The sequence below is a fragment of the uncultured Tateyamaria sp. genome, from assembly GCF_947488715.1.
Lineage (GTDB): Bacteria > Pseudomonadota > Alphaproteobacteria > Rhodobacterales > Rhodobacteraceae > Tateyamaria.
In genome coordinates this window covers 1-55,938 of record NZ_CANLAG010000001.1, presented here as the reverse complement: position 1 = coordinate 55,938, position 55,938 = coordinate 1, and the positions used below count along the sequence as shown (strand labels likewise).

Below are 55,938 nucleotides of genomic sequence, written 5' to 3'. Positions count from 1 at the left end.
TCCCGAATGAGCGATTGCTGGAGTTTCTTGGCCTCGATCAGGTCGCTGTCGAGCGAATCGTAAACGCGCTGTAGTTCGTCCAGCGTGTCAGTGATCAGCCTGTTTTTCTCGGTCAATTCCCGCTGCATGCGCAGGATACGTTCACCCGCCGCGATACGCGCGCGCAATTCGTTGGCATCGACCGGCTTGGTCACGAAATCATCGGCCCCTGCCTCAAGGCCCATCGCGATTTCCGCCTTTTCGCTCTTGGACGTGAGCAGGATAAAATACCCGTACCGATCCTGGGAAATCTGGCGGAACGCATTGCAGAATTCCAACCCGTTCATTCCGGGCATCATCCAATCGCTCAGGATCAAGTCGGGCTGAATCTCCTGTGCGATCACCATGGCCTCTTCGCCGGACCCGGCCTCGTGAACCTCGAACCCCCAACGCTTGACCGAGCTGCACAGAATCTTGCGCTGCAGGCGGCTGTCATCGACAATCAACACACGTTGCGGTGCGTCGACTTTGGCCGCGGGTGGCGCCGCGGCTGAATCTGTCTCGATGGGTTTGATCTTTAGATTCATCTCACTGACAATTCCGAACTGCTTGGTCGCTTGGTACGCCCTGCCACTTAACGGTGCGTGAAGGACATCCACCGTTTGGTTAAAGCTTTAGAGGTCACGGTTTCTTAATGGCTGTCATGGAACAAGACGGCATCATGACCGGAGGCAAACCATGATTGATTGGCAGCGTGTGACCTCTTTGCGCTCGGAAATCGGCGAAGAGGATTTTGAAGAAGTTGTGCCCTTGTTCCTCGAAGAAGTGGCTGAAATCACTGACGCTTTGCGCGCGGATGTCGACCTGTCCGCGCTGGAGGCGAACTTGCATGCCCTCAAGGGCAGCGCGATGAACCTTGGGTTTTCCGACTTTTCATCGCTGTGCCACACGGGTGAGGCTATGGCCGCATCGGGCAATGCAGCCTCGGTTGATGTAACTGCAATTTTAAACAGTTTCGACGCATCCAAGGACGCATTTCTGAACGGCCTCGCGGGCGAGTACGCCGCCTAGATCACAAATTGGGCCAGCGTTTCGTCGTTGGTGATGTCAGTATATGTGAAACCGGCCTGATCCAACGCACCTAGAAAGCGGTCAAAATTTTCAGGTCGTCGGGTTTCGATACCAATCAGAACTGACCCGAAATTGCGCGCCGATTTCTTCAAATATTCGAACCGGGCAATGTCGTCGTCCGGCCCCAACATATTCAGGAAATCCTTGAGCGCACCGGGCCGCTGCGGCATGCGCAGAATAAAGTACTTTTTGACACCAGAGTATCGCTGTGCGCGTTCCTTGACCTCGGGCAGACGCTCAAAGTCGAAGTTGCCCCCGGATGCGACGCACACCACCGTTTTGCCTTTGATTTCCTCGGCCAGATCAGCCAACGCCTCAATGGCAAGCGCACCGGCAGGTTCCAGAACCACCCCTTCGACATTCAGCATTTCAATGATGGTTGTGCAAATCCGATCTTCGGGGATGTCGATCACGTCCGCCGGGTCCACATCGCGAAGCCGGGCAAAGGTGCGATCCCCAATCTTGGCCACGGCGGCACCATCAACAAACGTGTTGATCGGAGACACGTCAACCGGCGCACCCGCTTTGACAGCATCCGCAAGCGACGGCGCGCCACTGGGCTCCACAAAAGTATATCGGACGCGGTCGCCAAAATAGCTGCGCGTTCCGGCAGACAACCCACCGCCACCTACGGGCAGGATGATATGGTCAGGCGCGCGGCCCAGCTGTGCCTCGACCTCAATGGCGACAGACGCCTGCCCTTCAATCACATCCTCATCGTCAAAGGGCGACAGAAAATGCGCGCCTGCCTCGGCGCAGAACGCCTGAGCAGAGGCAAGTGTGTCGTCAAAATAGTCGCCTTTGAGCCGCACCTCGACACGGTCACCGCCGAACATCTGCGTCTTCATGATCTTTTGCTGCGGCGTGGTCACGGGCATGAAAATCACGCCATCCACGCCGAAGTGATTGCACATATAGGCCACACCCTGCGCATGGTTCCCGGCGCTGGCACAGACAAAAACCGAACCCGGTCGCTGTACCTTGCGCATGGCATTGAACGCACCGCGCAGTTTGTATGACCGCACCGGACTGAGATCTTCGCGTTTGAGCCAGATATCCGCACCGTACCGCGCCGACAGCATGTCGTTGCGCAACAGCGGTGTCGGCGGGAACACCGCACGCATTGCGGCCTCGCCTTCTCTCGCTCCGTCTTGAAAGCTCATTTTGCGATCTCCGATGGCAATCCCTCTGACCTAGCTTTGGCAAGTGAGGGGGTCAATCTTGCCCCTGTTGCGCAAAAGGGCTATCGGCACGCAACGCTGATGAGGAAACAGAGACAATGAGCGCACCCAAGAAAGTCGTGTTGGCCTATTCCGGCGGCCTGGATACGTCGATCATTCTGAAATGGCTGCAAACGGAATACGGCTGCGAGGTTGTGACCTTTACCGCCGATCTGGGCCAGGGCGAAGAGCTGGAGCCCGCCCGCGCCAAGGCTGAACTGATGGGCGCGTCTTCGATCTACATCGAAGATGTGCGCGAAGAGTTCGTGCGTGATTTTGTGTTCCCGATGTTCCGGGCCAACGCGCTCTACGAGGGTCTGTACCTGTTGGGCACGTCGATTGCGCGCCCGCTGATTTCCAAACGGCTGGTTGAAATTGCCGCCGCCGAAGGCGCCGATGCCGTGGCGCATGGCGCGACCGGCAAGGGCAACGATCAGGTCCGGTTTGAACTTGCCGCCTATGCGCTCAACCCGGATATCAAGGTGATTGCGCCCTGGCGTGAATGGGACCTGTCCAGCCGGACCAAGTTGATCGACTTTGCCGAAAAGAACCAGATCCCGATCGCCAAGGACAAACGCGGCGAAGCGCCGTTCAGCGTCGATGCCAACCTGTTGCACACCTCCTCCGAGGGCAAAGTGCTAGAAGACCCCGCCGAGGACGCGCCGGACTACGTGTACCAGCGCACGGTCAACCCAGAGGACGCGCCGAACACACCCGAGTACATCGAAGTGGGTTTTGAAAAGGGCGATGCAGTCTCTATCAACGGCGAAATGATGTCGCCGGCGACTGTTCTGACCAAACTGAACGAACTGGGTGGCAAGCACGGCATCGGTCGTCTGGACCTGGTCGAGGGTCGGTTTGTCGGGATGAAATCCCGCGGTATCTACGAGACACCCGGTGGCACGATCTTGCTTGAGGCCCATCGCGGCATCGAACAGATCACACTGGATCGCGGCGCGGCACACCTCAAGGACGAGTTGATGCCGAAATACGCTGAACTGATCTACAACGGCTTCTGGTTCTCGCCCGAGCGCGAAATGCTGCAGGCCCTGATCGACAAGAGCCAGGAACATGTGACCGGCACTGTGCGACTGAAGTTGTACAAAGGGTTGGCGCGCACGGTTGGCCGTTGGTCAGATCACAGCCTGTATTCCGAAGCGCACGTGACGTTCGAGGATGACGCCGGCGCCTACGATCAAAAGGATGCCGCAGGGTTTATCCAGTTGAACGCACTGCGTCTCAAGCTGCTTGCAGCGCGGGATCGCAGGCTCAAGTGATTTTGTGAGCGGCGAGGCTTTGGTAAATAGGCATCGCCGCTTGCGCCAGCTGGTCATATTGCGGGTCAAGATCGGGCAACGGGCCTTCGGCGCTGTCAAAACCGGTTGATTGGTGGACCGCGCCATACCAGTGCGCCGCCCAAACACCGTCAGCCACATGCCCGCCGGATGGCCATGACAGCATGTTTTCCGTCCAAGAGATTGAAACACGGGTACAAAGTTTTTGTAACATTCCCGCAGGATCGGCGCGGATGTCGGACGCGTCGATGACAATCGGATCATCGGTTCGCGCGAAAATCTCTGCCTGCTGCCTGAACCCAAGATCATCCAGTTCCGGCGCTTCGCGTTTCCGCGCATAGCTCGCCACCACCCGCGCGGGGTGTCGTATCAGAAAGACATGTTGCGTGCCCTCTGCCCAAACGTCAGGCCAGCCATCAAGCATGTGATGGGTCATATGTTTTTGATAGAAAATAGGCTCTGATACAGGTGAATTTAGCTGTTTTTGCACATCCAAAGGGTCTGTTGCCATTGAACCCAGCACAGCACCCCGCATCGGGTGATCGGCACCGGTTTCAGCCAGATAAGCACCATAAAACGGCTCATCCACCACGCGGCAATCACCCCGCGCGGCAAAACTGTACATCATCGCCGTCGACAGATTGCGCGGCCCGGACCACATGGCAATACGCTGTGTCATGCGCAAAACGCTAACCTGAGGGTCACGAGAGGTAAACGCCCCTTCACGCCTGCGCGACCTCGCCGCGCTGTGAATTGAGCAAGCCCGCGATTTGCGCCAACCTGATCATCAAAGGAGACCCGCCATGACCACGCTTCGTAATATCAAGACTTTTTCACTGGGCCTGATGATCGTTCTTGGGCTCGCTGCGCAATCCAAAATGTCACACGCTCAAGAGCTCAAAACGCTCACCGTTGCAGGCGGTTGTTTCTGGTGCGTTGAGGCCGATTTCGAAAAGGTGAGCGGCGTCAAAGAAGCCGTATCAGGTTTCGCCGGTGGTCAAGTTGCCAACCCGACGTACAAACAGGTCGTCAAGGGTGGCACCGGACACCTTGAGGCTGTTCAGATCACCTATGACCCGGCACAGGTTCAGGTCAGCACGTTGCTGAACATGTTCTTTCGCTCGATCGATCCAACAGATGCCGGTGGCCAGTTTTGCGACCGGGGCCAAACCTATACAACCGCCGTTTTTGCGACGCCGGACCAGGTGAGCGCGGCAAATGCTGCCAAGGCTGCGGCACAGGCAGATCTGGGCCAGACCATCGTCACGCCGATCCTGACTGCGGACACGTTTTATCCGGCGGATGGCTATCATCAGGACTACTACAAACAGTCGGCCATCATCCTGACCCGCTTTGGGCCCAAATCCAAAGCCAAGGCCTACAAAGCCTACCGCGCCGCGTGCGGCCGTGACGCCCGTGTCAAACAACTGTGGGGTGGCGCTGCTCCGTTTGCGGGCAGCTAATCGAAACGCGCATCCTCGATGTCTTTGAGATCGGGGATCACATCCGCCGTCCCCAGGCGCGTGACCATGATCGCACCTGCTTGGGTGGCAAGCCGCAACGCCTGTTCAAACGGCAGGCCACGGTCCAACCCCGCGACGAGATAGCCGGTAAATGTGTCGCCCGCCCCCGTGGTATCCACTGGCGTCACAGGCACTGCGGGAATGTGCGTGCTGGTGTTGGTCGTCGTATCGATCCAGCGACTGCCATCACCACCCAACGTGACCACCACATGATCCACGCCCAGCGCATCGAGCGATTGACCCAATGCCGTTTCCAGTTGCTCGGCCTCAATCTGGTTCAGCACGAGGATGTCGGTATGGGGCAACACCTGTGCAACGGCATCGGCATCAAAGGGGGCCGCCGCATAAACCACACGCAGGCCCAGCGCCTTGGCCATCCGGGCGGCATGCGCCTGACCGTTGGTTTCGTTCTGCATGACCAGCATGTCACCCGCCGCCGCGGAACTAAGCGCAGCGCCGATCATATCGTCAGAAATTAGGTGATTTGTCCCTGTGTAGAGAATGATCTGGTTTTCACCGTCGTCCGCGACCGAGATATTCGCATGCCCCGTCGCAGTGTCGGTCAGCCGCGATATGAACCGCGTGTCGACGCCGTATTCCATCAGCCGCTCAACGGTCCACGCGCCTTCGGGACCAACCGCCCCGATGTGCGCAACACGCGCCGCAGCCCGCGCTATCGCCACCGACATATTGGCCCCTTTGCCACCCAGCCCTTGCTGATACACTGCCGCGCCCAGCGTTTCACCGGGCGCAGGCAGATGCGGCACGCGGTAAACGTTGTCGATGTTGATTGAACCGAGGTTCCAGACCGCCATCAGCCCACCTTGCACGCGGCAAGGACCGCCATGTTAAGGATGTCATTCGCACTCGAAACCGCCGAACAAATCTGGATCGACCCATCAACACCGGCAAGGATTGGGCCAATCACCGTTGCTCCGCCCATTTCCTGCATCAGTTTGACCGAAATACTGGCCGAGTGGCGCGCTGGCACAACAAGGATATTCGCCGGGCCGGTCAACCGCGAGAACGGGTATGCCGCCTGTGCTTGCGCGTTCAGCGCCACGTCGACGGTCATCTCGCCTTCGTATTCAAAATCAACACCACGTTGATCCAGAACCTGCGGTGCCTGATGCATCTTTTCCGCACGTTCGGACACCGGATAGCCAAAGGTCGAGAAACTGACAAAGGCCACGCGCGGCTCAAGGCCCATATTGCGCGCGACATTGGCCGCCTGTTCCGCAATATCGGCGAGGTTCTCTTCGTCCGGCCATTCATGCACCAGCGTGTCAGCGATGAACACGATGCGCCCCTTGTGGAGCAACGCCGTGATCCCCGCCGCCTTACTAGATGTATCCGCGTCAAACACATGGTTGATCCGGTCCAGAATATGCGCCGATTTACGTGTGGCACCCGTAACCAACCCGTCGCCATGCCCATGCGCCAACATCAGTGCGGAAAACACGTGACGATCCCGTGCAGCAAGGCGGTGAATGTCCTGACGGTCAAAGCCACGGCGATTCAGGCGGTCGTAGAGATGGGTTTTATACGTCTCCAGATGGCTGGTGTTGGCAGCATTCACCACCTCCAACTCGCGCGCCGCGTCACCTAGTCCTGCTTCTTCCAGCTTGGTTTTTACGTCGTCGGCACGCCCGACAACCAGCGCCTTGCCGAACCCCGACCGCTGGTACATCACAGCGGCGCGCAAAACACGCGGATCATCCCCTTCGGCAAAGATCATGCGGGCCTGCGCCGCACGTGCGCGGGCGTTGATCCCTGTCAGAATGCTGGCCGTCGGATCCATCCGTGACTTGAGGCTCAGCTCGTAAGCCTCCATGTCGATGATAGGTCGACGCGCAGCACCAGTATCCATCCCCGCCTTGGCAACGGCAGGCGGAATCCGGTGGATCAAACGCGGATCAAACGGTGTGGGAATGATATAATCTCGCCCAAAGGTCAGCGATTTTCCATAGGCCAAGGCAACCTCGTCCGGCACGTCCTCGCGGGCCAGCGCCGCAAGTGCGTGCGCACAGGCGATTTTCATTTCGTCGTTGATTGCACGCGCGTTGATATCCAACGCACCCCGGAACAGATAGGGAAAGCCAAGGACGTTGTTGACCTGGTTCGGATAGTCGCTGCGCCCCGTTGCGACGATGGCATCCATCCGCACCTCATGCGCCTCTTCGGGCGTGATCTCGGGATCCGGGTTGGCCATCGCGAAAATGACCGGGTTGTCCGCCATGCTTTCGACCATCGCAGGCGTCACCGCACCTTTGACAGAGACGCCCAGGAATACGTCCGCGCCTTTCATCGCCTCTTCGAGGGTACGCAACTCTGTGGTGATCGCATGCGCCGACTTCCACTGGTTCATCCCATCGGTTCGGCCTTGGTAAATCACACCCTTGGTGTCACACACGATGCAATTGCTGTGCCGCGCGCCCATGGATTTCAGCAGCTCGATACAGGCAATGCCCGCAGCACCCGCGCCATTGAGAACAATTTTGACGTCCTCGATCTTTTTGCCGGAGATATGCAGCGCGTTGATCAGACCCGCCGCACAGATCACAGCCGTCCCGTGTTGATCATCGTGAAAGACGGGAATGTCCATTTCCTCTTTCAGACGCTGTTCGATGATAAAGCACTCGGGCGCTTTGATGTCTTCGAGGTTGATGCCACCAAAGGTCGGGCCCATCAGCTTGACCGCCTGGCAAAACGCATCCGTGTCCTCGGTGTCCAGCTCGATGTCGATCGAATTGACGTCGGCAAAGCGTTTGAACAAAACGGCCTTGCCCTCCATCACCGGTTTGGACCCCAGCGCGCCTAGGTTGCCCAACCCCAAGACCGCCGTACCGTTCGAAATCACAGCAACCAGATTGCCCTTGTTGGTGTAGTCATAAGCCGTCTCGGGGTTCTCTGCGATGGCTTCGCAGGGCACCGCGACGCCGGGTGAATATGCAAGGCTCAAATCACGCTGTGTGGTCATCGGCACCGTGGCGGAAATTTCAAACTTGCCCGGCGTCGGTTCCATGTGAAACGCCAGCGCCTCTTCGGCGGTAACCTTGGTCTTGCTCATCTTCGGCTGTCCTCCCTGACGTTGTGGCGTCATATCCCAGCCAACGGCGCGTCTCAATCGACTTTGGCTTTCGCTCGGTCAGCCCAATTTGTAAGGTCACGCGACACAAGTCCGGGGGCCGCAATGTCTGTCACGCCGATGATGGCGCAATATCTCGAAATCAAGTCCGCACATGAGGGCGCGCTGCTGTTCTACCGCATGGGCGATTTCTACGAGATGTTCTTTGAAGACGCCGTGGCCGCAGCCGAGGCGTTGGATATCGCACTGACCAAACGCGGCAAACACGACGGCGCCGACATCCCGATGTGCGGCGTCCCCGTACACGCGGCCGAGGGCTATCTGCTCACCCTCATCCGCAAAGGGTTTCGCGTGGCGGTGTGCGAACAGATGGAAAGCCCCGCAGAGGCGAAAAAGCGCGGCTACAAATCCGTCGTCAAACGCGATGTCGTCCGTTTGGTCACGCCCGGCACCCTGACCGAAGACAGCTTGCTTGAGGCACGTCGGCACAACTTCCTCGCCGCTTTTGCCGATGTACGCGGCGATTGCGCCTTGGCTTGGGTCGACATTTCCACCGGTGCCTTCCATGTCATGCCCCTCGTTTTGGCCCAGTTAGGGCCTGAATTGGCACGTCTCGCACCGTCAGAACTGATAATCGCAGACAGCAAAGAGGCCGAACTGCGCGACACCGTCGAAGAGTTTGGAATTGCACTGACCGCCTTGGGCAATGCCGCATTCGATAGTGCAGCAGGGGCGGATCGCGTCTGCAACCTGTTTGGCGTTGGAACGCTGGACGCTTACGGCACATTCATCCGCGCCGAAGCGGGCGCAATGGGTGCTTTGGTCGAATATCTGGAGGTCACTCAAAAGGGTAATTTGCCTCTGTTGCAGCCACCCCAACAGGAAACCCAGACCAAGACGGTCCAGATTGATGCGGCCACCCGGCGCAATCTGGAACTGACAACTGCGCTCTCAGGCGGTCGGGCCGGGTCGTTGTTGTCCATCATCGACGAAACTGTCACGTCCGGTGGCGCGCGGCTTCTCGAAAGGCGCCTTTCGTCGCCTTCCCGTGTGTTAGAGACGATTTCAGCACGGTCAGATGCGGTTTCATACTACGTGGAACGTGGCAATGTCGCGCAGGCGCAACGGCAGGTCTTGCGATCTGTACCGGATATGGACCGCGCCCTGTCGCGCCTGTCTCTTGATCGTGGTGGCCCAAGGGATCTCGCCGCCCTACGCAACGGGCTAACCGCCGCGCAAAACCTGAAAGACACCGCCGCGGCTGACCTGCCCGACCTGCTGAACACCTCCACCAAGAACCTCGGAGGGCACACGGACCTCATCGACCGGCTCGACGCTGATCTGGTTGCCGAACCTCCCCTGTTGGCCCGCGACGGTGGCTTCATAGCCACCGGTTGCGACCCCGATCTGGACGAGGCACGGCAACTGCGCGACGAAGGGCGCTCCGTCATCGCCCAATTGCAGCGGCAGTATGTTGAGACCTCCGGCATCAATGCGCTCAAGATCAAACACAACAACGTCCTCGGGTACTTTGTCGAAGTCACCGCCACTCACGCGGAAAAAATGCTGTCCGATCCGCTCAGCCAAACCTTCATTCACCGACAAACCACAGCCAACCAAGTCCGGTTCACCACCGTAGAATTGTCCGATCTGGAAACCCGCATCCTCAACGCCGGCGCACGTGCGCTAGAGATCGAAATGCGGCTCTACGAGGCGCTAAAGTCCCTTGTTGTGTCCAAGGCAGCAGAGATTTCCCAAACCGCCAACGCATTGGCTGAACTGGATCTAGCCACCTCCCTCGCCCATCTGGCCGTGGACCGGGAATGGTGCAAACCGACCCTCGACACATCCCGCGCCTTTGACATCGAAGGCGGGCGGCACCCCGTAGTCGAAAACGCGTTGAAGGCGCAAGGCGGTACGCCGTTTATCGCCAATGACTGCCTCCTGACGGCCGAAGATGGCGCAGCCATTTGGCTGCTCACGGGTCCGAACATGGCGGGTAAATCGACCTTCCTCCGCCAGAACGCCTTGATCGCCATCCTCGCGCAAATCGGCAGCCACGTGCCTGCAACCGCCGCGCATATCGGTATCGTCAGCCAGATCTTTAGCAGGGTCGGCGCGTCGGACGATCTGGCACGAGGTCGGTCCACCTTTATGGTCGAAATGGTCGAAACCGCTGCGATTCTCAATCAGGCAGATGATCGCGCACTGGTCATTTTGGATGAAATCGGGCGCGGCACCGCCACCTATGACGGCCTCTCAATCGCCTGGGCCACGCTGGAACACCTGCACGACGTGAACAAATCTCGCGCACTCTTCGCCACGCACTACCACGAAATGACAGCGCTGGCGGGTAAACTGGACGGCGTCGACAATGCAACGGTCGCGGTCAAGGAATGGGAAGGCGAAGTCGTCTTTCTCCACGAAGTTCGCCGCGGCGCTGCCGACCGTTCCTACGGCGTGCAAGTCGCCCAACTCGCCGGTTTGCCACCTGCGGTCATCGCGCGCGCCCGCGTCGTTCTGGATGCATTGGAAACGGGCGAACGCGAAGGTGGTGCGAGCCAAAAAACACTGATCGACGACCTGCCTCTGTTCTCAGCGGTTGCGGCGCCGCCACCCACAAAACCAGCAGACTCACCCGCCCTCGACATGCTGAAAGACATCCACCCCGATGATCTCAGCCCCAAAGACGCCCTCGACCTCATCTACAAACTAAAAGACGCGGCCAGATCCTGACCGCGTCTTCATTGTTCTAAAAATATGCAAGATCCTAGCTTGCAGGCATCGACGACACTCCGACCTGCGCGGGGCGCAGCAACCGGTCGTGCAACATGAACCCTTCAGCGGCGACCTGAATGATCTCTCCAGCCTTGGTGCCGGGCACGGGTGCTTCGAACATCGCCTGATGGTGCTGCGGATCGAACACATCTCCGACCTCTGGCGCAATCACTTCGATCCCGTGTTTTTTGAACACGTTCAAAAGTTCGCGCATGGTCAGCTCGACACCTTCCAACAGCGCACCCGATACCTCGCGTTGGTCATCGGTCGCGGCCTCAAGCGCGCGTTTCATGTTGTCATAGACCGGCAACATATCGCGGGCCAGCTTGGACCCGCCATAGTTCTCGGCCTCGCGACGGTCTTTGTCCGACCGCTTGCGCGCATTTTCGGCATCCGCCAACGCACGCATGAACCGGTCTTTCAGCTCATCACGTTCGGCGCGCAACTGGTCCAGTTCCAGCGCCTCGTCATCAATCTCTGCCATCTCGTCGGCATATTCCTCGCCCTCGGCCATCTCGATATCGTCAAGGAAATCATCGTTTTTCGGCTCAGCCATTGTTCACCTTTCACTGCGGTCCGTCAGCATCCGCCCGACCAGCTGGGCTGTGTAGTCCACGATCGGAACGATCCGGCCATAATTCAGCCTCGTGGGCCCAATGACCCCAACCGCTCCGATAATCTTTCGATCCGCGTTCATATATGGGGAAACGACCAAAGAGGAACCCGAAAGTGAGAAAAGTTTGTTCTCTGAACCGATAAAAATGCGCACGCCGTCACCATCTTGCGTGAGGTCCAGGAATTCAGCAATGTCACGCTTCCGCTCAAGGTCATCAAACAACGAACGAATGCGATCCAAGTCTTCGGCCTCGGCCGATTCGTGCAACAAATTCGACCGGCCCCGTACGATCAATCGCTCGGGCGTATCCCCCGACCCTTCCCAGGACGCCAAACCGTTTTCCACCAAGGCCTGCGACAGCGTGTCCAACTCTTGCCTACGGGTCGAAATCTCTTTCTGAACCAGCGCGCTGACTTCGCTCAGTGTATGGCCTTCGATCACGGCATTCAGGAAATTGGCTGCCTCGCGCATAGACGAAGGCGTTTGCCCGGCTGGCGGCTGGAACAGACGGTTTTCCACATGCCCGTCGGCAAACACCAAAACGACCAGTGCCTGATCCGGTCCAAGTGGGACAAAATCCAAATGTTTGATCGGCGCCTCGTGCTTGGGCGTCAGTACCAACGACGCACCGTGCGTCACACCGGACAAAGCCGATCCAACCCGATCCAGCAACCCTGCAACATCGCGTTCATTTGACCCCAGCGTGGCGTCAATCTTTTCACGGTCAGAGGTGTCCGGCACGCCCATTTCCAGCAGACCGTCGACAAACATCCGCAGACCCATCTGTGTCGGCACCCGCCCTGCACTGACATGCGGACTGCCCAAGAGGCCCATATATTCCAGGTCCTGCATCACATTGCGGATCGTCGCGGCGCTGACCTTTTCGCTGAAATCGCGGGTCAGGGTCCGCGAACCCACGGGATCGCCTGTATCCAGATATCCCTCGACGACGCGGCGAAACACTTCGCGCGACCGCTCGTTCATATCATCCAGCAATTTGCCTGTATCTGTCATCGAAGTGATTAAATGCCCCTGAAAATCAAAGGTCAATCGGGGTTGCCACGGGGGTCCGCAGAACGGTATCCCGACGCAGCAGCGAAAAGGACACCCTATGCGCCCCTCCGGACGAGAGTTAAGCGAAATGCGCTCTGTTTCAATCGAAACAGGCTTTACCAAACACGCCGAGGGATCGGTTTTGATGAAAATGGGCGACACGCATGTCTTGTGTACCGCCACCATCGAAGACCGCGTGCCGCCGTTCATCAAAGGGTCAGGCCTGGGTTGGGTGACAGCGGAATACGGAATGCTGCCGCGCGCAACAAACACCCGCATGCGCCGCGAGGCTGCGTCGGGCAAGCAAGGCGGGCGCACCGTTGAAATCCAACGACTGATTGGCCGTGCATTGCGCGCCGGTGTCGACCGGGTTGCTCTGGGTGAACGTCAGATCACCGTCGACTGTGATGTTCTTCAGGCCGACGGCGGCACACGTTGCGCGTCGATCACGGGCGGTTGGGTCGCGCTGCGTCTTGCCGTGAACGCACTGATGAAAGCGGGCGATATTGTCACCGATCCGCTGGTGTCCCCAGTGGCCGCCGTCAGCTGTGGGATCTACGCCGGGCAGCCTGTGCTGGACCTCGACTATCCCGAAGACAGCGAAGCAGGCGTCGACGGCAACTTTATCATGACCGCCGACGGTCAACTGATCGAAATCCAGATGAGCGCTGAGGGGTCAACCTTTACCCGCGACCAGATGAACAGCTTGATGGATCTGGCGGAAAAAGGCGTGGGCGAACTGGCCGCAATGCAATTGGCTGCTGCAAAATGACACGCGCATTCGACGGCAAACGGATTCTGGTTGCGACGCACAACGCGGGCAAACTCGAAGAGATGGAACAGCTCTTTGCCCCGTTTGGCGTGGATGTCGTCGGTGCCGCAGAATTGAACCTGGCCGAACCCGAAGAAACGGAAACCACCTTTGTCGGAAATGCCCGGATCAAGGCGCACGCTGCTGTCTCCGCCACCGGGCTGCCCGCGCTGGCGGACGATTCCGGGATCGAGGTTGATGGACTGGACGGCGCGCCTGGGGTTTATACCGCCGACTGGGCCGAAACGCCGGATGGACGCGATTTTGTCATGGCGATGACCCGGACACATTCTGAATTGGTTGCTCGGAACACGGCTCAACCCTGGACCGCGCGGTTCTGTTCAACCCTGGTGCTGGCGTGGCCTGATGGCCATGACGAAGTGTTTGCAGGCACCGTAGACGGAACGCTGGTCTGGCCAATGCGGGGGAAACTGGGGCACGGGTATGACCCGATGTTCCAACCGCTCGGCCACACCCGCACGTTTGCGGAAATGTCCCACGACGAAAAGAACGCGATCAGCCACCGTGCCGACAGCTTTGCCAAACTGATTGCGGGCTGTTTTGGCTGACGATTGGGAAAACGGCGGGTTTGGCCTGTACATCCACTGGCCATTTTGTGCCGCAAAATGCCCCTACTGCGATTTCAACAGCCACGTCACCCGCACCGTCGACCACGACGCGTGGAAAGACGCCTATGTTTCCGAAATCAAACGGGCCGGCGAACTGACCTCGGGCCGTGTTCTGCGGTCGGTTTTCTTTGGCGGCGGCACCCCTAGCCTAATGGCACCCAAAACCGTCGATGCGATCCTGTCCACCGTGCAGCAAACCTGGCCCACCGCGAACGACCTCGAGGTTTCGCTCGAGGCTAATCCAACCTCTGTTGAGTCCGCCAAGTTCCGGGATTTCCACGCTGCTGGCGTCAATCGTGTGTCCATGGGCATTCAAGCGTTGAACGACGACGATCTTCGCGCGCTTGGTCGCATGCACACAGCCGCCGAGGGTCTCGCTGCCTTCGACATCGCCCGTGCGACGTTTGATCGGGTCAGCTTTGATCTCATGTACGGCAGGCAAAAACAGTCTCTAACACAGTGGGAATCAGAGCTTTCTCAGGCTCTGTCCCTCGGTCTGGATCACGTGTCGCTGTACCAATTGACCGTCGAACCGGGCACAGCGTTCGGGGATCGCTACGCACTGGGTAAGTTGGGCGGTTTGCCAGACGACGACCTGTCTGCGGACATGTATGCGATCACCCAGGATCTCTGTTCAGCGCACGGAATGCCGCGTTACGAGGTGTCGAACCATGCACGCGACGGCGCGGAATCCCGGCATAACTTGGTGTATTGGCGCTATGGCGACTACGTCGGTATTGGCCCCGGCGCGCATGGGCGCTTGACGCTAAACGGCCAGCGCTATGCAACCGAGCAAAAGCGGATGCCGACAGCATGGCTAGGTGGTGAAAACAGACAGTCCCAAGAGGTCTTGTCGCCACAGGATCAGGCCGTTGAGTACCTGATGATGGGCATGCGGATCACGGACGGTATTCATCTGGATAGATTTGCCGAATTAGGCGGCAAACCATTGAATCCAAACGCTTTATCCGAACTAGAAACAATTGGTATGATCGACGTCTCAAACACACAACTTCGCGCAACAAACCAGGGTTTCAGCCTGCTGAACGAAGTAATCCGTCAGCTTTTAGCGGATTAACCGTTGCTCAACCTGCGGCACAAATCGTCAAGCTGATCCAAAGTGTCATAATGCAACGTCAATTGCCCCGCTTCACCATCCGGTTTGTGGGTCAATGATACCCGCACACCCGTTGCCGCAGACAAATCGCTTTCCAACGCCTTTGTATCCGCGTCCTTTGCGGGCGCTGCAGGTTTGTCGCCCGAGAATATATTCTTGGCCGCAGGTTCCACAGACTTCTTAACCAGCGCCTCGGTCGCACGCACCGACAGGCCGCCCGCAATTACTTTCTTGGCTAGCGCCGCTGGATCATCGGCAGTGATCAGCGCGCGCGCATGACCCGCGCTCAGCGATCCGTCCAGAACAAAGCTTTGCACCGCATCCGGCAATTGCAACAACCGCAACAGGTTTGCGATGTGGCTCCGGCTCTTACCCAGCGCTTCGGCCATCTTCTCCTGCGTATGGCCAAATCGATCCATCAGCTGCCTATAGCCCGCCGCTTCTTCGATCGGGTTCAGATCGGCACGTTGAATGTTCTCAATGATCGCAACTTCGAGGACTTCGGTGTCGGTGAAATCCCGCACCAGCACCGGCAGAGTATGCAGTTGCGCCTGCTGCGCAGCCCGCCACCGCCGCTCACCAGCGACAATCTCGTACACGTCGCCCACTTGCCGGACGATCAGAGGCTGCAAAACGCCCTTTTCCTTGATCGACGCAACGAGATCGTCCAGCGGCGCGGACGCAAACTGTTTTCGCGGCTGATCAGGGTTCGGCACGATCTTTTCAATCGGAATCTGCTGGTCCACCGCACGTGGACTGGCTTGTGACACCTGCGGCTCATTCACATCAGCCATCAACGCCGACAATCCGCGCCCCAAACCCCGTTTTTTGTCGTTGCCTGCCATGTTACGCCCTCACCACTGCGTTATTCTCGACCAATTCTTCGGCCAACTGCCTATAGGCAACCGCACCTTTTGACGTCTCATCATAAGACAACACAGGCATCGCAAATGACGGTGCCTCGCTCACCCGGACGTTTCTGGGGATCCGGGTTTTGAAAACAATATCGCCCAGATTGTCCCGAGCATCTTGTTCGACCTGTTGTGACAAATTGTTCCGCCCGTCATGCATGGTCATCACCACACCTTCGATGCGCAAACCAGGGTTGCCCGTCTGACGCACCTCTCTGATGGTCAACATCAGTTGCGACAGACCTTCCAATGCGAAAAACTCACTCTGAAGCGGCACAAGCACAGAATGTGACGCAATCATTGCATTCACTGTCAGCAAATTCAGTGACGGCGGGCAATCAATCAGGATGTAATCCAGCGCATAAACATCCATCGCCGTCTGTCTCAGCGCATCATGCAAAAGAAAACTGCGCTTTTCATTCGAAATTAGCTCAATATCCGCAGAGCTGAGGTCGACAGTCGCCGAAACAATCAACAGATTTTCAAAATCCGTCGCTAGAACCACGTTCTTCAGGTCAACTTCGCCCAACAACAGGTCGTATGTCGTGTGAACACGATCCTCCATATCAATCCCAAGTCCGGTGGACGCGTTCCCTTGTGGGTCCAGGTCAACAACCAACACGCGCAAGCCCAGTTCAACCAAGGCAGCGGCCAAATTGATGGTCGTGGTTGTCTTGCCCACGCCACCCTTTTGGTTGGCAATCGAGATGATTTTTGGCCCTTGCGGCCGCGTCGGATCAGACACGTTCGATGTCCCTTATGGTCAGGATTGCTGCTTCTTGGTGTGTCATACTCGGCGTTGCCTCGCAAGAAAACCGCCAGTTTTCACGTGCTGCGGCGACCTCTTGCTGCCATTGAGCGCCTTTCATGAACACACACTGTCCACCATGCCCCAGATGCGGCTGTGACCAACCCAGCAATTGATCCAGATCGGCCAGCGCGCGCGCAGATACAACACTTGCGTCTTGCGGCGGTGTATTTTCCACCCTTTGAGCATGAACGGACATGGGCAACGCCAATTCCCGCGCGCATGTGCGCAAAAACGTCGCCTTGCGTTGATCGCTTTCGATCAAGGAAACCTTGGCCTCGGGGTTAACTGCCGCTGCAAAAATCGCAACCACCACTCCGGGCAAGCCGCCCCCACTGCCCAGATCGCACCAAGTGCCATCAAATGGCCTGTAAATCTGCGCGGAATCCCAGATATGGCGATGCGCGACATCATCTACAGTCGACCGCGCAATCAGATTGATCTTAACGGTCCACTTGCGCAACAACGCCTGGTATGCGTCCAGACGCTCCAATGTTTCACGTGAAACATCACCTGAAAACCACGAGGGTGGCGCGATCATGCGGATTTTTTCTCAAGATAGCGGATACGCCCAAGGATCAATGCAAGCGCAGCGGGCGTCATGCCATCAATTCGGCCAGCCTGCGCCAAATCCGTCGGCCTTACCCGTTCCAACTTGCCACCCAGTTCTGCCGACAAACCCGTGACAGCCCGGTAATCAAAGTCCTTAGGAATAGCGTGCTGTTCATCACGCCTCATCTTCTCAACATCTTTACGCTGTCGCTCAATATAGTTGGCGTAAAGGGCATCACGCGCCAATTGCTCCTGAATGTCTGGTGCAATCTGCTCCAATGCGGGGTCCAGGCGCTCAACATCAGGAAAAGTCACGTCTGGGAACGCCAACAACTGAAATGGCGTCCGCTTTGTCCCGTCCTGATTGATCCGAATGCCAGTCGCAGCGATCTGTTTCGGCGTATAGCTCTGGCTTTCCAGAGCGTCGCGGCCAGCCGTCAACGCCTCTGACTTCTCACCAAACGCCGCTTTTCGCTCTTCTCCGACACAGCCGATGCTCAAACCCAATGGCGTGAGCCGTTGATCCGCATTGTCCGCACGCAAGGACAATCGGAACTCCGCCCGCGACGTAAACATCCTGTACGGTTCAGTCACGCCACGGGTTGTCAAATCATCAATCATCACACCGATATAGCTCTGATCCCGACGGAAATGCACCACTTCTCGGTCCAACGCCGCATGCGCCGCATTCAACCCGGCCACCAACCCCTGAGCGGCTGCCTCTTCATAACCAGTGGTCCCGTTGATTTGCCCAGCCAAATACAAACCCGGCACAGTTTCCAACGTCAGCTCTGCGTTCAATGCACGCGGATCAACGTAATCGTACTCAATCGCATATCCTGGCTGCACGATCTCCGCCCGCTCGAGGCCGACAATGGACTGCACATAGTCCACCTGCACGTCCTGAGGCAGAGAGGTCGAAATACCATTTGGATAAACCGTATGATCATCCAATCCTTCCGGCTCCAGGAAAATCTGATGCGATTCCTTGTCGGCAAACCGAACAATCTTGTCCTCAATCGAAGGGCAATATCGCGGGCCCACCCCTTCGATGTGGCCACCGTACATTGCTGATCTCTCGAGGTTTTTACGAATGATCTCATGCGTCCTTGTGTTTGTATGCGTCACACCACAAGCCACCTGACGCAGCGGTGCAGAGGTCGACATAAACGAAAACAGCACCGGATCATCATCCCCGTCCTGCACGTCTAGTTGATCCCAGGCAATCGTCCGTACATCCAGACGCGGTGGTGTTCCGGTCTTTAGGCGACCCATCGGCAAACCAAAGCTGTCCATACGATCAGCGAGCTTCGTCGACGCCTTGTCCCCCATACGCCCACCGGCATAAGAGGTGTCGCCAATGTGGATCAATCCGCGCAGGAACGTCCCGGTCGTCAAAACCACAGAACGCGCGACGACCTCAGATCCATCCGCAAGCGTGACACCAGCAACCCGGTCACCCTGCATTTTGAAATCCACAACTTCGCCCTCGATAACATCGAGATTTGGTGTGTTTTCAATGAGGCGCAGCATCTCGGTGCGATAGATTTTGCGATCAGACTGGGCACGTGGCCCTTGAACGGCTGGACCCTTGCGACGATTGAGCAGTCGGAACTGAATACCCGACGCATCCGCAACGCGCCCCATGATCCCGTCCATCGCATCGATTTCACGGACAAGATGCCCCTTACCCAACCCACCAATCGCAGGGTTGCAGGACATGACGCCGATACCGCTCTTTTTCATTGTGACGAGGGCCGTCCGCGCACCAACGCGCGCCGCTGCATGGGCGGCCTCACACCCCGCGTGACCCCCACCGATAACGATGACATCGAATTGTTTCACGTGAAACACTCCATCATTTGCCCAGGCAAAAACTCGAAAAAATCTCGTCCAGCAAGTTTTCAACGTCGATACGTCCAACCACTGCTTCCAATGATCGAATCGCCGTTCTGATTTCCTCTGCCGCGATATCATAGTGTTCCGCGCCAGCACCAACAAACCGCAGAGCATCATCCAAAGTGTGCAACGCCGCGGCCATCGCCGCACGATGCCGCGCATGTGTAATCAACCCAGCACCGCGCGTCCGTTGTGCCAATTGATCCGATATTTGCGCGATCAACTCAGGCACACCGTCGCCTGTTTTTCCGGAAACAGCCGGTGCGCCATCCGTTCGAACATCAGCTTTCGGCGCTAGAACGATATCATCCCGACGCGGCGCAATCGCCAGTGTTTCTTCGGGTTCCACCAGAAACACACGCAAATCTGCTGCCTCTGCACGTTCAATGGCCCGCTGGATGCCAACCACTTCGACTTCATCTTCGCCGTCCCGCAAGCCCGCAGTATCCAACAACGTCACCGGTAGACCATTCAAATCCATCCGGACTTCGATGACATCCCGTGTTGTACCAGCCCGCTGCGACGTGATCGCTGCATCCCTTTTGGCAAGCGCGTTCAGCAGCGTTGATTTGCCGGCGTTTGGTGGACCAACAATCGCAACCTCCAAGCCTGACCGGATCATCTCCGCTGCTTCAAAGCCATTCAATTCCTGCGCAACATCTGCACGGACACGCGCCAGGAGTTGTTGCACTTCAGGCGTCACATCCACCGGAACGTCCTCGTCCGCAAAGTCGATGGTGACTTCGATCAACGACGCCGCCCGGATCATATCGCTGCGCCAGGCCTCGATCCGCGCGCCCAGCGCGCCGGAGACCGTGCGCAGCGCCTGTTTCCGTTGCGCCTCTGTCTCCGCTTCGATCAGATCGCCCAAGCCTTCGACCTGCGCCAGATCCATCTTGTCGTTTTCCAGCGCCCGGCGTGTGAATTCACCTGGCTCCGCAACACGGCAGGGCAATTGCCCCAAGCGCTGTAAAACCGCCGCCACAACAGCGATGCTGCCATGCAGGTGGAATTCGACAACATTTTCACCAGTGAAACTCGCCGGACCACGAAAGGTTAAAACCAAGGCCTGATCCAGAACGGCGCCGTCGCCGTCCTTCAGTTCTCGAACAACCGCCTTACGGGGCCTTGGAACAGGCCCACAGAGGGCCTCGGCACATCCGAACGCTGCTGGCCCGGATACCCGCACAACTGCAACGCCAGCGCGCCCTTGTGCCGTAGCCAAGGCAAAGATCGTGTCCATCGCGACCCCCGAGAACCTATCAGGTGTTCATGGAGTCAAAGAACTCTTCGTTCGTCTTGGTCTGCTTCAGCTTCGAAATCAGGAATTCGATGGCATCCGTTGTCCCCATCGGGTTGAGGATACGGCGAAGAACAAATGTCTTCGCCAGGTCGGTCTTGTCGACAAGCAGGTCTTCTTTCCGCGTGCCAGACTTGAGGATGTCCATCGCTGGGAACACGCGTTTGTCCGCAATCTTACGATCCAGAACAATCTCCGAGTTACCCGTGCCTTTGAATTCTTCAAAGATCACCTCGTCCATCCGGCTGCCCGTGTCGATGAGCGCCGTGGCGATGATGGTCAACGAACCACCCTCTTCGATGTTCCGCGCTGCACCAAAGAACCGCTTGGGGCGTTGCAGCGCATTGGCGTCCACACCACCGGTCAGAACCTTACCCGACGATGGCACCACTGTGTTGAACGCTCTACCAAGTCTTGTGATCGAGTCGAGCAGGATAACAACATCTCGCTTATGCTCCACCAAACGCTTGGCTTTTTCGATCACCATTTCCGACACCGCAACGTGACGTGTGGCAGGTTCGTCAAAGGTCGAGCTGACGACCTCGCCCTTCACCGACCGCTGCATGTCCGTCACCTCTTCGGGCCGTTCATCGATCAACAGGACGATCAGGTAGCACTCCGGATGGTTCTTTTCGATGCTCGACGCGATGTTCTGCAACAGAACCGTCTTACCCGTCCGCGGCGGAGCCACGATCAACGACCGCTGGCCTTTACCAATCGGCGACACCAGATCGATAATCCGCGCCGACCGATCCTTGGTCGCGGGCTCGTTCGTTTCCATAGTCAGCCGCTCATCGGGATACAGCGGCGTCAGGTTGTCGAACGCAATCTTGTGGCGCGCCTTTTCCGGCTCTTCGAAATTGATGCGCGTGGCACTTGTCAGGGCAAAGTACCGCTCGTTGTCGTCCGGTGCCTTAATCAGACCATCAATCGTATCACCCGTCCGCAGCGAATACTGACGGATCATGTCCGGCGACACATAGATGTCGTCCGGGCCCGGCAGATAGTTGGCCTCGGGCGACCGCAAGAACCCAAACCCGTCTTGCAACACTTCCAGAACGCCATCACCGTAGACTTCCCATCCCTCATCCGCGCGTTCCCGCAGGATTTGGAACATCATCTCGCCTTTGCGCATCGTGGATGCATTTTCGATCTCCAGCTCCTCCGCCATGGCAAGAAGGTCTTTGGGGCTTTGCGCCTTGAGATCGGCAAGGGCGAGAACGTCTGATGTCATGGGAATACTCTCAGGGCGCACGTAGACCGGCGCCTCAGCTTCTTTGGGATGTATATGCTGCACGCATCCCCGGACGGGGTGCGCATCTCAGATAGGCTGCCAGACGGCGCGAGTCAACGATTTCAGAATTTGACCACAACCGACAGAACGATCAGCACCATCAACAGCGTCGGCACTTCGTTCATCATCCGGTACTGTCGCCCGGTCTTGACCGGCCCGCCCGCGGCAAAGGCTTTGCGCTGCTTGCTCAACCATCCATGAAATCCAGACATGGCCAGAATGCCCACCAGCTTGGTCCAGGGCCAGACCATCGACCAATCCACCACACCTGGCACCGCAACAAGGCACAGACCAAACACCCACGTCGCAATCATTGCCGGGTTCATGATCACCTTCAGCAGCTTGTATTCCATCGTCTGAAACAGGGCGTGCGTCTCGCCCTCAAGTCCCACCTGTTCTGTGTGATAGACATACAGACGTGGTAAATAGAACAGTGCTGCCATCCACGCGATCACAGACATGATATGGAATGCCTTGATCCACGGGTACAGTCCGGCCAGCATGTCGATCATTGGTCACCCTCCTGTGTCCGGATCCCTCCTATAAATAAAATAAAGAAATAAGAAAGGATGATGATTTTGTAGGGAGCGGGATTTCTGTGGATTATCATGTTGCACGCAAGTTTTCCGCAGTGTGGAAAGGTTTCAGGATCACACGGGTACAAGTATGCGTGATCAGATTAAATATTTTTAAAACAATAGGTTAACGAGTACTAAAGGTAACTTCTGTCCTGCGTACCTTGTGGATATTATTGTATATAGCACCTTACACACAGCCTTGCGGTTATCCTTGCTGACACGGGATTAATTGCGGGCAAACGGGGTAGCGCGGCGGCGTTATCCCACCTTGCACAGTGGCCGGGGTTTTCGCACACATGGTCACGGCATTTTCCACACGTGTCCCACACAGGGTTATCCACATGGCAACACCGATCATCCTTGCGTCCGGGTCCCGCATCCGTGCTGATCTGATGCGCAATGCCGGTTTGGACTTTGATGTACAGATGCCCCGCATTGATGAAGAAACAATTAAGCACGCCCTCCTCGCCGAAGAAGCCCTGCCGCGCGACATCGCTGATACTTTGGCGGAAATGAAAGCCCGCAAAATTGCGGACAAGAACCCTGATGCCATGGTCATTGGGTGCGATCAGGTGCTGGCCTTCGACGGGCGCATCTTGTCAAAACCCATCGATGTTCAGGATGCGCGTGCGCAACTGGCCAGCATGCGCGGCGAACGCCACATGTTGCTGTCTGCCGCAGTCATCTATCACGAGGGCAAACCCATTTGGCGGCACGTCGGGCAGGTCCGTCTGCGCATGCGGAATGTGTCCGATGAGTATCTGGACGCATATATCGCACGAAATTGGGATGACATTCGTCACTCAGTTGGCGCATATCAACTTGAGGCCGAGGGGGTGCGGCTGTTTCACAGCATTGAAGGGGACTATTTCCATGTTCTCGGAATGCCGCTTTTGGAACTGCTGGCCTTTCTCACGCTTCGTGGTGTGATCCAAGGATGACGGGCGGAACAACATGTCAGCAAAAATACCTCTGGCCGGAGTGATCGGATCTCCGATCTCGCACTCCAAATCTCCTCAACTTCATCGCCACTGGCTCAAGACATACGGTCTGCCCGGTGACTACATCCCCATGGACGTCGCGCCGCAGGACCTGGAACTGGTGTTGCGCACCTTGCCCAAGGCCGGGTTTGTCGGGGTGAACATCACGATCCCGCACAAAGAATCCGCGCTGGAAATTGCAGACCTCGTGACGGATCGGGCCACGCTGATCGGTGCGGCGAATACGCTGATCTTTCGCAAGGATGGGCAAATTCACGCGGACAACACGGATGGCTACGGATTTCTGGAGAATCTGCGCGCCGGTGCACCACAATGGGCGCCCGCATCGGGCCCTGCCGCGGTATTGGGCGCTGGTGGTGCCGCGCGTGCCGTGGTTGCATCCCTGCTCGACGCCGGCGTGCCAGAGATTTTTGTGACCAATCGCACGAGGGTCCGCGCGGAAAAGTTGGCGGATGACTTTGGTAACCGCGTCACCGTCGTCGACTGGGTACAGGCTGGCAATATTCTCGAGGATTCCGCGCTGGTCGTGAACACAACGTCGCTGGGCATGATTGGCAAACCGGCGATGCGCGTGCCGTTGGATGGGTTGCGTCGCGGTTCGGTTGTCACCGATCTGGTCTATGCACCTCTGCGCACCGATCTGCTGGCCACAGCGGAACAGGCGGGCTGTGTCACGGTCGACGGTCTGGGCATGTTATTGCACCAAGCGGTGCCTGCCTTCGAACGCTGGTTTGGACAGCGCCCCGATGTCGACAGCGCCACACGCGCCGCCGCTCTGCGATGATCATCAAACTTGGCCTGACCGGTTCCATCGGAATGGGCAAATCCACCACCGCCCAGATGTTCCGCGACGCAGGTTGTGCTGTGTGGGACGCGGACGCCGTCGTGCACCAGTTGTATGCACCTGACGGCCCGGCGCCTGCGCTGTTGGATGCCGCATTCCCCGGTGTCATTCGTGGTGACGGCCACGTTGACCGTGACGCGCTGCGCCAAATCATTGCCGATGATCCAACGGCGTTGGATCGGATCAACACCATCGTGCATCCACTCGTTGCCGCAGATCGCGCGGCCTTTCTCGAACAGGCGCAGGGTTTGGTGGTGCTCGACGTCCCTCTTTTGTTTGAAACCGGCCTCGATGCCACATGTGACAAGGTCGCTGTGGTCAGCGTCGATGCCGACACCCAGCGCACTCGGGTTCTGGCCCGCGGCACCATGACTGAAACAGATCTCGACCACATCCTGTCCCGCCAAACCCCCGATGCCGAGAAACGCGCGCGGGCTGACTATGTCATCGACACTTCCACGCTGGAATCCGCCCGTGCTAAGGTGTCCGAAATAGTGGCGGAGCTGACATGAGAGAAATTGTTCTCGACACGGAAACCACCGGTTTTGACCCGGAAAGCGGTGATCGCATCGTTGAAATCGGTGCCATTGAACTGATCCGGCACGTCCCAACCGAAAACGTGTTCCACGAATATATCGACCCGGAACGCGCCATGCCCCAAGAAGCATTTGAAGTGCACGGGTTGGGCGACGACTTTCTACGCGGTAAACCCAAATTCGCCGAGATCGGGCAAAAGTTCCTCGATTTCGTTGGTGACGCCAAACTGGTGATCCACAACGCCGCCTTCGACATGAAATTCCTGAACGCGGAATTGAAATGGCTGGGATTGCCGCAACTGCCCTACGATCAGGCGATTGATACGCTCGACATTGCACGCCGCCGTTTCCCCGGCTCGCCCGCATCTCTGGACGCGCTGTGCCGCCGGTTCGGGATCGACAATTCCGCTCGGACGTTGCACGGTGCCCTGCTCGACAGTGAAATTCTGGCCGAAGTTTACCTGGAGCTTATCGGCGGTCGGCAACCCGACTTTGCATTGTCGGCGTCGTCTGGAGGTCGCAATGCGACGGGTACCGATACCGCATGGACACCTCCGCCGCGCCCTCGCCCGCTTGCGTCACGGCTGAAAGACAGCGAACGGGATGCCCACGCTGCATTTATTGGCGGATTGGGCGGTAAAACTCTCTGGCCAAACTGAAACACCCGCCGCGGATGCGACGGGTGCCATAATCCAAACGGATCAGAAATCAGGCGTTCTCAGGCGATGCTTCGCTTTGACGACGCGCGATTTCGTTCCGGTACAGCGACATAAAGTCGATGTTTTCCAGGTTCAGCGGCGGGAAACCACCGTCACGCGTGATGTCGCTGACCACACGGCGCAGGAACGGGAAGATCATGCGCGGGCACTCGATCAACAGGAACGGGTGCAGCTGGTCTTCGGGGACGTTGTCGATAAAGAACAGGCCGACATAGTCGATCTCAAGCACGAACAGGACCGCATCGCTCTCTTTGTCCTTGGATGTGACGTTCAGCTTGATCGCGGACTCGTACTGTTTGTCCTGCGAGCGCTTTTTGGCATCAAGGTTCACCTGAACCTGCACGTCGGGTTGCACGTCGGGCGACGCACCCTTTTGGGCCACGATGTTCTCGAATGACATGTCACGGACAAACTGGCCCAACACACGCATTTGCGGTTGTGCGGCTGGGGCTGCTTTTTCTTCGGCCATAATTACTCTCCAGGCGGAATATGAATTTTGCCTCTGGTAACAGCTTGGCCGCGCAGCCTCAATGCTTGGTCCACCCAGACGGGCCATCCGACGACTGTTGTTCCGGCGAAACCTCGGAATATTGGCCGTCGATCACGTTGTCGTCCCTCTGCGGTGGCCGATGGTCAAAGCCCGGCCCGCCAAATGATGTCACCTTGACCCGGCTCCGCGCCCACTTGAACACGGCCAACCGCACCCCCGGCACCAACAGCGCAAAACCTACCGCATCGGTGAAAAACCCCGGTGTCAGCAACAACGCACCGGAAAACAGGATCATCGCGCCATGGGCCAACGCCTCGCTTGGATCACGCATCTGGTTGAATGACGATTTCACCTGGTTCATCGCCTGCAAACCCTGCGCCCGGACCAACATCGTGCCGATCACCGCCGTCACAACGACGATCAAAAGCGTCCAGCCCAGACCGATGGCACCGCCAATCTGGATAAACAGCGCGATCTCGATGAGCGGAACCATAAGAAAAGCAACAAACAACCACATGTGCGACATCCTTTCAGGGGGGCATGATCGCCCCGCAGTGGACTTGGTGTCCCCTTGCACCTACATAAGGTTCGGACGTGGCCGTTGCCACCCGGACCACAGTTTCCGGTCCCAGACATGAGGTAAGAATGAATTCTCCGCTGATCCAGCTTCTTGTCCTGGCGGGCATCGCCGTGTTTTTGATCCTGCGCCTTAAAAACGTGCTGGGCACCCGCGAGGGTTTTGAACAACCGCCTGTGCCGAAACCCGCCAATGATCGCGCCGGTGGCCCCAACCTCGAAGTTATCGAAGGTGGCCCCGATCTCGACATCACCGACCATGTCGATGAAGACAGTGACGCCGCCAAGGCCCTCGCCGAGATGAAGCGCGTGGAACCCTCGTTCCATGTGGCTGATTTCCTGCAAGGCGCACGTGGTGCCTATGAGATGATTGTCATGGGTTACGAACGTGGCGAACTGTCCGACATCCAACCGTTCCTCGCCGAGGAACTATACGAATCTTTTGTGGACGGCGTCGCCGCACGCGAAGATCAGGGCCTGACCATCGAGGCCGAGTTTATCGGTGTGCGTGAACTGAAACTGACAGACGCGACCTATGATCCTGAAACAGGCGAGGGTGAGTTGACGATACGTTTTGTCGCTGAACTCACATCTGCTGTTCGCGATCAGGGCGGAGACATCGTAGAAGGTAGCCTGACCGAGGTGAAACGGCAGAAAGACACATGGGCTTTCGCGCGAACCATGGGGGCTGACGACCCGAATTGGATATTGGTGTCTACAGACGCGTAATTGGCTCTTTTGTCGGGCTGTGTTTGGCGGTGATGGGTATGACAGGGCCTGCCACGGCTGAATTGCGTTATTCCGTTCTCGATTTTTCGATGCTGGATGGCTGGGCGGCGGATGATCACGCCGCCGCACTCACGACATTCCGCAACACATGCCGCGACATGAAAGACCCCGACTGGTCGTCTCTCTGCGCGCTAGCCGGAGATGTGCCTGATCCACGGGCTTTCTTTGAGTTGTTCTTTCGTCCCGTCCTGATCGAAGACGGCGCAGACGGCTTGTTCACCGGATATTTTGAACCCGAACTAGACGGCGCGCTGCGTCCCAGCAGCCGCTACCGCTATCCCGTCTATGCCATGCCCCCTGAGGCGCGCGTGTCGCGGCCTTGGCTGACACGCCGCCAAATTCTCGAAGGTTCGGCGATGGATGGGCGTGGTCTGGAAATCGCCTGGGTCGATGATCCGGTCGAACTGTTCTTTCTCCAGATTCAGGGCTCTGGACGGATACGTTTGCCCAGCGGACAGATGATCCGCGTTGGCTATTCGGGTTCAAACGGTCACGAATACCGCTCCATCGGCTCCGAACTGGTGCGGCGTGGCACCTATGCCGCCCACCAGGTCAGTGCGCAGGTGATCAAGAACTGGGTCAAACGGAACCCGTTCGATGGCACGCAATTGCTGTACCATAACCCGTCCTACGTATTCTTCCGGGAGGTGTCCGAGGTGCCTGCCGATCGTGGCCCCTTGGGTGCGATGAACCGGTCTATCACCACGATGCGGTCCATCGCGGTCGATCCCGCACATGTGCCATTGGGTGCACCCGTCTGGATCGAAAAGGACGGCAAGAACCCGCTGCGCCGTCTGATGATCGCCCAGGACACCGGGTCCGCGATCAAGGGCGCGCAACGTGCTGACGTGTTCTTTGGCACCGGGGACAAGGCCGGTCGCCAGGCGGGCCGCTTGCGTGATCCCGGTCGTATGATGGTTCTCATGCCGATCCAACGTGCCTATGCCCTGCTGCCCGAAAGCGCGATATGACCCGCCGCAAATTGCACCCCGAAGAAGAAGAGCTATGGCGTCGCGTCGCATCCAAGACCGAACGCCTGCACCCCCAGCCGAAATTCGATCCCGAGGATTTCGTGACGCAGACACCTGCGCCCGGCCCCCGGTCTAAACCCACATTTGATGCGGTGCGCACGCTGACGCCCTCCATGCCGTCACGCCCCACAACATCGGTGTCGTTGACGCCGTCGATCACGGATCAAGTGCGTGCTCAACCGATCCAGATGGATCGCAAAGCCTTTGACCAGCTCAAGCGCGGCAAGCTGCGCCCCGAGGGCAAACTCGACCTCCACGGCATGACACTCGACCGTGCGCACCCTGCCCTGACCCGTTTTGTGCTGGGCGCACAGTCGCAGGGCAAACGGTTGGTTCTGGTGGTGACAGGCAAGGGCAAGAACCGCGATGATGGCGGCCCGATCCCCGTGCGCCACGGGGTCTTGCGCCATCAGGTGCCGCAATGGTTGTCGATGCAGCCCTTGGCCTCCGCAGTCTTACAGGTCACGCCCGCGCATCTGCGTCATGGCGGCGGCGGTGCCTACTACGTCTATCTACGTCGCAACCGATAGCGTCCGACGCGCCCTGTTGATACCGATCCACATGCACAGACTGGCGCACAGGAAGTAGACCGAAACGCCCATGTATTGCATAGGCAAGTCCACTCCGGCGTCGATCAGAACGCCCGTGATACCCGGCCCAATGGCAGAGCCCAGAACCATAACCGCCGCCGCCAACGCTTTGATCGAACCGATATGTCGCGTGCCGTAGAACTCGGCCCAAAACGCGTTGGGCAATGTGGAATTTGCACCCGCCGTCATCGCAAAGAACACCAGCCCCAGCGCAACGCCCAGCAAGGTCTCGGCCGTGGCAAAGATCCCAAATGCCACCACCATCGGCACTTGGTAAAGTGGCATCAACCGCGCCGTGCCAAACCGGTCCAGCGCCATCCCCGACAGAACCATCGCGACAATGCCCACGGTCGTATAGACCGGGAAAAAGGCCACCAGCGACAGGTGGGTCCAGCCTTTGATCTCGGCATAGTACGCCTGATGGAAAAAGAACGCAGTGCCAAAGGCCGACAGCCCGGCAAGCGCGGGCACCATCATCCAGAACAACCCATGCGTCAGCGTCTCGCGCCGGGTCCAATGCCGTCCCGCCATGCCGAGGCTTTGGTTTTCCTCGGCCATGGATTGCGGCGTTCGCTCTGACCGCAGCAGCAGCATCAGAACCGGAATACCCGCCAAGGCAATCACCGCGACGACACCCCACAGGCTGCGCCATTCGAACACGGTCATCAGCGCCACGAACGTCATGGGCAGGATGGCCTCACCAATCGAGAACCCCAATGTCGCCACCGCCAGCGCCCGACCCCGCGTCGCAACAAACCAGCGCGCCATCGCCACAATCGCGATATGGCTGGTCATCCCCTGCCCCGTCAGCCGCAGCGCAAAGATCACAACTGGCAACAGCAACGCATAGGGGTTGATCGCCATTGCAACACAGGCCAGCGCCAGCATGCCCAACACCCATGCGCCCAACTGCCGCGCGCGAAACGTGTCGGTCAGCCCACCGGCCCAGACCATCACCGCCGCAGCCGCCGTTGTGCCCAGCGAATAGATGCCACCCCACTCACCGTGCGACAGGTCAAAATCCGCCCGTATTTCCGCCGCGAACACAGAGATAAAGAACGTCTGCCCAAACGACGACAAAAAGGTCAGCAAAGCCCCCGCCGCCAGCCAATTCCGGTTATGAGCCAAAAAGGACAGAATGCCGGATTGGGGCGCCGCGCCCGTCACTAGCGCACACTGCCCGAAATGGGTGGCAGGCGTCCGGCGGTGTTCGCCGACACGCGCCGTTGTCCGGGCAATACAACAGTCGCCCCGGACCGACCGCGCAGGAACTTGCGGTCCAGTTCAGGCGTGTTGCGCAGCAGTTGGATCAGCGCAGGCGAACTGCCCGCAACAAAGTGATTCCCCGACCGGCGGTCAGAAAAGGCAGAGACATCGAGGATCGTGATCGGCAAATCGGCCACGTCATCCGCGTTTTGAATGTTGCCTAGCTGAGATTTCTCGCCCCGCAACCGCGATGACAATCGCAACACGGCATCCTTGCGCGAAACGATCACGACAAACGGGTCTGGCACGGTTTGTAGGCGCTCGAATTGGCTGCGGAACACCTCGATGTTCACGTCCGGCGACATCAGGACCACGCCTTCGACATTGCGCCCAACCCAACCGGGTTCGGCAATTTCTAGCTGTCGAAAGGTTTCCATCACCAGCGCGCTGCCCATCGAATGCGCAACAACAATGATGTTGGGCTGTCCTGCGGACCGGATGGTCGTCAACAGTTCGGCCAACCCGTCACGGGCAAACAATGCGCTGTCCTGATCGTATTCATAACCCAGCGGATTACCGCGGCTGGGCCAGGAATAACTGACATGCGCGCCGGGCAATTCCAGATCATGGGCCAACTGCACCATCCGAAACGCCGAGTCGCTGAAGCTGTTGTTAAAGCCATGCACAAAAACCGTCACATCGCGCGTCTTGTCCATGTCTGCGCGCAAACGGTCGGCGAACCCGGTCTTGGTTGGAAAACGGCTAAGCTGAGCAAAGGCGAAATCGCGCTCGGGCTTGGGGCTGTCGAACCCGTCCGACACGCTGCCCAACGTCCGTTGCGGCGGGATCGATACAACGGCGCGCATCAGGCTCAACTCGTTGGACCGTCCGATGCCATATTCACCTGCATCGTTCACCGCCCGCGTTGTGCCGATGAACAGCGGTTTGTTCAGACCGTAATCCAGCGCCTCGGGAACAATCGGGGCTGCTGTCCGGTCGCTGCACCCGATCAGGGCCAGCATCGCAACAAAGACAATCCACCGCATTTTTACACCGACCGGTTCCGTTTCCAGCGATGTATCCCAGCCCGCACAGGACGGCTAGAGAACATATCGGCTGACATCCGTGGACCGCGCCAATTCGCCGAGATGCTCCTCGACGAAGGCGGCATTGACCACGATCTCGTCGCCGCTTCGGTCCGGCGCGGTAAAGGACAGTTCCTCAAACACCCGCTCCATCACCGTGTACAGACGCCGCGCGCCGATGTTCTCAACGCTTTGGTTCACCTCGGCGGCAATGCGGGCCAGCGCGCGGATGCCTTCGGGTTCAAAGGTCACGGTGACTTCTTCGGTCGCCATGAGGGCGGTGTATTGCAGCGTCAGCGCGTTGTCGGTTTCCTCAAGGATACGGACAAAGTCATCCTCGGTCAGCGCGCGCAATTCCACGCGGATCGGCAAGCGCCCCTGCAATTCGGGCAACAGGTCGGACGGTTTGGCGATGTGGAACGCACCGGACGCGATGAACAGGATATGATCCGTCTTGACCGGCCCGTGTTTGGTGCTGACGGTTGTGCCTTCGATCAGGGGCAACAGATCACGCTGCACGCCCTCGCGGCTGACATCTGCGCCACGCGCATCGGACCGGGCGCACACCTTGTCGATCTCATCCAGAAACACGATGCCATTTTCCTGCACCGCATCCAGCGCGGCCTTGGTCACCGCCTCGTCGTCCAACAGCTTGTCTGCCTCTTCTCCGATCAGCAGGTCATAGCTTTGGGCGACGGTCAGCTTCTTGCGCACGGTCCGACCGCCCAGCGCCTTGCCGAACAGATCACCGAGGTTCATCATCCCCATGTTGCCGCCGGGCTGGCCAGGTATGTCCATCGTGGGAAACGGGTTCGACGTATCCGCGACTTCCAGCTCAATCACTGTGTCGTCCAACTCGCCCGACTTCAGCTTTTTGCGGAACATCTCGCGGGTGCCATCGCGGGCGTCCGTGCCGGCAATCGCCTCGATCACGCGGTCTTCGGCGGCTTTGTGTGCGTTGGCCTTGACGTCCTCGCGCATGTGGTCGCGGGTCTGGGCAATGGCGGCATCCACCAGATCACGGATGATCTGTTCCACGTCACGCCCGACGTAGCCGACCTCGGTGAACTTGGTCGCCTCGACCTTGAGGAACGGCGCGCGCGCCAGCTTCGCCAACCGGCGGCTGATCTCGGTTTTGCCAACGCCGGTGGGCCCGATCATCAGGATATTCTTGGGATAGACCTCATCGCGCAGATCGTCATTCAACTGCTTGCGCCGCCACCGATTGCGCAGCGCCACCGCCACCGCCCGTTTGGCGTCTGCCTGACCGATGATGAAACGGTCCAGCTCTGAAACAATCTCGCGGGGGGTCAGGTCAGTCATACAGGTCTCCTCTGCGACTGCATGTAACCTTTGATCACAGAAACGCAACCGCGCTCACGTCCGCGTGGGGGTAGATGCAATCTGTGAAACGATCTGCCATGTTCCTGTCATTACCAACCCACGGAGTACTCCTGATGAACCGCCGCAAATTCCTGACCTTCACTGCTGTTGGCCTTGCCACGCTTCCTGCAACGTCGCTGTTGGCTGGCGGTCATGGCCGTCTTGGCAAATTCAAAGGCGCCAGCAACCACGTCACAACCGGTACCGCCGAAGTTGCGGGCAACAAAGTGAACCTGCTGGGCGACTTCACCTTTGACGGCGCGCCCGATCCCAAGGTTGCGCTGGGCAAGGACGGCTATGACAAGGACACGCTGATGGGCCTGCTCAAGTCGAACAACGGCGCATCCAGCTATGAGATTCCCGCAGGCATCGACGCCAGCGAATACAACGAAGTCTGGATCTGGTGCGAGAAGTTCAACGTGCCGCTGGGCGTAGCTAAGTTGAATTAATGGACCTTTCGCATGCGAAAGGTTTTGGGGGCCGCAGCGACGCTGTGGCCCTTTTCTTTTAGGCCAGTGATTTGGTCAGAATTTCGTCTGTCATCATGGCGTCGAACCAGTGCGGATACCGTTTTCCAGGCATGCCCGCGCTGTTCAATGCGTCCAGGTCTTCGGCCATCAATGTCAGACCCGGTGCCGCCAGGGCTGCATCCATATGACTGCGCTTGGATGCCCCGAAAAGGACCGTATGGTCCCGTTTTTGCGCCAAAACCCACGCCAGCGCCACAGTGGCCGGATGCGCGTCATGCGCCTTGGCAATTGAATTGAGCGCCGAGATTGCGGTGCGTGCTACCGTCTTGTCGACATCCAGGAAATCGCCACCCACGGACAAACGACCATCGCCGCCATCAAGGTTGTCGGGATCGTATTTGCCAGACAGCAGACCTCCCGCCAGCGGTGACCACGCCATCAGGCTGCCACCCATGTCGGCCAACATCGGCAGAACGTCCTGTTCGATATCACGCGCGACGGCGTTGTAGAGATACTGGCCGGTCACAAACGGCGTCATGCGGTTGTCGCGCTGGTACTGGATCGCGCGTGCGGCTTGCCATGCGGGCCAGTTCGAGACACCGAGATACCGGACTTTGCCGTGATCCACGGCCTGTTGCAGCGCGGCGAGTGTTTCCTCGATCGGGGTGGTGAAATCCGTCTTGTGCAGCACCAGCAGGTCGATGTGATCGGTGCCCATGCGGGCCAAGCTGCCGTCGATCTGTTTCTGGATGTGGCCGCGGCTGAGGCCCGTGTCGTTGATCTGGTCCGTCTGGCGGAACCCCAGCTTGGTGCAGATCACCGCCTCGTTCCGGCGTTTGCCCAGCGCCTTGCCGAGGATCTGTTCTGATTCGCCGTTGGAATAGCCATCCGCCGTGTCGAAAAAGTTCACACCCTGATCCAGCGCGTGCTGCACCATCTCGGTCGCGGCATCCTGCCCGACGTTGGCGACGCCGGGGATCCATTCGGACCCGAGGCTAAAGGTCATGGTGCCAAAGCACATGCGGCTGACGATCAGACCGCTGTTGCCGAGTTTGGTATAGGTCATGTCGGTCATTTGCGGATTGCCTCGACGGTCAGGTTTCCATTTGTGTAGACGCATATGTCGGATGCGATGGCCATGGCGTCCCGCGCCACCTGTTCGGCGTTGCGGTCGCTGTCCATCATGCCGCGTGCGGCGGCCAGCGCATAATTCCCGCCCGATCCAATGGCCGTCACATTGTGTTCAGGTTCCAGAACGTCGCCCGCGCCGGTGATGACAAACAGGTCCTCGCCATCTGTCACGATCAACATCGCCTCGAGCTTTTGCAGGTACTTGTCGGTGCGCCAGTCCTTTGCCAGCTCAACACTTGCGCGGGCCAGTTGGCCGGGCGTTGCCTCAAGCTTGGTTTCGAGACGCTCCAGCAGGGTAAAGGCATCGGCGGTCGACCCGGCAAACCCGGCCACGACGTCATACCCACCGGGGCTGAGGCGGCGGACCTTGCGGGCGGTGCCTTTGATCACGGTCTGGCCCAGCGACACTTGCCCGTCACCGGCAATGACGACTTCGCCGCCCTTTTTGACCCCGATGATTGTGGTCCCGTGCCAACCGGGGAACTCTGACTTGCTCATGTGGGTCTCCGTCCATTGTTGTGGTCTATATGGCTTTGGTCACGAGACAGGGCAAGGGCCGCGCCTTGCCCCTTGGGTTTGCCGATCCTACTGTGCGGCCATGGCTGAACCCAAACGCGTGCGCTTTTACCTCGAAGATGATCTGCGCAAGAGTGCCGCAGCCGGGCAGCACAATTTCGTTGGCAAGATCACAGCCGTACTCCGCGCGGCGGGGTTCGAGGTTGGTTTCCATCCGAACACCACCGCCGAACGGATCAAGGCTGCCGGGCGTCGCGGTTACGGTCTGTGCCATATGACACCGCCGCCTAATGCGCGGTGCCTGACGTTCCGCAGGGTCTATCACTATCCGTTCTGGCAAATTCAGGCATCGGACAAGCGGTGGGAATGGGACGTCGCACACGCGGCGTTCGACCCCGGTCAGTGCCCGCGCAAAGAGGCGGATCGGTTCTATGGTTTCTGGCGCAAGCGCATCGGTGGCGCGTTGTTGGATCAGGTGGGAGATGACGGGTTTGTCTATATCCCGCTACAGGGCCGGTTGACCGAACAGCGTTCGTTTCAATCCTGTAGCCCGCTCGACATGATCCGCCGCACGCGCGCCGCCCTGCCCGGACGGCGTTTGATTGTGACCCTGCACCCCAAGGAAACTTATACGCCGGGCGAGCTCGCCGAACTCGAAGCGCTCGAGGCGCGTGACCCGGCGCTGGACGTTCGTATGGGAGAGCGGGACGCGTTGCTGCCGCGGTGCAGCTTTGTGGTGACGCAGACGTCGAGCATCGCTTTTGACGGCATGTTTTTTGGCAAGCCATCCGTTGTCTTTGGTCAGACCGATTTTCATCACGTGATGGTGGATGGGCGCGACAGCGATGCGTTTGACCGGGTGACGGATCACAGGCCGGACTATGCCGCATATCTGTGGTGGGTGTGGCAGCACATGGCGATCAACGCAGGCCATGACAGCGCCGAGGCTAAGATCCGGGCCAAGCTGTCGGCGGCCGGGTGGCCCGTGGGGTGAACGAGCGCGCCTGACGACGCGCCCGGTCGTTATATCAGAGGGATTCTTCGATCCAGGACTGCAACGCCGCCTTGGGCTTGGCGCCAGCCATGTTCGAGACGACCTGACCATCCTTGAAGATGAACAGGGCAGGGATACCGCGCACACCCATTTGGGCAGGCGAGTTGGGATTTTCATCCACGTTCACCTTGGCGATCTTTACCTTGCCTTCCATTTCGGCGGACAGCTCTTCCAGAGCGGGGCCGATCTGTTTGCAGGGGCCGCACCATTCGGCCCAGAAGTCCACCACGACGGGGACATCGGAATTTTTGACTTCGGCGTCAAATGTTGCGTCGGTTACGGCCACAGTTGCCATTGTTGTTCTCCTGGCAGGATCAAGCGTAGGAGGGCAACCTAGGTAGCCGCCCCACCATCGTCAAGATATTGCGCACGTTCCAATGCAGACGTCACGATATCGTGCGGTAGCGGCATCAGATGCGCGGTGCGAGTCCACAAAATGCTCAGTTTCAATGCCTTGTTGGGATAAATCTGACGCATCGCAACGGCATAGGCCCCCATCTGGGCCAAAACGCCTGCGGGACAGGACGCTGCGTCTTTGGGGGTGACCCGGTTGCTTTTGAAGTCGACCACGTGAACCGTGTCCGGCGTGATGATCAACCGGTCGATGGTGCCGTGCATGCGCCGCGCGCCCAGATCGGCAGTCACCGCCACCTCTGCAAGACTGTCGCTGGCAAAGAGGTCCGCGAGGTGCGGAGCATTGAGAATCGCGGTTGCCTCGGCCTTGGCCTCGTCCACCAGCGCGGGGGGCAGGGCGCTGGGCATGTCGCCATGTCCGGGATGTTCGAGCAGGTGGTGCACCAATGTGCCGTACGCTTTGGCGGTTTCCTCGTCCAACCCGTCGCCGGGCAGCGCCTTGGCCCCGCCCAAACCAGACGGCGACAGCGTGGGGTCCGGGGTTGGCAACTCTGGCGCAGGTGTGTGGAACAGCGCCGGCAAGGGCAGGGCGGGGGCCGCAGGTGCAGCGTCTTGCGTCTGCATGCCAAGCGACCAGTCGCCATGTTCCACCCGCAGGCCCGCACCCACCGGGGTTGCGAGATCAGCGGCGCCACATGCCTGCATCCCCGCACCGACACGCTGGTGCCAATCGTCACCGTCCTTGTCGAGGGCACCGGACGCGCCCACAATCAACCACTTTTCCGCCCGTGTTAGAGCCACATAGAGCAGTCGAAGGGACTCTTCGCGCTGGGCATCCTTCATCTCACTCAGACGTTGGGACATTGTGGCGGGTTGTTGCGCGGCGGATGTCTTCCACACAGGCACGCCGCCAATGTCGATGATGTCATCGCGGTTCTGCGGTTCGCGTTTGCCACATTCAGGCAGGATGACAATGGGTGCTTCCAGCCCTTTGGATCCGTGGACGGTCATGACGCGGATCTGGTTCGAGGCGCTGTCGATCTGGCGCTTGACCTCGAAATTGTCGGTTTCCATCCACGTCAGGAACCCTGTCAGACTGGGCACCGACGACCGTTCGTAGGCGAGTGCCTGGGACAGCAACGCGTTGATCCCGTCCTCTGCCTCTGCGCCCAGGCGGGACAGCAGCCGCTGGCGTCCGCGATGGCGGGTCAGCACGCGTTCGATCAAATCGTAGGGCCGCAGGAAATCCACGCTATCGCGCAAATCATGCAGAACAGAGACTGTTTCCGGGTAAATCTCGCCCTGATCCCGCAGTGCAGGCCACAGGTGTTTCTCGGTTCGTCGGTGGGCCAGCGTGAACAACTCTTGTTCGGTCCAGCCAAACAGCGGAGAGCGCAGGGCCGTCGCCAAAGACAGGCTGTCATCCGGGGTGGCGAGGAAAGACAAGAGCGCGCCCAGATCCTTGACCGCCGTTTCGGCACCGACCTTGAGCCGATCAGCGCCGGCGATGGGCAAATCGGCCTCTTTGCAGGCGCGGATGATGTCGCCAAAAACACCGCCACGGGTCTGGACCAGGATCAGGAAATCGCGTGGTTGCACTGGTCGCGCGCCTTTTCCGTCCGGGATCATGACACGGGTATTGATCATGTCGCGGATCTGATCCGCGACCGCCTTGGCGAGGATGCGATCCTCGTGTTCGGAATGGCGACGGTCTACCGGATCGAACCACTCGTGTTCAGCCTCTTTCTCTGGCTTTGGTACAAGCGGCCACAGATCCACGCGGCCGGGCATCTGGTCATTGAACGCGATATGAAGGTTGTGACCAAAGCCCGCCGAGGACGCGTTTTGAAACACCGCGTCGACCAGATTCAGGATCGCAGGCGAGGATCGAAAGGAATAGTCGAGCGTGTTGCTGTGCAGAACCTGACCCGATTCCGCCAGTTTAGAGCCGAATTCGGCCTGCATGCGGTCAAATTCACGGGGGTCGGCACCCTGGAAGGAATAGATCGACTGCTTCTTGTCGCCGACAACAAAGATGGTGCGCGTCACGTCCGCGCGCGCACCATCACCGCTTGAGAATTCCTCGGCCAGTTTGCGCACAACGTCCCATTGGGCGGGGCTGGTGTCTTGGGCCTCGTCCACGAGGATGTGGTCGATCCCGCCGTCGAGACGGTAGAGCACCCAGGCGGCAACAGCACTGTTGCCCAGCAGATCGCGCGCCTTTTGGATCAGATCGTCAAAGTCGAGCCAACCGCGCCGATCCTTGGCCGCGGTATAGCGTTGCGCGAAATGGCGGGCGAACTGGTGCAGTGTCACGGTCCGTTTGGCGGCGGCAAGGCTGAGCCGGGCGTCGCGCGCCTGTTCGACCCGGTCCATCAGCGCCTCAAGGCGGGGCATCAGGTGCGCCGCCTGTGTCTGGGTCGGCTTGGTCGGGAACCTCTTTTTCCGGGTACCTGTTTTGGTCAAGAACGCGGCTTCGGCGATAGACAGGCTGGCGGGGTCCAATGCGACAATGGCTTGCAGCATTTCGCCAACACGCGCGTCCGACACACCCTGACCCAACATGACCGGCACCAGTTCGTCGATCAGTTCCCAGTCGTCGGGTGCAAATGTGTCCTGCATGATCCGGTCGGGGGACAAGTCGGGGGGGTGCCCAAACAGCGGCAGGGCATCGCGCAGCGTCATATCGGAAAACTGCGACCCGTTGCGTGCAATCTCTTTTGTCAGTTTCAGGAAATCTTCGCCGGTGTAGAGGCCCGCGAGCGCGGTGAGTGCGGCGGCGTCTGGTCCCTCTGCCATCTGGTCGGCAAGCTCTGCGCGCAGCAGATCGGCGGCGCGGTCTTCGATTTCGGTGAATTGGGGGCTTACGCCTGCTTCGAGCGGAAAACGCCGCAATAGAGACGCACAGAACGAGTGGATCGTCTGGATTTTCAACCCACCCGGTGTCTCGATCGCACGTGCAAAGAGGGTGCGCGCGGCCTTGAGATCTTCGGCCGTTGGTGTCCGGTCGAGCCCGAGTTCTGCGAGTGCGGCGACCAATTCGGGGTCATCCAGCATGGCCCACGCGCCCAGCCGTTTGAACAGCCGGTTCTGCATCTCTGAGGCGGCGGCCTTGGTGTAGGTCAGGCACAGGATGTGCTGGGGTTCCACCTCTTCGAGCAGCAGGCGGGCCACGCGGTCGGTCAGCACGCGGGTCTTGCCCGATCCGGCATTGGCCGAGAGCCACGTAGAGGCCATGGGTTGCGCCGCCTCGTGCTGGCGGCGTGTGGCGTCATGCAGAGCGGTCATTCCAACACCTCCGGCACGGGGTCCATGCTGATGTCCCATTCGCCGAACCGCGACAGCTGGTCATAGTCGCGGCTGTGCCGTTCCTTTTCCAAGGCGCGCCGCGAGGTATAGCCCTTGTCCCCTTCGAGGTAGGAGGACAGCAGGCTGACCAATTCGGTCAACACCTTGGTTGGCGGTTCGTCTTCGATGGGTGCGTCAACCGCCTTGGGGTTGGAGCCGATGCCGATGAACTGCGCACCGCGCACCGGGCGGGGGCCTAGTGCGTCGAATGCGCCCTCTTCGATCATGGCGACTTCGATCAAGAGCTGTTTGTCGAAGTGTTTTTGGGCATCCAGGCTGGGCGGCGTGCCGGTCTTGTAATCATAGAGAATCACCGCACCGTCCGTGTCGACGTCGATGCGATCTGCGCGCCCTTCGAGCGTGGTCTTGATACTGGGCAGGGTCAGCCGGCCTACGGCTTGTTCTTCGAACAGGGTGGGGGTGGCGCGCATCTGACGGGTCTGTTCCGTGGCCACGATCCAATCGGCTGCGCGCTGAAACCGGGCGAACCACAGCGCACGTGCGGCGGGCCATGGCACGTCTTGTTGCAGCACCGATGCCGCCTGAGCCAGCAGAGTGTCCGTGCGCAAGAGCGCGGGATCGTCCAATGTCGCCTTAACAAAGCGTTCCATCACATCGTGCGAGAGGATGCCGCGCAACAGGGCATCGGGGCTTTGGACCAGTGGGTTCAGGGCGCGCAGACGCAGCACGTGCTTGGCGTAGATCGCATAGGGGTCGCGGATCAGCGTCTGGATTTCGGTGACAGTGAGGCGGCGGGGTCGGGCCGAGACAGGCGGGCAGGGGGCGGGGCGGGGCGCCTTGGGCGTGTCGGGTGCCGCGTCCAGTTGCCTGCCGTGGTCAAGCCAGGTCTTGCCCCGTGTGCGCATCGCGTCCCAGATGTCCGTGCCACCCGGCAGGCCCGACACAAGGTTCTGCAACCGGTTCATCCAGCGGGATGGCACGGTTTCGGCGTCGTCGGATCGGATGGCGCGGGTCAGCCAGACCTCGGGTGCGGCGATGGCTTGTTGAAAATCGTGGGCCGACAAGCCGATGCGCCGTTCCGGCAGCAACAGACCCGCATCAAACCGCATCTTGCGGTTCAGCCATGGGTCAGGTTTGGGCGCCTCGGGCCATGTACCGTCGTTTAGACCGGCAAGGATGACCAGTTCGGCCCCCTGTACCCGCGCCTCGAGCGTGCCCCAGATCATGATGGTGGGGTGCGGGGCATCGCGGTCGCGGACTTCTTCCTGTTGCAGGATGCCATCGACCAGCGCGGCGTAATCCGCCGCTGACAGAGCGCCGCCATGTTGTGCGTGTTCGGCCAGAGACGTCATGGCCGCCTGCGCCTTTTGCCCCGCCTTTTTCTGCCAGAGGCCACCCGTGTCAGTGCCGGTACGGCCTGTTGCAATCGCTTCGGCCAATGCGAGGTGTCGGGTCACCCATGTCTCAAGCGGGACGTCACCCGCGACGTGTTGATTGCAGAACGTGTCACCCAGCCAGGCCGCCCAGTCTTCGATCCCGTCGGCGGTTTCCTTGGCGGCGAGCCGTGCCAACCCGTCCGCGTCGGGATAGGGCAGGCCATCGCGGCGGATCCGCAGTTCGAGCCGTTCAGTCAGGCGCTGGTGCAGGTTCCGGTCCGCGCCGGTGTGCGTCAGCGGATGTTTGAGCAGGGTCAGCAGAGCCTCGGCATCCAGCGGCCGCCCAAAGAGCTGCGCCACGTGGCGCAAAAACCGTCCGGGCGGTGATAGGTGCAGCGGCGTGCCTGCGCTGTCATCGGGCAGGATGTTCCAACGGTCGAGGGCGGCGGTGACCTGACGCGTCAGCATGCGGTCCGGGGTGATCAGCGCCGCGCGCTGGCCTGTTTCCGCAGCCGCCCTGAGCCGCAGTGCGATGGCGATGGCTTCGGCGCGTGGGGTGTCGGCCTCGATCAGGGTGACGTTGGCGGTGGCTTTATCCAGATCGGTCAGCGCGGGCCCCTCGCTGCGCCACGCGTCGGTGACAGGGGCCGGGCGCAGGGCCAGTGACACCAGCCGGTTGCGCGGCGGTGAGGGGGCTGTGTCGTCGGACCATGGTGTGATGTCAGCCGGGGACATGTCCAGCATCTGCGCCAGTTTGAGAAAGCGGAACTGGGGGTGATCCTCGCCCATGTCGTTGCGCGCCATGTGGTCCCATACGTGCGGCATGTCAAAATCGAAACCGGGCAGGATTACCGCGCCCTGGGGCAGTCGGGCAACCGCCTGCATCAGCAGTTGCGTTGTGCCACGTGACCCTGTTGATCCAATGACCAGCACCGGATCGGCGGGCGGCGACGTGGCCCAGTGATCGGCCAGCCGCAGCACGGTTTCGCGTTGTCGCGCCTCTGGATCGGGGGCGTCGGACATGCTGTTGATATAGGTCTGCGCGATGCCAAAAAACTGCTGCGCCCGTTCCCAATGCCCCGACTGGTCCGACACATCTAGTTCCGCAATCCGGTCGGCGCTAACCCCTTCGCCCTGCATCTCGTCCATCAGGCTGGCGAGGCTGTCGGCCAGATCAAAGCCTGCGGTGGTTGGCGCGATATGCGTTTCGCGCGCGATCAGGCATTGGGTCAGGTTCACCAACTCCAGCCGCCGTTTGAGCGCCGATCCCGCGGGCGGCAAACCCCCGCCCGGCAGCAGGTCATCAAGGTCGGTCAACATGCGGATACGCGGCAACAGCCGGGGTGGCCCCGCATCGAACAGGTCGCGCAGGCGACGTGCCATGCGCCTTGTGTTGACGAACAGCGTGACGCGCGCCCATGCCTCGGGCGGGGACCCTTCCAACCGGGTTTCGAGGCCCCGCAGCACAGCGGCGGGAAAATCAACGCCAACCGGGCATCCAAACAGGCGAGGGGCGGTGTCGGGGTCAAACATGGTGGGCGGCCAGCATGTCCTGGGCCTCTTGAATGCCACCGGGGTGACCCACATCGCACCAGTGACCGGGATAGAGCACACCAAAGAGCCGGTCGCGCGCCGCCATCATGTTCCAAACGACATTCAGGGAAAACGCGGTCTCTGACACGGAATGGAGCAGGTCGGTTTTCATGATTTGCGCGCCGCCATACAAGGCCTGCGTGCCACGGCGCAGTGTTCCTGCTCGGTCGATATCGAAATCGCCCGTTCCGGTGCGGCCATGTGCGTGGTCCATCGGGATACACATCAAGAGCGCGTCCATCGTCTCGGGGTTCCACGCGTCCAGCAGGTGTCGGATCGGGTTTGGCCCGGCCCAGATCGCATCGGTGTTCAGTGTCACAACCGGGTTGGTGCCAAGGGTCGGCAGCGCGTTGCGCAACCCGCCACCCGTATCAAGGATGTCGGGGGTTTCCGTGATCGTCTCAACAGGCGTGTTGGCGAGGTGTGCTTCCAATTGTTCCGGCAGATAGTGGAGATTGGCCACCATCTGTCCCACCTCTGCGTCCTGTGCCAGTGCCGTGGCGTGGTCGATCAGGGGCTTGCCAGCCACGGGAATCAGCGGCTTGGGCATGTCGTCGGTCAGCGGGCGCATCCGCGTCCCGAAACCGGCGGCAAACAGCATCAGGGCCGGGGGATCGTTGCGCATTGGTCCTTGAGCCTTGTCAGAAGGTCAGTTGTCGGGGCAGGCAGGCTGTCCCGGATCAGCGGTGCGATCGCGGCGAGTTCGGGATGTGCCAGGTTGGTTTGGATATGCGCCCAGACGCGCGGGATCAGATCGACATAATGCGGTTTGCCGTAAGACAGCGACAGGCGGGCGAACACACCCAGGATCCGCATGTTGCGCTGAACGCCCAGCAGCGCGTAGGCGTGGGCAAACTGATCTGCATCTGTGCCGGTTGCATCGACATATCGGGTGGTCATCATGTCGGACAGGTCCGGTTTCACATCCCGGCGCGCGTCCTGCGCGATGGACACAAGGTCATAGGCCGGATGGCCCAGCATTGCGTCCTGATAGTCGAGCAACCCGACACGCGCAGGACCGGTTCGGTTCGGCAACCAGATTAGGTTTTCCGCGTGATAGTCGCGCTGGATCAGCACAGGCGGTGTTGCGTCCAGCGGGGTCAGGGCAGTTTCAAATGCGTCGGCAAAACGGGCGCGGTCATCCGCGTTCACATCCCCGGTCGTTCCGCGTTGATACCAGTCGAATGCAAGGCAGGCGAGCGTCGTCATCGTCGCCGCATCATAGCGCGGCAAGTCTGGAGCGGGTGCCCGATGCAGATGGATCAGCACGTCGGTCGCCGCCTCATACAGAGGGGCCTGCGTGGTCGGGTCGGCGGCCATGACGCGGGCAAAGAGATCGTCACCCAAGTCTTCGATCAGTAGAAAGCCGTGCTGCGTGTCCTGCGCGATGATTTCGGGCGCCGACAGGCCTGCGGTGCGCAAAATCTCGGTGATGGTGACAAAAGGGCGGACGTCTTCGCCCTTGTCCGGTGGCGCGTCCATGAGGATCACGGTTGTGCCACCGCGTGACAGCCGTTCATAGCGGCGGTTCGAGGCGTCACCCGCCACCAACGTACGTGGTGCGTCCCCCCATCCTGCGGTATTCAGGAATTGCGCGATATGGTCTGAACGATCAGGCATGTTGTGTCACTCCGGCCAGACGGTTGGCCCACTTTGGATCGGACCAGCCAAGCCGCGCCGTTCGGGTGTCGTCGCCCACGGAGATGTCCAGCGCCAGCGCAGTGTCTGGCCACAGAGGTCCCAGCCGGTCGGGCCATTCGATCAAACAGATCGCATCCTCAAATGCATCGACCAGTCCTAATTCGTCAATCTCGGTATCCATGGATACGCGGTAGAGATCCGCGTGCCACAGCGTTCCGCGCGTGGTGTCATAGGTCTGTACCAGCGTGAAAGTGGGCGATGGCACGTCCTCGGGTGTGGGGAGAATGGATTGGATCAGGCTGCGGGCAAAATGCGTCTTGCCTGCGCCAACCGGACCGCTGAGCAGGACAGTGTCGCCGGGGGCGAGATGCAGGCCGATGGCGCGCGCGGTCTGTGCCGTTGCATCCGCGTCGAGCCAGTCCAAGGTGAGGGAAACGTCCGTCATTACGCCAAGTTATCTGCATCCCGGCGCGCTGCAAGTGGAATGACCTCAGGCGCGGGCGGGAACCTGTGCGGGAACGGAGGTTTCCGAAAACCGAACCACGGTCGCACCGGATGCAATGGGCGAAAGTTGCACAACATAGGACCCGCGTTCGAGGTGATGCACATCGGTTTCCCACACTGCGCGTTCACCCAGCCGCATAACGAAATCACGCATGTCCGCCCAGGCGGGGTCGGGACGGGTGTGGGCCTGCCATTCCTTGATGCAGTCCACGATGGTCACGTCGGCAAAGCTGTTGTCCGGGTCCATTTTCCACATGCCCCGGTACGCAGCGTTGCAGAACGTCAGCACACCAGCGGATGAGAACACGGCCAGCGCGTCCTCGAATGTGTCCATCAGCGATTGACCCAACTCGAGCTCGGCGCGGAAGTTGCGGGTCAGGGAAATCTCGGCGGTGATGTCTTCGATCAGGAACGCGACGGCGCCGTCCGGGTGGGGCCGCCCGCTGACCCGGTAGGTGTGACCGGTGTCGAGCGTCCAGGTTTCCTGATAACTGCCGTGGCTGGCCGCGGCGATCATGTCAGTAATCTCTTGCCGCCAAGAGCTGTAGTTCTTGGGTTCGGGCATCACGCGGTTGTCGCGCAGCCGGTCAAAGAACGACAACAGATCCGGGCGTCCGCTGAGGAATTCAGCGGGCAATGACGTCAGATCGACCAGCGCCGGGTTGAACAGCGCCAGTTGCCCGTTGCGATCAAAAATGGCCAAACCGATGGACAGTTGGGCAAAGGTCTTGGCCAGCGTCTGGACAAAGTTGCGCTGGGCGATTTCGGCCTGAATGACCGCGTTGATGTCGACGGCGTGATAGATCACTTGACTGCCGGCACGGGTGGCGGTCACGTTGTACCATTCGGTTACGTCGGTTTTCAGGTTCTGCACCGGCACACGCACGGTGCCCTTTGTCTCTGCGTGCAGCTGCGCCAGATCGAACAGCGGCGCGCCGCCCGGTTGGGCGGCCTGGGCCAGGGTTGCATAGGCCGTGTTCTGCCATTGATTGCGCCCCGTCTCATCGGCGAGCCATATGGGATAGGGCGCGTCCCGCGCGGCAAGACGCAGGGTGTCCAGCTCTGCCTCGAGGGATTTGACGATGTGTATGGTGCTGGCGTCCGTCGTGTCGTCCTGATCGATGATGACCCGCGTCATCATATCCTCGCGCGTGAGGGTCAGAACGGCGGGATCATCGGCTGCGACGGATGGCAGTGTCATGGACACGGCATCGCGCAGCGTCTCTGCCTCGGGCAGGCCGGGAAAACGGGACAGCAGGCTATCGCGCAGCGCGTGCCAGTCGGTTTCGGCACTGCCGGTTTTGAGGATCGCACGCGCATGATGCGACGCGTGTTCCAGATCCAGATCGGAAAAGAGAAAGTGCAGCCCATCAGACCGCACAGGCATCTGACCGCTCCGCGGGGCCGCGGGACGTCCAAGATAGAACAGGCCAACCGCCAAAGACACAGCAGTACAACCAGCGAGGACAAGCAATTCCACAACAGTCACCAGCCAACACCTTTTGCCAACCCGCGGTCAGTATTGCTTTGTTAAGGTTAATGCGTGGTTAACCAATGCACTCCGTGGGGCAGTTCAGATGCGGAATTGTTCGTTCGCCCGTTGCGGCAGGGCGTTTTCCCCAACCCGTGCATCGACCTTGCCACGCGGCCATGTCACCTCGACGATTGCGCCCAAATGGTGCGCGGTCGATGTGCTGGTGCTGTAGGGGTCGGTGCCATTGGCAAAGGTCAGTTCGGCGCCTGACCGTTCCAGCAGCGTCTTGGCGATAAAGAGGCCGAGGCCCATCCCCTCGTATTCGGGGCGTTCCTGCCTGTCGGTGGTGGTCTTGCGCCGGCGCACAAAGGGGTCACCGATACGGCCCAGCAACTGCGGGGGAAAGCCGCGCCCGTCATCCATGATGCGCAGGGTGATGATATCGGCGGTCCAGTGCGCCTCGATCCAGACGGTGGACCGGGCGAAATCGACGGCGTTCTGCACAAGGTTGCGCAGGCCGTGAATGATCTCGGGCTGGCGCAGAATAGCGGGTTGGTCGATCTCGTCGCCCGCGTCGGGATCATGCGTGTATTCCACCAGCTTGCCGCGATGCGTGTGCGGCTCTGCGGCCTCTTGGACAACGGTCATCAGCGGGGCCTGTCGCAGGTGCAGGTCGTCTTTGCCAGCGCGGCCCATATCGCGGAGAATGTCACGGCACCGGTCCGCCTGTTCCCGGATCAGCGCGGCGTCATCGCGCAGTTCGGGCATATGCTCCAACTCTTCGATCAGTTCGGCACTGGTCAGTTTAATGGTCGCCAGAGGTGTGCCCAATTCGTGCGCCGCGGCGGCGACCACACCCCCCAGATCCGTCAGCTTTTGTTCGCGAGACAGGGCCTGTTGCGTGGCCGACAGGGCATCGGACATCGAGTGAATTTCCGATGTCACCCGGCGCGAATAGAGGCCGATAAAACAGATGGCAATCACCAGCGCGATCCAGTTGCCGAACACAAACAGGTCGGGGATGCGCAGCAGGTATCCTTGTTCCGTGCGCAGAGGCAGGTGGTATTCCGACAGCACAGTCACGATCACGATGGCCGTCGCGGCAACCAGCACCGTGGACCGCGTGGTCAGCACCGCGGCCGAAATGGTCACCGGCCCCAGCATCAACAGCGCAAACGGATTGTTCAGCCCGCCGGTGAGGAACAAGAGGAACCCCAGTTGCAACAGGTCAAACAGCACCATCAACAGGTTTTCGCGTTCGGTCAGCCGCTTGTTTTCCGGGAACACGAAAATCGCGATCAGATTGCCGATGACCGACACCCCGACCGCGAGGTAGCACAGCCCCAGTTCCAGTTGCAGGCCGTACATCCGCTGCGCCACGGTCAGCGCGACAAGCTGGCCAACGATGGCCACCCACCGCAACAGGATCATGGTCCGCAGCCGGATCCAGTTAGAGCGTTGCTGGCCGGTCAAAAGGCCGATGTCGGGTTGCGCCATTGTGTCACTACTTCGTTTGTTGCACTGGGCCACGGGATCGTTAGCTAGAGGGTAGCGCATTCAACCCCGAGGATACCATGACCCGCATCATCGCACCTGTTGCCGCCCTTGTCGCTGCCCTGTTTATCGGGGGCATTTGGTGGGCCACGCAAGGGGGTGGTGAAAAGACAGGGTTTGCCCAGTGCAACGCCACCCAGATCGCCGGTGACGGCAACCAGATCGGTGGCCCGTTCGAGTTGGTGAACGCCGAGGGCGAGACGGTGACAGACCAGGATGTCATCACTGAACCGACGTTGATCTATTTCGGCTACACGTTCTGTCCCGATGTCTGCCCGCTGGACACCGCCCGCAATGCCGAGGCCGTGGATGTTCTGGCCGAACGGGGCATGTCCGTGACGCCGGTGTTCATCACCGTGGACCCGGAACGCGACACGCCGGAACTGGTGGGCGATTTCGCCTTTAACCTGCACGAAAAGATGATTGGCCTGACCGGCACGCTGGAACAGACAGACGCGGCCAGCAAGGCGTATCGCACCTATTACAAGGCCCACGACAAGAGCGACGAGTTTTATCTGGTGGACCATTCAACCTTTACCTACCTCGTGTTGCCCGAGCATGGATTTGTCGAATTTTTCCGCCGTGACGTCAGCGCAGAAGCCATGGCAGATCGCGTTGGATGCTTTGTTGAAAACGTCTGAAAACGCGGAATAATTTGACCCGACCCAGACACCGCGCCATATTCAGTGTCAGCCAAAATTTTATGCGGAAACGGGAGCACGTGATGCCGGATGCAGCACAGTACGAGTTGGGCGAAGACAAGTCGCTCTTGCTGGTGGATGATGACGAACCGTTTCTGCGGCGTTTGGCCAAGGCCATGGAAAAGCGCGGTTTCGAGATCGAGACAGCCGATAGCGTAACCGCTGGCAAGGCCATCGCAACAGCCCGCCCGCCCGCCTATGCGGTGGTTGATCTGCGGCTTGAGGATGGTAACGGGCTCGACGTGGTCGAGGTGCTGCGGGAAAAACGCCCCGATGCGCGGGTTGTGGTTCTGACGGGATACGGTGCGATTGCGACCGCCGTTGCCGCCGTCAAAATCGGTGCCACGGATTACCTGTCGAAACCTGCGGATGCGACCGACATCACCAATGCGTTGCTTGCACGTGGCGATGACCTGCCCCCGCCGCCCGAAAACCCGATGAGCGCGGACCGCGTGCGGTGGGAACACATCCAGCGTGTCTATGAGTTGTGTGATCGGAACGTGTCTGAAACCGCACGGCGTCTGAACATGCACCGCCGCACGCTACAGCGTATTCTGGCCAAACGCTCGCCGCGCTGATCCGTCACAGATCGTAGCGTTTGAGGATCTTGTCCACGACCTGACCGTCGGCCAGTTCGTACCCTTCGATACGCCCATAGTCCTGAAATCCGCGCGACTGGTAATAGATCAGCCCGCCTTCGTTGTCGGCGCGAATGTTGGCGTTGATCCACTTGTAACCGAGTTCCTTGGCCGCCTTGCGCGTGGCATCGAACAGTTTTGACCCAATGCCAAGTCCGGTCTGACCCACTTGAACGAATGTCGCGATCTCTGCCGCCTCGGGTGGCAAATAATCGGTGCCGCTGGCGATCCACTGAAATCCGACCACCTGTTCGGACCCATCCACAGCCACATGCCATGCGGCCCGTTCGTATTTGGATGCCATCCAGTCAGCGAGATCGGGGCCGGACACTTGGGTGGTGAGCGCGGTTGTCCCGCCTTCGTCAATGATGGCGTTCAGCAGATTTGCCATCGAAGCAGCATCAAGCGCGATGGCAGGGCGTACGGTGATCATGGGCAAAGCTCCAGCAATTCGGTGTGGCGTGCGGTAAAGGCGCGGCGTGTGTCCAGCGGTGGGCGCAGCACGATTTCGAGGTCAGTGGTCAGCGTTGGATCAGGCTTGCCAAAGAGCTTGTCCGCCTCGGCAGTGGTGAACCCGGCGATCTGGGTTGCCTCCATCCAGGCGCTGATCTTGTCGGCTTTCTTGATCTGGCGCTTGATGGCAACAGGTACCTTGGCGGGTAGGCCAAAGCGGATGTGCACCGCCGCCTCGAGGCGTTCATCCAGCGCGCCATAGCCCGGACCCACCGCGGCCTTGACCGGGGAAATCATGTCGCCAATCACGTATTCCGGCGCGTCATGCAACAGGGCGGCCAAACGCCATTTCGCCGGGGCCTTGGGTGCAATCCGGCCAAAAAGCGTCTCTACCAAAAGCGAATGCTCCGCCACCGAATAGGCATAGTCGCCCCGCGTCTGCCCGTTCCAACGCGCAACAAAAGCGAGGCCATGGGCGATGTCCTCGATCTCGATATCCATGGGCGTCGGATCCAGCAGATCGAGCCGCCGTCCCGACAACATCCGTTGCCATGCGCGGGGTTGTTTGGCCATGCGCCGTTTCCTGTCCTGGGGCTTGAATGGAACAATTCCGTCTACGGCTCGTTTTTCCCACGAAGGAGAACGCTATGAAACCCGCAATTTTTGCATTTGGTCTTTCCGCTCTGACACTGTCCGCAGCACCGGCTGTGGCGCAGACACCAACCGTCTGCATGTCCTCGACCGAGATGGAAGCAACCCTGATCGACTGGTACGGGGAAGCGCCGATTGCAGAGACCGCGACCCAGTCGACGCAAGTGTGGGCGTCCGATGACAGTGGGACATGGACCCTTGTTCAGTATCTGGCGGATGGTCAGTCCTGTGTCCTTGCCCAGGGATCGGATTGGGGTGCCAGCGTAAGCGAGGATCTGCTCTTGGCCGGCCTCGCAGATCAGTGACGACACAGCCCACAAAGCCGCATTGAGAGATGACGCAGAACCTGATAGCGCATCCCCAACTTAGATGAGGATGATGCAGATGGCACAAGACTATATCGTCAAAGACATCTCTTTGGCTGCCTTTGGTCGCAAAGAGCTGGATATCGCAGAAACCGAAATGCCGGGCCTGATGGCCTGTCGGGCCGAATATGGTGAGAGCAAACCGCTGACCGGTGCGCGCATCGTCGGGTCGCTGCACATGACCATTCAAACCGCGGTTCTGATCGAGACGCTGGTGGAATTGGGCGCCGACGTGCGCTGGGCGTCGTGCAACATCTTTTCGACGCAGGACCACGCGGCCTCGGCGATTGCCGAAGGTGGCACGCCGGTCTTTGCGATCAAGGGTCAAAGCTTGGAAGAGCATTGGGATTACCTGGACCGTTCGTTCCAGTTTGCCGACGGCCCCAACATGATTCTCGACGATGGTGGCGATGCGACGCTCTATGTTCTGCTGGGCGCCCGCGCCGAAGCCGGAGAAGAGATCATCCCCGTGCCGACGTCCGAAGAGGAAACAGTCATCAAGGCACAGATCGCCAAGCGCATGGCGGAAAGCCCCGGCTGGTTCACCAAAGTGCGTGACCAGATCAAAGGCGTGTCCGAAGAGACGACAACCGGCGTGAACCGCTTGTACCAACTGGTTCGTGATGGTGAGCTGCCGTTCCCCGCGATCAACGTGAACGACAGCGTGACCAAGTCCAAGTTCGACAACAAATACGGCTGTAAGGAATCGCTGGTCGACGGCATCCGCCGCGCCACAGACACGATGATGGCGGGCAAAGTGGCCGTGGTCATGGGCTACGGCGACGTGGGCAAAGGATCGGCGGCATCGCTGGCCGGTGCAGGTGCCCGTGTGATCGTGACCGAGGTTGACCCGATCTGCGCGCTTCAGGCTGCGATGGACGGTTTCCAGGTCACAACACTGGAAGACGTGGTTGCCACGGCTGACATCTTTGTCACGACCACGGGCAACAAGGACGTTATCCGCATCGAGCATATGCGCGAGATGAAGGACATGGCCATCGTCGGCAACATCGGCCACTTCGACAACGAAATCCAGGTTGCCGCGCTGAAGAACCACAAGTGGACCAGCGTCAAGGAACAGGTGGACATGATCGAGATGCCAAACGGCAATCGTCTGATCCTGCTGTCCGAGGGTCGTCTGCTGAACCTTGGCAATGCCACCGGTCACCCGTCTTTTGTGATGTCGGCGTCGTTCACCAACCAGGTGCTCGCGCAGATCGAACTGTGGACCAAGGGCGATGAGTACGGCAACGAAGTGTACATCCTGCCCAAGCATCTGGATGAAAAGGTCGCGCGCCTGCATCTGGACCGCATCGGGGTCAAGCTGACCCAGCTGGACGGCGAGCAGGCCGCCTATATCGGCGTCACACCCGAAGGCCCGTTCAAGCCAGAGCACTACCGCTATTGATTTGAGACGGCGGGGCATTTGATCCCGCCACACCAACCAGAAACGAAAAAGCCCCGGCTGCAAATTGCGCCGGGGCTTTTTCTATTTCTTCAGTGACTGCGTGGATCAGTTGTTGCTGATCGCGTTGCCAACACCGACGACGGAGCCAATCAGACCAAACACCGTGCGCACGGACCCAATCGGGCTTTCTGTGGCCATCACGAGATCCTTGGGATTGATGCGGAACTTGCGCGCGGCAAAGATGTCTTCGGCAGAGGTGAGGTCGATCGTGAACACTACCTGTGTGCGGATCGGACCAGTGCCATCGCTGCGCAGGTCCTTGCGCGAATATTCCCGCAGGATCAGGATACCCTTGGGGTTGGCGCGTGTGTCGTTGATGCCGCCCAGCAGTGCCAGCGCCTCGATGGCGTTGATATGTTCCTGAGTGAACGGGACAATTGTCTCGGTGCCCGTGGCGCCCAGAGCGACGAAATAGCGTTCGTCCTCTTCGACCACAATCTTGTCACCGCCGCGCAGAACCACGTTGGCCGATGCCCGTTCGTAGAGTGTGTCGGCACGAATCTCGAAATTCCGGCCGCCGCGCTGTACGCGTACCAGTGGGTTTTCAAGCGCGGGCGAAATGCCACCCGCCGTCGAGATCATGCTGAGCAGGGAAAAGTTACGGTTCGGCAGCGGATAGGTGCCGGGGGCGTTGAACCCGCCCACTGCATCGACCGAGTTGTCGGGGCCGGACTGGAACTGCAACTGGACCTGTGCGTCAGGCACCACTTGTTCCAACTGTTCCTCGATCCGGCGGCGGGCGCGGTCAGGAGACAGACCACCGATGCGCACTTCGTCGATGTAGGGGACAAAAATGCTGCCCGAAGGCGACACGACCAGACCGGGCATCACCACGTTCTTTTGGGTCGATGCGGTCAGCAGTGAGTTTTCCTGGTTGTCCCAGATCACCAGATCAATGGTGTCGCCCGGACGGATCAGGTTGGATTTGGGGCCAGCGGTGCCGCTGAACCAATGGTAGTGACCGGCCCAGCCCGTTGCCGGCCACGTGCCGATCTGGGGAATGGATGCCTGGTTTACGGCCACAACGGAAAACGGCGCGTCTTCGTCATCCGCGCTGCGGATCACTTCGCCCTCGATGGCGGCGCCACGCGGTAGCGTACATGCGGCCACGACAAAAATTGCCAAAAACGCGGAAATCAAGCGAACGGTTTTCTGCACGATATGTCCCTCTGACCGCCCAGCGGTCTCTTTTGCGAAGGTGTACCCGGAAAACCCGGAGGTTGCTAAAACAAATTACTCAAACACCGGGACAGAACGCCAAAAGCGTTGCCCAATCACAATAGAAACAGTCGGCTCAGTCCGCTTTTGGCGGAGGATTGCCCAGATCTTCGGCCTCTACGACCTCTGACGCGTCCACGACAGTCACCGCATTTTCAGCATCTGCCGCCGGTGCGGTCATCAACAAAGGCAGCATTTCAGTGCCGCCGGGCATCACGATGTCCTCTGCCGGGGGTCGTTTCCATTCCAGCGTATCAAAGGCAGAGCAGTTGCCACAGGTGGGCGCCCATTCGCCGTGAATGTTCTGGCAATTGTTGCACACCCACTGCGGTCCACGTGGCGCTGACAAGGCACGCGCCAACCACCCCTGAATGACCGCGTCGGATGCGCCCTGACCCTTTTCAATGGCAGCCATCAGCGTGACGGACCGCGTGGTTGGGTCACTTTCCACCAAATCACCCAGCGCACGACGTGCCGCCGGGAAATCTTCTGCGGCGATGTTCAGTTCGGCCAACAGCATCTTGGTTTCCGGATCGTCCTGATGCGACCGGGTCAGCGGGGTGAACCGCTTGAGGCGTTCGGTTGCCGTCTCGTCCGGTTCGATAGCGGCAAAGGCAGCGGCCAGATCGGGATGTGGGCGTGCCTCCCATGCTTTCTTGAGTACACGGGTCGCGTATTTCTTTTGCCCCTGCTCAAGATAGCTGTGCGCGGCCATGACCGCCGCCGGGATCAGGTCGGGGGACAAACGGTTGGCCTCGATCGCGGTTTCGCGCGCCTCGATGGTTTCATCCTCGGCCATCACCTGCTTGGCTTCGCTTAACGCCAGAACAGCATCACGCCGACGGTGCACGTCACGGGGCAACGCGCCGTGCTTCAGCTTGGCCGACAAGGTCTGACGCGCGCCCGCCCAGTCCTTTTTGTCGGCCTGCAGCTTCAGCAGGACGTCCTGCGTTTCTTCGTGTTTGGGTTTGAGGGCAAATGCCTTTTCCGCGAGCTTGAGCGCGGTGTCGGTGTCGCCGTCCGCCAGCTTTTGCTTCATGATGCCGCGTACGCCGACAAAACGTGTCGCGTCATTTTCCACCAACTTGCGATAGGTCTCTTCCGCCTTTCGGCGATCACCCGCCAGTTCGGCGGCCTGCGCCGTCAGCAGGTTGGTCAGCTCGGGGCGGTTGAGATACTTGTCCGCTTTCTCGGCCTTGGCCAGTGCCACGCGGCCTTCGCCCGAGGCCAGCGCCATCATCCCTTCGGCCAGGGCATCAAAGCCGCGCCGCGCCCGGTTTCGGTCGAAATAGCGCGACAGTGCGGTTTCGTCACCGTTGAGGAATTTCCACACCGCAAGCAGCAGGCCCAACAGCTTGAGACCCAACCATATCACCAAGACAAGCGCGATCAGCGCCACGACGGATTCGAATGGACCAAAGTTGTATTCGTCGCCCGCAACGACAATTTGCACGCCGCCGTCTGCCTCAAGCAAATAGCCTGCGCCCAGGGCCAGTGCCGCGACGACCACGACGAAAACGATGATTTTTACCAATGACCAGATCATGAAAAGGCCCCTTCTTAGAGTGCCGACAGGCGTTCAGCCAACGCATTCGCCGCAGAAACGGCATCGTGACGCGATTGCGCCTGTTTCAACCACGGATCAAGCGCGGCTCGGGCGGGTTCGGGCAGGGCATCAGCTTCGGCCAATGCGTCGCCAATTCTGTTTTCCCGCACGGCGGCCTCGATCCGGGACAGTACGGCATCCGGGTCCGAACCCTCACGCGGTTCAACCGATCGTACACCCAGTTGCCGTTGCAAAAATCCACCCAATCCGCCGGATGTATCGCTGTCGCGGGCGGCGGCCAATGCCGCGCGTGCCGCATCCGGTGCATCAGCCTGAAGCTGGGAAAGCGGCGCAACACCTTCGGCGGCCGCATCGCGCAGTGCGGCGGGGATATCCGATTGCCCGGCGGCTTCAAGGTCGGCCAAGGCATCGGCAAATGGCGTACCCGACTGCAAGGCCGCTGTGATCCGCGCCGCTGCGGCACGGGCCAGTGCAGCATTTGCTGCCATTTGTGCGTCGGATTGCGCGGTCTGTACGTCTGCCAGAAGCCTGTCAATTTCGGCCTGCTGTGCGGATGCGGTGTCACGCAGTTCGGCCAATGCCGCGTCAATTGCTTCGGCAGGCACAGTCACATCCGCAACGGCGGCGGGACGATCCTGCAACGCTTGGACTTGCGCGGCCAGCGTGTCTATCCGGTCAGACAGCGCAGAGATGTCCGCCTGAACCGGCGACAGATCTACCTCAGGCGCAGGTGTTGCTTCGACGGGTGCGGGCAGTTCGGCCAGAGCGGTCTCAACCGCAGTCAGGCGCACGGTGGCGTCGTCCAGATCTTCGGCCAGGCGAGTGTCGTTGGCTGTTGTGCGCATGCTGGGTGGCAGCAGTGGATCCAGAATTTCGGCACGTGCTGCAATGAACCCGGCCATCGCTGCAATGATACCGGCAAAGATCAGCGGCATGACGCTGGCCCGCTCAGGTTCGGGCTGGACCGGCACGGGCATGGGCGGCGATAGTTTCTCAGGCTCAGGCTCAGGCTCAGGCTCAGGCTCAGGCTCAGGCTCAGGCTCAGGCTCAGGCTCAGGCTCAGGCTCAG

General features: G+C 59.7%; 54 protein-coding genes (1 of these 54 only partly in view). 20 read left to right on the top strand and 34 right to left on the bottom strand.

Annotated elements, in window-relative coordinates:
• A protein-coding gene (locus Q0936_RS00270) for a PP2C family protein-serine/threonine phosphatase (protein WP_299294756.1) crosses the window boundary here: on the bottom strand, positions 1 to 566 show its 5' end (the start). It extends 724 nt beyond the left edge of the window; only the first 566 of its 1,290 coding nucleotides appear in the window; the start codon lies at positions 564 to 566; the stop codon falls past the left edge of the window.
• A gap of 151 nt (positions 567 to 717) precedes the next feature.
• Here Q0936_RS00270 and Q0936_RS00265 point away from each other — a divergent pair, with 151 nt between their 5' ends.
• On the top strand, positions 718 to 1,050 hold the full coding sequence (locus Q0936_RS00265; protein ID WP_299294754.1) for an Hpt domain-containing protein: 333 nt from the start codon (positions 718 to 720) through the stop codon (positions 1,048 to 1,050).
• Here Q0936_RS00265 and ilvA read toward each other — a convergent pair.
• Positions 1,047 to 2,273, bottom strand: a complete 1,227-nt coding sequence (gene ilvA, locus Q0936_RS00260) for a threonine ammonia-lyase IlvA (RefSeq protein ID WP_299294752.1) — start codon at positions 2,271 to 2,273, stop codon at positions 1,047 to 1,049. The two genes, Q0936_RS00265 and ilvA, sit on opposite strands and share 4 nt — an antisense overlap.
• A gap of 116 nt (positions 2,274 to 2,389) precedes the next feature.
• On the opposite strand from ilvA, the gene Q0936_RS00255 reads away from it, so the two are divergent.
• On the top strand, positions 2,390 to 3,607 hold the full coding sequence (locus Q0936_RS00255) for an argininosuccinate synthase (RefSeq protein ID WP_299139778.1): 1,218 nt from the start codon (positions 2,390 to 2,392) through the stop codon (positions 3,605 to 3,607).
• Here Q0936_RS00255 and Q0936_RS00250 read toward each other — a convergent pair.
• Positions 3,600 to 4,286 carry an HAD family hydrolase gene (locus Q0936_RS00250; RefSeq protein ID WP_299294769.1) on the bottom strand — a complete coding sequence of 229 codons (687 nt, stop codon included), beginning with the start codon at positions 4,284 to 4,286 and terminating at the stop codon, positions 3,600 to 3,602. The genes Q0936_RS00255 and Q0936_RS00250 overlap by 8 nt on opposite strands.
• 142 nt (positions 4,287 to 4,428) lie before the next feature.
• Between Q0936_RS00250 and msrA the strand changes: the two genes are divergently transcribed.
• Entirely contained in the window at positions 4,429 to 5,088 is a 660-nt protein-coding gene (msrA, locus tag Q0936_RS00245; protein WP_299294750.1) for a peptide-methionine (S)-S-oxide reductase MsrA, read from the top strand.
• Here the strand turns inward: msrA and Q0936_RS00240 are convergent.
• The gene (locus Q0936_RS00240) at positions 5,085 to 5,963 is read right to left on the bottom strand and encodes a ribokinase (protein ID WP_299294749.1); all 879 of its coding nucleotides are present in this window, start codon (positions 5,961 to 5,963) and stop codon (positions 5,085 to 5,087) included. The genes msrA and Q0936_RS00240 overlap by 4 nt on opposite strands.
• Complete coding sequence (locus Q0936_RS00235) at positions 5,963 to 8,218, bottom strand: NADP-dependent malic enzyme (RefSeq protein WP_299294748.1); 2,256 nt, start codon at positions 8,216 to 8,218, stop codon at positions 5,963 to 5,965. Before Q0936_RS00235 ends, Q0936_RS00240 begins: the two co-directional genes overlap by 1 nt.
• Positions 8,219 to 8,341: 123 nt before the next feature.
• On the opposite strand from Q0936_RS00235, the gene mutS reads away from it, so the two are divergent.
• Positions 8,342 to 10,972 (top strand): DNA mismatch repair protein MutS, encoded by a 2,631-nt coding sequence (gene mutS / locus Q0936_RS00230; RefSeq protein WP_299294746.1) that lies wholly within the window; start codon positions 8,342 to 8,344, stop codon positions 10,970 to 10,972.
• A gap of 34 nt (positions 10,973 to 11,006) precedes the next feature.
• On the opposite strand, the gene grpE is transcribed toward mutS, so the two are convergent.
• Positions 11,007 to 11,570 carry a nucleotide exchange factor GrpE gene (grpE, locus tag Q0936_RS00225; RefSeq protein ID WP_299139791.1) on the bottom strand — a complete coding sequence of 188 codons (564 nt, stop codon included), beginning with the start codon at positions 11,568 to 11,570 and terminating at the stop codon, positions 11,007 to 11,009.
• A gap of 3 nt (positions 11,571 to 11,573) precedes the next feature.
• Positions 11,574 to 12,644 (bottom strand): heat-inducible transcriptional repressor HrcA, encoded by a 1,071-nt coding sequence (hrcA, locus tag Q0936_RS00220; protein ID WP_299139793.1) that lies wholly within the window; start codon positions 12,642 to 12,644, stop codon positions 11,574 to 11,576.
• A 97-nt stretch (positions 12,645 to 12,741) separates the two neighbouring features.
• Here hrcA and rph point away from each other — a divergent pair, with 97 nt between their 5' ends.
• Genes rph through hemW form a run of 3 tightly spaced genes read left to right on the top strand, consistent with a single transcriptional unit; the run spans position 12,742 to position 15,201 of the window.
• Positions 12,742 to 13,455 carry a ribonuclease PH gene (rph, locus tag Q0936_RS00215; RefSeq protein ID WP_299139795.1) on the top strand — a complete coding sequence of 238 codons (714 nt, stop codon included), beginning with the start codon at positions 12,742 to 12,744 and terminating at the stop codon, positions 13,453 to 13,455.
• Entirely contained in the window at positions 13,452 to 14,063 is a 612-nt protein-coding gene (gene rdgB / locus Q0936_RS00210; RefSeq protein ID WP_299294744.1) for an RdgB/HAM1 family non-canonical purine NTP pyrophosphatase, read from the top strand. The genes rph and rdgB overlap by 4 nt, the downstream gene beginning before the upstream one ends.
• Entirely contained in the window at positions 14,056 to 15,201 is a 1,146-nt protein-coding gene (gene hemW / locus Q0936_RS00205) for a radical SAM family heme chaperone HemW (protein ID WP_299377772.1), read from the top strand. The genes rdgB and hemW overlap by 8 nt, the downstream gene beginning before the upstream one ends.
• On the opposite strand, the gene Q0936_RS00200 is transcribed toward hemW, so the two are convergent.
• The 7 genes from Q0936_RS00200 to hemJ form a co-directional block, all read right to left on the bottom strand.
• A complete protein-coding gene (locus Q0936_RS00200) occupies positions 15,198 to 16,085 on the bottom strand; it encodes a ParB/RepB/Spo0J family partition protein (protein ID WP_299294773.1) in 888 nt (295 codons plus the stop codon). The two genes, hemW and Q0936_RS00200, sit on opposite strands and share 4 nt — an antisense overlap.
• Before the next feature lies 1 nt (position 16,086).
• Positions 16,087 to 16,896, bottom strand: a complete 810-nt coding sequence (locus Q0936_RS00195; RefSeq protein ID WP_299294775.1) for an AAA family ATPase — start codon at positions 16,894 to 16,896, stop codon at positions 16,087 to 16,089.
• Entirely contained in the window at positions 16,889 to 17,500 is a 612-nt protein-coding gene (gene rsmG, locus Q0936_RS00190) for a 16S rRNA (guanine(527)-N(7))-methyltransferase RsmG (protein WP_299294777.1), read from the bottom strand. Before rsmG ends, Q0936_RS00195 begins: the two co-directional genes overlap by 8 nt.
• Entirely contained in the window at positions 17,497 to 19,365 is a 1,869-nt protein-coding gene (gene mnmG, locus Q0936_RS00185; RefSeq protein WP_299294813.1) for a tRNA uridine-5-carboxymethylaminomethyl(34) synthesis enzyme MnmG, read from the bottom strand. The genes rsmG and mnmG overlap by 4 nt, the downstream gene beginning before the upstream one ends.
• Before the next feature lie 4 nt (positions 19,366 to 19,369).
• A complete protein-coding gene (gene mnmE, locus Q0936_RS00180) occupies positions 19,370 to 20,653 on the bottom strand; it encodes a tRNA uridine-5-carboxymethylaminomethyl(34) synthesis GTPase MnmE (protein WP_299294779.1) in 1,284 nt (427 codons plus the stop codon).
• 19 nt (positions 20,654 to 20,672) lie between these two features.
• Positions 20,673 to 21,944: a transcription termination factor Rho gene (gene rho / locus Q0936_RS00175; RefSeq protein ID WP_299139808.1), complete on the bottom strand. Its 1,272-nt coding sequence runs from the start codon at positions 21,942 to 21,944 to the stop codon at positions 20,673 to 20,675.
• Between the two features lie 122 nt (positions 21,945 to 22,066).
• Complete coding sequence (gene hemJ, locus Q0936_RS00170) at positions 22,067 to 22,516, bottom strand: protoporphyrinogen oxidase HemJ (protein WP_299294781.1); 450 nt, start codon at positions 22,514 to 22,516, stop codon at positions 22,067 to 22,069.
• 407 nt (positions 22,517 to 22,923) lie between these two features.
• Between hemJ and Q0936_RS00165 the strand changes: the two genes are divergently transcribed.
• The 4 genes from Q0936_RS00165 to dnaQ are packed head-to-tail and all read left to right on the top strand — an operon-like array spanning position 22,924 to position 25,622.
• Positions 22,924 to 23,523 (top strand): Maf family nucleotide pyrophosphatase, encoded by a 600-nt coding sequence (locus tag Q0936_RS00165; protein ID WP_299294783.1) that lies wholly within the window; start codon positions 22,924 to 22,926, stop codon positions 23,521 to 23,523.
• A 13-nt stretch (positions 23,524 to 23,536) separates the two neighbouring features.
• Complete coding sequence (locus tag Q0936_RS00160) at positions 23,537 to 24,367, top strand: shikimate dehydrogenase (protein WP_299139815.1); 831 nt, start codon at positions 23,537 to 23,539, stop codon at positions 24,365 to 24,367.
• Positions 24,364 to 24,939, top strand: coding sequence for a dephospho-CoA kinase (coaE, locus tag Q0936_RS00155; RefSeq protein WP_299294785.1), 576 nt, complete (start codon positions 24,364 to 24,366; stop codon positions 24,937 to 24,939). The genes Q0936_RS00160 and coaE overlap by 4 nt, the downstream gene beginning before the upstream one ends.
• Positions 24,936 to 25,622, top strand: a complete 687-nt coding sequence (gene dnaQ / locus Q0936_RS00150; RefSeq protein ID WP_299294787.1) for a DNA polymerase III subunit epsilon — start codon at positions 24,936 to 24,938, stop codon at positions 25,620 to 25,622. The genes coaE and dnaQ overlap by 4 nt, the downstream gene beginning before the upstream one ends.
• A 49-nt stretch (positions 25,623 to 25,671) precedes the next feature.
• Here dnaQ and secB read toward each other — a convergent pair whose 3' ends face one another.
• Complete coding sequence (secB, locus tag Q0936_RS00145) at positions 25,672 to 26,151, bottom strand: protein-export chaperone SecB (RefSeq protein ID WP_299139821.1); 480 nt, start codon at positions 26,149 to 26,151, stop codon at positions 25,672 to 25,674.
• A 58-nt stretch (positions 26,152 to 26,209) separates the two neighbouring features.
• On the bottom strand, positions 26,210 to 26,689 hold the full coding sequence (locus Q0936_RS00140; RefSeq protein WP_299294789.1) for an FxsA family protein: 480 nt from the start codon (positions 26,687 to 26,689) through the stop codon (positions 26,210 to 26,212).
• Between the two features lie 128 nt (positions 26,690 to 26,817).
• On the opposite strand from Q0936_RS00140, the gene Q0936_RS00135 reads away from it, so the two are divergent.
• From Q0936_RS00135 to Q0936_RS00125, 3 genes are read left to right on the top strand one after another with little or no spacing between them, the layout of a single operon-like run.
• Positions 26,818 to 27,477 carry a Tim44/TimA family putative adaptor protein gene (locus tag Q0936_RS00135; RefSeq protein WP_299139823.1) on the top strand — a complete coding sequence of 220 codons (660 nt, stop codon included), beginning with the start codon at positions 26,818 to 26,820 and terminating at the stop codon, positions 27,475 to 27,477.
• A gap of 38 nt (positions 27,478 to 27,515) precedes the next feature.
• Positions 27,516 to 28,508, top strand: a complete 993-nt coding sequence (locus Q0936_RS00130) for an MltA domain-containing protein (protein WP_299139825.1) — start codon at positions 27,516 to 27,518, stop codon at positions 28,506 to 28,508.
• Complete coding sequence (locus tag Q0936_RS00125; RefSeq protein ID WP_299294791.1) at positions 28,505 to 29,098, top strand: Smr/MutS family protein; 594 nt, start codon at positions 28,505 to 28,507, stop codon at positions 29,096 to 29,098. Before Q0936_RS00130 ends, Q0936_RS00125 begins: the two co-directional genes overlap by 4 nt.
• Here the strand turns inward: Q0936_RS00125 and Q0936_RS00120 are convergent.
• The 3 genes from Q0936_RS00120 to hslU all read right to left on the bottom strand — a co-directional run bounded on the left by Q0936_RS00120 (position 29,081) and on the right by hslU (position 32,772).
• Entirely contained in the window at positions 29,081 to 30,250 is a 1,170-nt protein-coding gene (locus tag Q0936_RS00120) for an MFS transporter (protein WP_299294793.1), read from the bottom strand. The genes Q0936_RS00125 and Q0936_RS00120 overlap by 18 nt on opposite strands.
• A 74-nt stretch (positions 30,251 to 30,324) precedes the next feature.
• Complete coding sequence (locus tag Q0936_RS00115) at positions 30,325 to 31,410, bottom strand: alpha/beta fold hydrolase (protein WP_299139832.1); 1,086 nt, start codon at positions 31,408 to 31,410, stop codon at positions 30,325 to 30,327.
• Positions 31,411 to 31,464: 54 nt separating this feature from the next.
• Positions 31,465 to 32,772 carry an ATP-dependent protease ATPase subunit HslU gene (hslU, locus tag Q0936_RS00110; protein WP_299294795.1) on the bottom strand — a complete coding sequence of 436 codons (1,308 nt, stop codon included), beginning with the start codon at positions 32,770 to 32,772 and terminating at the stop codon, positions 31,465 to 31,467.
• A gap of 134 nt (positions 32,773 to 32,906) precedes the next feature.
• Here hslU and Q0936_RS00105 point away from each other — a divergent pair, with 134 nt between their 5' ends.
• On the top strand, positions 32,907 to 33,281 hold the full coding sequence (locus Q0936_RS00105) for a DM13 domain-containing protein (protein ID WP_299294797.1): 375 nt from the start codon (positions 32,907 to 32,909) through the stop codon (positions 33,279 to 33,281).
• A gap of 58 nt (positions 33,282 to 33,339) precedes the next feature.
• Here the strand turns inward: Q0936_RS00105 and Q0936_RS00100 are convergent, their stop codons facing one another.
• Complete coding sequence (locus tag Q0936_RS00100) at positions 33,340 to 34,377, bottom strand: aldo/keto reductase (protein WP_299294799.1); 1,038 nt, start codon at positions 34,375 to 34,377, stop codon at positions 33,340 to 33,342.
• Positions 34,374 to 34,931, bottom strand: a complete 558-nt coding sequence (hslV, locus tag Q0936_RS00095) for an ATP-dependent protease subunit HslV (protein ID WP_299139840.1) — start codon at positions 34,929 to 34,931, stop codon at positions 34,374 to 34,376. The genes Q0936_RS00100 and hslV overlap by 4 nt, the downstream gene beginning before the upstream one ends.
• A 100-nt stretch (positions 34,932 to 35,031) precedes the next feature.
• Between hslV and Q0936_RS00090 the strand changes: the two genes are divergently transcribed.
• A complete protein-coding gene (locus Q0936_RS00090; RefSeq protein ID WP_299294800.1) occupies positions 35,032 to 35,943 on the top strand; it encodes a hypothetical protein in 912 nt (303 codons plus the stop codon).
• Between the two features lie 34 nt (positions 35,944 to 35,977).
• Here Q0936_RS00090 and trxA read toward each other — a convergent pair whose 3' ends face one another.
• The 8 genes from trxA to regB form a co-directional block, all read right to left on the bottom strand.
• The gene (gene trxA, locus Q0936_RS00085; RefSeq protein WP_299139844.1) at positions 35,978 to 36,298 is read right to left on the bottom strand and encodes a thioredoxin; all 321 of its coding nucleotides are present in this window, start codon (positions 36,296 to 36,298) and stop codon (positions 35,978 to 35,980) included.
• A 38-nt stretch (positions 36,299 to 36,336) separates the two neighbouring features.
• On the bottom strand, positions 36,337 to 39,645 hold the full coding sequence (gene addA, locus Q0936_RS00080) for a double-strand break repair helicase AddA (RefSeq protein WP_299294802.1): 3,309 nt from the start codon (positions 39,643 to 39,645) through the stop codon (positions 36,337 to 36,339).
• A complete protein-coding gene (gene addB, locus Q0936_RS00075; RefSeq protein ID WP_299294804.1) occupies positions 39,642 to 42,575 on the bottom strand; it encodes a double-strand break repair protein AddB in 2,934 nt (977 codons plus the stop codon). Before addB ends, addA begins: the two co-directional genes overlap by 4 nt.
• On the bottom strand, positions 42,568 to 43,260 hold the full coding sequence (locus Q0936_RS00070; protein ID WP_299294806.1) for a nucleotidyltransferase family protein: 693 nt from the start codon (positions 43,258 to 43,260) through the stop codon (positions 42,568 to 42,570). The genes addB and Q0936_RS00070 overlap by 8 nt, the downstream gene beginning before the upstream one ends.
• Positions 43,236 to 44,255, bottom strand: a complete 1,020-nt coding sequence (locus Q0936_RS00065; RefSeq protein WP_299294808.1) for a phosphotransferase — start codon at positions 44,253 to 44,255, stop codon at positions 43,236 to 43,238. The genes Q0936_RS00070 and Q0936_RS00065 overlap by 25 nt, the downstream gene beginning before the upstream one ends.
• Entirely contained in the window at positions 44,248 to 44,721 is a 474-nt protein-coding gene (gene tsaE / locus Q0936_RS00060; RefSeq protein ID WP_299294810.1) for a tRNA (adenosine(37)-N6)-threonylcarbamoyltransferase complex ATPase subunit type 1 TsaE, read from the bottom strand. The genes Q0936_RS00065 and tsaE overlap by 8 nt, the downstream gene beginning before the upstream one ends.
• A 45-nt stretch (positions 44,722 to 44,766) precedes the next feature.
• Entirely contained in the window at positions 44,767 to 46,167 is a 1,401-nt protein-coding gene (locus tag Q0936_RS00055; protein ID WP_299377769.1) for a PAS-domain containing protein, read from the bottom strand.
• 186 nt (positions 46,168 to 46,353) lie between these two features.
• A complete protein-coding gene (gene regB, locus Q0936_RS00050) occupies positions 46,354 to 47,751 on the bottom strand; it encodes a sensor histidine kinase RegB (RefSeq protein ID WP_299139858.1) in 1,398 nt (465 codons plus the stop codon).
• A gap of 77 nt (positions 47,752 to 47,828) precedes the next feature.
• Here regB and Q0936_RS00045 point away from each other — a divergent pair, with 77 nt between their 5' ends.
• Both Q0936_RS00045 and Q0936_RS00040 read left to right on the top strand, forming a co-directional pair.
• Positions 47,829 to 48,449, top strand: a complete 621-nt coding sequence (locus Q0936_RS00045; RefSeq protein WP_299297669.1) for an SCO family protein — start codon at positions 47,829 to 47,831, stop codon at positions 48,447 to 48,449.
• Between the two features lie 83 nt (positions 48,450 to 48,532).
• Positions 48,533 to 49,087: an ActR/PrrA/RegA family redox response regulator transcription factor gene (locus tag Q0936_RS00040; protein ID WP_299139861.1), complete on the top strand. Its 555-nt coding sequence runs from the start codon at positions 48,533 to 48,535 to the stop codon at positions 49,085 to 49,087.
• 4 nt (positions 49,088 to 49,091) lie between these two features.
• Here Q0936_RS00040 and Q0936_RS00035 read toward each other — a convergent pair whose 3' ends face one another.
• Together Q0936_RS00035 and Q0936_RS00030 are read right to left on the bottom strand one after the other, a co-directional pair.
• Entirely contained in the window at positions 49,092 to 49,580 is a 489-nt protein-coding gene (locus Q0936_RS00035) for a GNAT family N-acetyltransferase (RefSeq protein WP_299297668.1), read from the bottom strand.
• Positions 49,577 to 50,173, bottom strand: coding sequence for an HD family hydrolase (locus Q0936_RS00030; RefSeq protein WP_299297667.1), 597 nt, complete (start codon positions 50,171 to 50,173; stop codon positions 49,577 to 49,579). The genes Q0936_RS00035 and Q0936_RS00030 overlap by 4 nt, the downstream gene beginning before the upstream one ends.
• Positions 50,174 to 50,247: 74 nt before the next feature.
• Here Q0936_RS00030 and Q0936_RS00025 point away from each other — a divergent pair, with 74 nt between their 5' ends.
• Together Q0936_RS00025 and ahcY are read left to right on the top strand one after the other, a co-directional pair.
• The gene (locus Q0936_RS00025; protein WP_299297666.1) at positions 50,248 to 50,556 is read left to right on the top strand and encodes an S-adenosyl-L-homocysteine hydrolase; all 309 of its coding nucleotides are present in this window, start codon (positions 50,248 to 50,250) and stop codon (positions 50,554 to 50,556) included.
• A 79-nt stretch (positions 50,557 to 50,635) separates the two neighbouring features.
• A complete protein-coding gene (ahcY, locus tag Q0936_RS00020) occupies positions 50,636 to 52,024 on the top strand; it encodes an adenosylhomocysteinase (protein ID WP_299139869.1) in 1,389 nt (462 codons plus the stop codon).
• Between the two features lie 105 nt (positions 52,025 to 52,129).
• On the opposite strand, the gene Q0936_RS00015 is transcribed toward ahcY, so the two are convergent.
• From Q0936_RS00015 to Q0936_RS00005, 3 genes are all read right to left on the bottom strand, one after another.
• Positions 52,130 to 53,242, bottom strand: a complete 1,113-nt coding sequence (locus Q0936_RS00015) for a polysaccharide biosynthesis/export family protein (RefSeq protein ID WP_299297665.1) — start codon at positions 53,240 to 53,242, stop codon at positions 52,130 to 52,132.
• A gap of 136 nt (positions 53,243 to 53,378) precedes the next feature.
• A complete protein-coding gene (locus tag Q0936_RS00010) occupies positions 53,379 to 54,848 on the bottom strand; it encodes a heme biosynthesis HemY N-terminal domain-containing protein (RefSeq protein WP_299297664.1) in 1,470 nt (489 codons plus the stop codon).
• Positions 54,849 to 54,862: 14 nt separating this feature from the next.
• Positions 54,863 to 55,804 carry a hypothetical protein gene (locus Q0936_RS00005; protein ID WP_299377766.1) on the bottom strand — a complete coding sequence of 314 codons (942 nt, stop codon included), beginning with the start codon at positions 55,802 to 55,804 and terminating at the stop codon, positions 54,863 to 54,865.
• Positions 55,805 to 55,938 lie beyond the last annotated feature (134 nt).

Excerpts from the sequence above, each read along its gene's own strand:
- rdgB (WP_299294744.1), top strand. The coding sequence starts at position 13,452 with ATGACACGCGCATTCGACGGCAAACGGATTCTGGTTGCGACGCACAAC.
- Q0936_RS00055 (WP_299377769.1), bottom strand. The coding sequence starts at position 46,167 with ATGCCTGTGCGGTCTGATGGGCTGCACTTTCTCTTTTCCGATCTGGAT.
- Q0936_RS00130 (WP_299139825.1), top strand. The coding sequence starts at position 27,516 with ATGACAGGGCCTGCCACGGCTGAATTGCGTTATTCCGTTCTCGATTTT.
- Q0936_RS00035 (WP_299297668.1), bottom strand. The coding sequence starts at position 49,580 with ATGATCACCGTACGCCCTGCCATCGCGCTTGATGCTGCTTCGATGGCA.
- Q0936_RS00200 (WP_299294773.1), bottom strand. The coding sequence starts at position 16,085 with ATGGCAGGCAACGACAAAAAACGGGGTTTGGGGCGCGGATTGTCGGCG.
- hslV (WP_299139840.1), bottom strand. The coding sequence starts at position 34,931 with ATGAGCAAGTCAGAGTTCCCCGGTTGGCACGGGACCACAATCATCGGG.
- Q0936_RS00005 (WP_299377766.1), bottom strand. The coding sequence starts at position 55,804 with ATGCCGCTGATCTTTGCCGGTATCATTGCAGCGATGGCCGGGTTCATT.
- Q0936_RS00140 (WP_299294789.1), bottom strand. The coding sequence starts at position 26,689 with ATGTGGTTGTTTGTTGCTTTTCTTATGGTTCCGCTCATCGAGATCGCG.
- Q0936_RS00115 (WP_299139832.1), bottom strand. The coding sequence starts at position 31,410 with ATGCGGTGGATTGTCTTTGTTGCGATGCTGGCCCTGATCGGGTGCAGC.
- regB (WP_299139858.1), bottom strand. The coding sequence starts at position 47,751 with ATGGCGCAACCCGACATCGGCCTTTTGACCGGCCAGCAACGCTCTAAC.
- grpE (WP_299139791.1), bottom strand. The coding sequence starts at position 11,570 with ATGGCTGAGCCGAAAAACGATGATTTCCTTGACGATATCGAGATGGCC.
- rsmG (WP_299294777.1), bottom strand. The coding sequence starts at position 17,500 with ATGATCGCGCCACCCTCGTGGTTTTCAGGTGATGTTTCACGTGAAACA.
- dnaQ (WP_299294787.1), top strand. The coding sequence starts at position 24,936 with ATGAGAGAAATTGTTCTCGACACGGAAACCACCGGTTTTGACCCGGAA.
- Q0936_RS00160 (WP_299139815.1), top strand. The coding sequence starts at position 23,537 with ATGTCAGCAAAAATACCTCTGGCCGGAGTGATCGGATCTCCGATCTCG.
- Q0936_RS00165 (WP_299294783.1), top strand. The coding sequence starts at position 22,924 with ATGGCAACACCGATCATCCTTGCGTCCGGGTCCCGCATCCGTGCTGAT.
- Q0936_RS00240 (WP_299294749.1), bottom strand. The coding sequence starts at position 5,963 with ATGGCGGTCTGGAACCTCGGTTCAATCAACATCGACAACGTTTACCGC.
- Q0936_RS00100 (WP_299294799.1), bottom strand. The coding sequence starts at position 34,377 with ATGACCGACATGACCTATACCAAACTCGGCAACAGCGGTCTGATCGTC.
- Q0936_RS00235 (WP_299294748.1), bottom strand. The coding sequence starts at position 8,218 with ATGAGCAAGACCAAGGTTACCGCCGAAGAGGCGCTGGCGTTTCACATG.
- addB (WP_299294804.1), bottom strand. The coding sequence starts at position 42,575 with ATGTTTGACCCCGACACCGCCCCTCGCCTGTTTGGATGCCCGGTTGGC.
- hslU (WP_299294795.1), bottom strand. The coding sequence starts at position 32,772 with ATGACTGACCTGACCCCCCGCGAGATTGTTTCAGAGCTGGACCGTTTC.
- msrA (WP_299294750.1), top strand. The coding sequence starts at position 4,429 with ATGACCACGCTTCGTAATATCAAGACTTTTTCACTGGGCCTGATGATC.
- Q0936_RS00070 (WP_299294806.1), bottom strand. The coding sequence starts at position 43,260 with ATGCGCAACGATCCCCCGGCCCTGATGCTGTTTGCCGCCGGTTTCGGG.
- Q0936_RS00065 (WP_299294808.1), bottom strand. The coding sequence starts at position 44,255 with ATGCCTGATCGTTCAGACCATATCGCGCAATTCCTGAATACCGCAGGA.
- mnmE (WP_299294779.1), bottom strand. The coding sequence starts at position 20,653 with ATGGACACGATCTTTGCCTTGGCTACGGCACAAGGGCGCGCTGGCGTT.
- Q0936_RS00255 (WP_299139778.1), top strand. The coding sequence starts at position 2,390 with ATGAGCGCACCCAAGAAAGTCGTGTTGGCCTATTCCGGCGGCCTGGAT.
- ilvA (WP_299294752.1), bottom strand. The coding sequence starts at position 2,273 with ATGAGCTTTCAAGACGGAGCGAGAGAAGGCGAGGCCGCAATGCGTGCG.
- Q0936_RS00045 (WP_299297669.1), top strand. The coding sequence starts at position 47,829 with ATGACCCGCATCATCGCACCTGTTGCCGCCCTTGTCGCTGCCCTGTTT.
- rho (WP_299139808.1), bottom strand. The coding sequence starts at position 21,944 with ATGACATCAGACGTTCTCGCCCTTGCCGATCTCAAGGCGCAAAGCCCC.
- rph (WP_299139795.1), top strand. The coding sequence starts at position 12,742 with ATGCGCCCCTCCGGACGAGAGTTAAGCGAAATGCGCTCTGTTTCAATC.
- Q0936_RS00040 (WP_299139861.1), top strand. The coding sequence starts at position 48,533 with ATGCCGGATGCAGCACAGTACGAGTTGGGCGAAGACAAGTCGCTCTTG.
- tsaE (WP_299294810.1), bottom strand. The coding sequence starts at position 44,721 with ATGACGGACGTTTCCCTCACCTTGGACTGGCTCGACGCGGATGCAACG.
- Q0936_RS00250 (WP_299294769.1), bottom strand. The coding sequence starts at position 4,286 with ATGTGGTCCGGGCCGCGCAATCTGTCGACGGCGATGATGTACAGTTTT.
- ahcY (WP_299139869.1), top strand. The coding sequence starts at position 50,636 with ATGGCACAAGACTATATCGTCAAAGACATCTCTTTGGCTGCCTTTGGT.
- hemJ (WP_299294781.1), bottom strand. The coding sequence starts at position 22,516 with ATGATCGACATGCTGGCCGGACTGTACCCGTGGATCAAGGCATTCCAT.
- mutS (WP_299294746.1), top strand. The coding sequence starts at position 8,342 with ATGTCTGTCACGCCGATGATGGCGCAATATCTCGAAATCAAGTCCGCA.
- Q0936_RS00265 (WP_299294754.1), top strand. The coding sequence starts at position 718 with ATGATTGATTGGCAGCGTGTGACCTCTTTGCGCTCGGAAATCGGCGAA.
- trxA (WP_299139844.1), bottom strand. The coding sequence starts at position 36,298 with ATGGCAACTGTGGCCGTAACCGACGCAACATTTGACGCCGAAGTCAAA.
- coaE (WP_299294785.1), top strand. The coding sequence starts at position 24,364 with ATGATCATCAAACTTGGCCTGACCGGTTCCATCGGAATGGGCAAATCC.
- Q0936_RS00135 (WP_299139823.1), top strand. The coding sequence starts at position 26,818 with ATGAATTCTCCGCTGATCCAGCTTCTTGTCCTGGCGGGCATCGCCGTG.
- Q0936_RS00025 (WP_299297666.1), top strand. The coding sequence starts at position 50,248 with ATGAAACCCGCAATTTTTGCATTTGGTCTTTCCGCTCTGACACTGTCC.
- secB (WP_299139821.1), bottom strand. The coding sequence starts at position 26,151 with ATGGCCGAAGAAAAAGCAGCCCCAGCCGCACAACCGCAAATGCGTGTG.
- hrcA (WP_299139793.1), bottom strand. The coding sequence starts at position 12,644 with ATGACAGATACAGGCAAATTGCTGGATGATATGAACGAGCGGTCGCGC.
- Q0936_RS00125 (WP_299294791.1), top strand. The coding sequence starts at position 28,505 with ATGACCCGCCGCAAATTGCACCCCGAAGAAGAAGAGCTATGGCGTCGC.
- Q0936_RS00010 (WP_299297664.1), bottom strand. The coding sequence starts at position 54,848 with ATGATCTGGTCATTGGTAAAAATCATCGTTTTCGTCGTGGTCGTCGCG.
- Q0936_RS00090 (WP_299294800.1), top strand. The coding sequence starts at position 35,032 with ATGGCTGAACCCAAACGCGTGCGCTTTTACCTCGAAGATGATCTGCGC.
- Q0936_RS00105 (WP_299294797.1), top strand. The coding sequence starts at position 32,907 with ATGAACCGCCGCAAATTCCTGACCTTCACTGCTGTTGGCCTTGCCACG.
- addA (WP_299294802.1), bottom strand. The coding sequence starts at position 39,645 with ATGACCGCTCTGCATGACGCCACACGCCGCCAGCACGAGGCGGCGCAA.
- Q0936_RS00030 (WP_299297667.1), bottom strand. The coding sequence starts at position 50,173 with ATGGCCAAACAACCCCGCGCATGGCAACGGATGTTGTCGGGACGGCGG.